58 protein-coding genes (2 of these 58 running past the window's edge) are annotated in these 55,187 nt (G+C 64.3%); 28 read left to right on the top strand and 30 right to left on the bottom strand.

From position 1 onward, the window contains the following. Window positions 1-1,107 carry the 5' portion of a cation:proton antiporter domain-containing protein gene (locus E5222_RS00970; RefSeq protein ID WP_136691674.1) on the bottom strand. Its footprint begins 672 nt before the window's first position, so only the first 1,107 of its 1,779 coding nucleotides appear in the window; the start codon lies at window positions 1,105-1,107; its stop codon lies off the left edge, out of view. Between the two features lie 25 nt (window positions 1,108-1,132). Further along, window positions 1,133-2,158, bottom strand: a complete 1,026-nt coding sequence (locus E5222_RS00965; RefSeq protein WP_136691672.1) for a zinc transporter ZntB — start codon at window positions 2,156-2,158, stop codon at window positions 1,133-1,135. A gap of 71 nt (window positions 2,159-2,229) precedes the next feature. Between E5222_RS00965 and E5222_RS00960 the strand changes: the two genes are divergently transcribed. Then, complete coding sequence (locus E5222_RS00960; RefSeq protein ID WP_136691670.1) at window positions 2,230-2,631, top strand: GFA family protein; 402 nt, start codon at window positions 2,230-2,232, stop codon at window positions 2,629-2,631. Window positions 2,632-2,681: 50 nt separating this feature from the next. Next, window positions 2,682-3,830, top strand: coding sequence for a flavodoxin-dependent (E)-4-hydroxy-3-methylbut-2-enyl-diphosphate synthase (ispG, locus tag E5222_RS00955; protein WP_136691668.1), 1,149 nt, complete (start codon window positions 2,682-2,684; stop codon window positions 3,828-3,830). A 49-nt stretch (window positions 3,831-3,879) separates the two neighbouring features. On the opposite strand, the gene E5222_RS16360 is transcribed toward ispG, so the two are convergent. Next, a complete protein-coding gene (locus tag E5222_RS16360) occupies window positions 3,880-4,068 on the bottom strand; it encodes a hypothetical protein (RefSeq protein WP_169053437.1) in 189 nt (62 codons plus the stop codon). An 84-nt stretch (window positions 4,069-4,152) separates the two neighbouring features. Between E5222_RS16360 and E5222_RS00945 the strand changes: the two genes are divergently transcribed. Both E5222_RS00945 and E5222_RS00940 read left to right on the top strand, forming a co-directional pair. Then, a complete protein-coding gene (locus tag E5222_RS00945) occupies window positions 4,153-4,704 on the top strand; it encodes a retropepsin-like aspartic protease family protein (RefSeq protein WP_136691666.1) in 552 nt (183 codons plus the stop codon). A gap of 28 nt (window positions 4,705-4,732) precedes the next feature. Next, window positions 4,733-5,662 carry a hypothetical protein gene (locus tag E5222_RS00940; RefSeq protein WP_136691664.1) on the top strand — a complete coding sequence of 310 codons (930 nt, stop codon included), beginning with the start codon at window positions 4,733-4,735 and terminating at the stop codon, window positions 5,660-5,662. 9 nt (window positions 5,663-5,671) lie between these two features. Here E5222_RS00940 and E5222_RS00935 read toward each other — a convergent pair whose 3' ends face one another. Further along, window positions 5,672-6,151, bottom strand: coding sequence for a hypothetical protein (locus tag E5222_RS00935; RefSeq protein ID WP_136691662.1), 480 nt, complete (start codon window positions 6,149-6,151; stop codon window positions 5,672-5,674). A 164-nt stretch (window positions 6,152-6,315) separates the two neighbouring features. Between E5222_RS00935 and E5222_RS00930 the strand changes: the two genes are divergently transcribed. Then, entirely contained in the window at window positions 6,316-6,981 is a 666-nt protein-coding gene (locus tag E5222_RS00930) for a murein L,D-transpeptidase catalytic domain family protein (protein WP_136691660.1), read from the top strand. 6 nt (window positions 6,982-6,987) lie between these two features. On the opposite strand, the gene E5222_RS00925 is transcribed toward E5222_RS00930, so the two are convergent. Beyond that, the gene (locus tag E5222_RS00925; RefSeq protein WP_136691658.1) at window positions 6,988-8,289 is read right to left on the bottom strand and encodes a L,D-transpeptidase family protein; all 1,302 of its coding nucleotides are present in this window, start codon (window positions 8,287-8,289) and stop codon (window positions 6,988-6,990) included. A gap of 98 nt (window positions 8,290-8,387) precedes the next feature. On the opposite strand from E5222_RS00925, the gene E5222_RS00920 reads away from it, so the two are divergent. Continuing rightward, window positions 8,388-9,308 carry a DMT family transporter gene (locus tag E5222_RS00920; RefSeq protein WP_136691656.1) on the top strand — a complete coding sequence of 307 codons (921 nt, stop codon included), beginning with the start codon at window positions 8,388-8,390 and terminating at the stop codon, window positions 9,306-9,308. On the opposite strand, the gene E5222_RS00915 is transcribed toward E5222_RS00920, so the two are convergent. Further along, window positions 9,305-9,496: a hypothetical protein gene (locus tag E5222_RS00915; RefSeq protein WP_136691654.1), complete on the bottom strand. Its 192-nt coding sequence runs from the start codon at window positions 9,494-9,496 to the stop codon at window positions 9,305-9,307. The genes E5222_RS00920 and E5222_RS00915 overlap by 4 nt on opposite strands. A 158-nt stretch (window positions 9,497-9,654) precedes the next feature. On the opposite strand from E5222_RS00915, the gene acnA reads away from it, so the two are divergent. The 4 genes from acnA (at window position 9,655) to E5222_RS00895 (ending at window position 14,114) form a co-directional block, all read left to right on the top strand. Next, window positions 9,655-12,339 carry an aconitate hydratase AcnA gene (gene acnA, locus E5222_RS00910; protein ID WP_136691652.1) on the top strand — a complete coding sequence of 895 codons (2,685 nt, stop codon included), beginning with the start codon at window positions 9,655-9,657 and terminating at the stop codon, window positions 12,337-12,339. A gap of 71 nt (window positions 12,340-12,410) precedes the next feature. Beyond that, on the top strand, window positions 12,411-12,938 hold the full coding sequence (locus E5222_RS00905) for a rhodanese-like domain-containing protein (RefSeq protein WP_136691650.1): 528 nt from the start codon (window positions 12,411-12,413) through the stop codon (window positions 12,936-12,938). A gap of 2 nt (window positions 12,939-12,940) precedes the next feature. Beyond that, window positions 12,941-13,375 (top strand): rhodanese-like domain-containing protein, encoded by a 435-nt coding sequence (locus E5222_RS00900; RefSeq protein WP_136691648.1) that lies wholly within the window; start codon window positions 12,941-12,943, stop codon window positions 13,373-13,375. A 13-nt stretch (window positions 13,376-13,388) separates the two neighbouring features. Next, complete coding sequence (locus E5222_RS00895) at window positions 13,389-14,114, top strand: prolyl hydroxylase family protein (protein ID WP_136691646.1); 726 nt, start codon at window positions 13,389-13,391, stop codon at window positions 14,112-14,114. A 76-nt stretch (window positions 14,115-14,190) separates the two neighbouring features. Here the strand turns inward: E5222_RS00895 and E5222_RS16695 are convergent, their stop codons facing one another. Further along, entirely contained in the window at window positions 14,191-14,466 is a 276-nt protein-coding gene (locus E5222_RS16695) for a PEP-CTERM sorting domain-containing protein (protein ID WP_246021561.1), read from the bottom strand. Between the two features lie 49 nt (window positions 14,467-14,515). On the opposite strand from E5222_RS16695, the gene E5222_RS16690 reads away from it, so the two are divergent. Continuing rightward, on the top strand, window positions 14,516-15,010 hold the full coding sequence (locus E5222_RS16690) for a hypothetical protein (RefSeq protein WP_246021583.1): 495 nt from the start codon (window positions 14,516-14,518) through the stop codon (window positions 15,008-15,010). 338 nt (window positions 15,011-15,348) lie between these two features. Here the strand turns inward: E5222_RS16690 and ruvB are convergent, their stop codons facing one another. From ruvB to ruvA, 5 genes are read right to left on the bottom strand one after another with little or no spacing between them, the layout of a single operon-like run. Continuing rightward, window positions 15,349-16,392 carry a Holliday junction branch migration DNA helicase RuvB gene (gene ruvB / locus E5222_RS00885; protein ID WP_136691642.1) on the bottom strand — a complete coding sequence of 348 codons (1,044 nt, stop codon included), beginning with the start codon at window positions 16,390-16,392 and terminating at the stop codon, window positions 15,349-15,351. Window positions 16,393-16,394: 2 nt separating this feature from the next. Next, the gene (locus tag E5222_RS00880) at window positions 16,395-16,931 is read right to left on the bottom strand and encodes a DsrE family protein (protein ID WP_169053436.1); all 537 of its coding nucleotides are present in this window, start codon (window positions 16,929-16,931) and stop codon (window positions 16,395-16,397) included. A 34-nt stretch (window positions 16,932-16,965) separates the two neighbouring features. After that, the gene (locus E5222_RS00875; protein ID WP_136691639.1) at window positions 16,966-17,556 is read right to left on the bottom strand and encodes a DsrE family protein; all 591 of its coding nucleotides are present in this window, start codon (window positions 17,554-17,556) and stop codon (window positions 16,966-16,968) included. Between the two features lie 6 nt (window positions 17,557-17,562). Continuing rightward, window positions 17,563-18,192, bottom strand: a complete 630-nt coding sequence (locus E5222_RS00870) for a hypothetical protein (RefSeq protein ID WP_136691637.1) — start codon at window positions 18,190-18,192, stop codon at window positions 17,563-17,565. A gap of 4 nt (window positions 18,193-18,196) precedes the next feature. Further along, window positions 18,197-18,799, bottom strand: a complete 603-nt coding sequence (gene ruvA, locus E5222_RS00865) for a Holliday junction branch migration protein RuvA (RefSeq protein WP_136691635.1) — start codon at window positions 18,797-18,799, stop codon at window positions 18,197-18,199. 171 nt (window positions 18,800-18,970) lie between these two features. Here ruvA and aroC point away from each other — a divergent pair, with 171 nt between their 5' ends. Then, window positions 18,971-20,044, top strand: coding sequence for a chorismate synthase (aroC, locus tag E5222_RS00860; RefSeq protein WP_136691633.1), 1,074 nt, complete (start codon window positions 18,971-18,973; stop codon window positions 20,042-20,044). Window positions 20,045-20,171: 127 nt separating this feature from the next. On the opposite strand, the gene E5222_RS00855 is transcribed toward aroC, so the two are convergent. Further along, window positions 20,172-20,891, bottom strand: a complete 720-nt coding sequence (locus tag E5222_RS00855) for a hypothetical protein (RefSeq protein WP_136691631.1) — start codon at window positions 20,889-20,891, stop codon at window positions 20,172-20,174. A 313-nt stretch (window positions 20,892-21,204) separates the two neighbouring features. Between E5222_RS00855 and ahpC the strand changes: the two genes are divergently transcribed. From ahpC to katG, 3 genes are all read left to right on the top strand, one after another. Next, the gene (gene ahpC / locus E5222_RS00850) at window positions 21,205-21,771 is read left to right on the top strand and encodes an alkyl hydroperoxide reductase subunit C (RefSeq protein WP_136691629.1); all 567 of its coding nucleotides are present in this window, start codon (window positions 21,205-21,207) and stop codon (window positions 21,769-21,771) included. A 131-nt stretch (window positions 21,772-21,902) separates the two neighbouring features. Continuing rightward, on the top strand, window positions 21,903-23,498 hold the full coding sequence (gene ahpF, locus E5222_RS00845; protein ID WP_136691627.1) for an alkyl hydroperoxide reductase subunit F: 1,596 nt from the start codon (window positions 21,903-21,905) through the stop codon (window positions 23,496-23,498). 228 nt (window positions 23,499-23,726) lie between these two features. Then, entirely contained in the window at window positions 23,727-25,937 is a 2,211-nt protein-coding gene (gene katG / locus E5222_RS00840) for a catalase/peroxidase HPI (RefSeq protein ID WP_136691625.1), read from the top strand. A gap of 63 nt (window positions 25,938-26,000) precedes the next feature. On the opposite strand, the gene E5222_RS00835 is transcribed toward katG, so the two are convergent. From E5222_RS00835 to E5222_RS00825, 3 genes are read right to left on the bottom strand one after another with little or no spacing between them, the layout of a single operon-like run. Then, on the bottom strand, window positions 26,001-26,564 hold the full coding sequence (locus tag E5222_RS00835) for a Smr/MutS family protein (protein ID WP_136691623.1): 564 nt from the start codon (window positions 26,562-26,564) through the stop codon (window positions 26,001-26,003). Continuing rightward, window positions 26,561-27,760, bottom strand: coding sequence for a murein transglycosylase A (gene mltA / locus E5222_RS00830; RefSeq protein ID WP_246021490.1), 1,200 nt, complete (start codon window positions 27,758-27,760; stop codon window positions 26,561-26,563). Before mltA ends, E5222_RS00835 begins: the two co-directional genes overlap by 4 nt. Window positions 27,761-27,798: 38 nt before the next feature. After that, on the bottom strand, window positions 27,799-28,455 hold the full coding sequence (locus E5222_RS00825) for a Tim44/TimA family putative adaptor protein (RefSeq protein ID WP_211196068.1): 657 nt from the start codon (window positions 28,453-28,455) through the stop codon (window positions 27,799-27,801). Between the two features lie 320 nt (window positions 28,456-28,775). Here E5222_RS00825 and secB point away from each other — a divergent pair, with 320 nt between their 5' ends. The 6 genes from secB (at window position 28,776) to E5222_RS00795 (ending at window position 35,101) form a co-directional block, all read left to right on the top strand. After that, entirely contained in the window at window positions 28,776-29,327 is a 552-nt protein-coding gene (secB, locus tag E5222_RS00820; protein WP_136691620.1) for a protein-export chaperone SecB, read from the top strand. A 41-nt stretch (window positions 29,328-29,368) separates the two neighbouring features. Further along, on the top strand, window positions 29,369-30,958 hold the full coding sequence (gene murJ / locus E5222_RS00815) for a murein biosynthesis integral membrane protein MurJ (RefSeq protein WP_136691618.1): 1,590 nt from the start codon (window positions 29,369-29,371) through the stop codon (window positions 30,956-30,958). Window positions 30,959-31,175: 217 nt separating this feature from the next. Beyond that, window positions 31,176-32,195 carry a tryptophan--tRNA ligase gene (gene trpS / locus E5222_RS00810; protein ID WP_136691615.1) on the top strand — a complete coding sequence of 340 codons (1,020 nt, stop codon included), beginning with the start codon at window positions 31,176-31,178 and terminating at the stop codon, window positions 32,193-32,195. 230 nt (window positions 32,196-32,425) lie between these two features. Beyond that, window positions 32,426-33,094 (top strand): DUF4136 domain-containing protein, encoded by a 669-nt coding sequence (locus E5222_RS00805; protein WP_136692861.1) that lies wholly within the window; start codon window positions 32,426-32,428, stop codon window positions 33,092-33,094. 145 nt (window positions 33,095-33,239) lie between these two features. Next, on the top strand, window positions 33,240-34,202 hold the full coding sequence (locus E5222_RS00800) for an alpha/beta hydrolase (protein ID WP_136691613.1): 963 nt from the start codon (window positions 33,240-33,242) through the stop codon (window positions 34,200-34,202). Between the two features lie 2 nt (window positions 34,203-34,204). After that, window positions 34,205-35,101 (top strand): hypothetical protein, encoded by an 897-nt coding sequence (locus tag E5222_RS00795; RefSeq protein ID WP_136691611.1) that lies wholly within the window; start codon window positions 34,205-34,207, stop codon window positions 35,099-35,101. A 33-nt stretch (window positions 35,102-35,134) separates the two neighbouring features. On the opposite strand, the gene E5222_RS00790 is transcribed toward E5222_RS00795, so the two are convergent. From E5222_RS00790 to E5222_RS00755, 8 genes are all read right to left on the bottom strand, one after another. Beyond that, window positions 35,135-35,392 carry a YjhX family toxin gene (locus tag E5222_RS00790; protein WP_136691609.1) on the bottom strand — a complete coding sequence of 86 codons (258 nt, stop codon included), beginning with the start codon at window positions 35,390-35,392 and terminating at the stop codon, window positions 35,135-35,137. Between the two features lie 219 nt (window positions 35,393-35,611). After that, window positions 35,612-36,070 carry a dUTP diphosphatase gene (dut, locus tag E5222_RS00785; RefSeq protein WP_136691607.1) on the bottom strand — a complete coding sequence of 153 codons (459 nt, stop codon included), beginning with the start codon at window positions 36,068-36,070 and terminating at the stop codon, window positions 35,612-35,614. After that, entirely contained in the window at window positions 36,063-37,727 is a 1,665-nt protein-coding gene (locus E5222_RS00780) for a bifunctional phosphopantothenoylcysteine decarboxylase/phosphopantothenate synthase (RefSeq protein ID WP_136691605.1), read from the bottom strand. Before E5222_RS00780 ends, dut begins: the two co-directional genes overlap by 8 nt. 87 nt (window positions 37,728-37,814) lie before the next feature. Continuing rightward, complete coding sequence (locus E5222_RS00775; protein ID WP_136691603.1) at window positions 37,815-38,927, bottom strand: hypothetical protein; 1,113 nt, start codon at window positions 38,925-38,927, stop codon at window positions 37,815-37,817. 31 nt (window positions 38,928-38,958) lie between these two features. Further along, window positions 38,959-40,080 carry a hypothetical protein gene (locus tag E5222_RS00770; protein ID WP_136691601.1) on the bottom strand — a complete coding sequence of 374 codons (1,122 nt, stop codon included), beginning with the start codon at window positions 40,078-40,080 and terminating at the stop codon, window positions 38,959-38,961. A 5-nt stretch (window positions 40,081-40,085) separates the two neighbouring features. After that, window positions 40,086-41,648, bottom strand: a complete 1,563-nt coding sequence (gene ubiB, locus E5222_RS00765; RefSeq protein WP_136691599.1) for a 2-polyprenylphenol 6-hydroxylase — start codon at window positions 41,646-41,648, stop codon at window positions 40,086-40,088. A 4-nt stretch (window positions 41,649-41,652) separates the two neighbouring features. Further along, window positions 41,653-42,384, bottom strand: a complete 732-nt coding sequence (locus E5222_RS00760; protein WP_136691597.1) for a class I SAM-dependent methyltransferase — start codon at window positions 42,382-42,384, stop codon at window positions 41,653-41,655. A 77-nt stretch (window positions 42,385-42,461) separates the two neighbouring features. After that, complete coding sequence (locus E5222_RS00755) at window positions 42,462-42,995, bottom strand: DUF1993 domain-containing protein (RefSeq protein WP_136691595.1); 534 nt, start codon at window positions 42,993-42,995, stop codon at window positions 42,462-42,464. A gap of 86 nt (window positions 42,996-43,081) precedes the next feature. Between E5222_RS00755 and mutM the strand changes: the two genes are divergently transcribed. The 4 genes from mutM to E5222_RS00735 all read left to right on the top strand — a co-directional run bounded on the left by mutM (window position 43,082) and on the right by E5222_RS00735 (window position 47,402). Beyond that, window positions 43,082-43,897: a bifunctional DNA-formamidopyrimidine glycosylase/DNA-(apurinic or apyrimidinic site) lyase gene (mutM, locus tag E5222_RS00750; RefSeq protein WP_136691594.1), complete on the top strand. Its 816-nt coding sequence runs from the start codon at window positions 43,082-43,084 to the stop codon at window positions 43,895-43,897. Window positions 43,898-44,069: 172 nt separating this feature from the next. Beyond that, the gene (gene rpsT / locus E5222_RS00745; protein WP_136691592.1) at window positions 44,070-44,330 is read left to right on the top strand and encodes a 30S ribosomal protein S20; all 261 of its coding nucleotides are present in this window, start codon (window positions 44,070-44,072) and stop codon (window positions 44,328-44,330) included. A gap of 496 nt (window positions 44,331-44,826) precedes the next feature. Next, window positions 44,827-46,230 carry a chromosomal replication initiator protein DnaA gene (dnaA, locus tag E5222_RS00740; RefSeq protein WP_136691590.1) on the top strand — a complete coding sequence of 468 codons (1,404 nt, stop codon included), beginning with the start codon at window positions 44,827-44,829 and terminating at the stop codon, window positions 46,228-46,230. Between the two features lie 365 nt (window positions 46,231-46,595). Then, window positions 46,596-47,402: a HesA/MoeB/ThiF family protein gene (locus E5222_RS00735; RefSeq protein ID WP_246021489.1), complete on the top strand. Its 807-nt coding sequence runs from the start codon at window positions 46,596-46,598 to the stop codon at window positions 47,400-47,402. A 93-nt stretch (window positions 47,403-47,495) separates the two neighbouring features. On the opposite strand, the gene E5222_RS00730 is transcribed toward E5222_RS00735, so the two are convergent. The 4 genes from E5222_RS00730 to E5222_RS00720 form a co-directional block, all read right to left on the bottom strand. Continuing rightward, window positions 47,496-49,682, bottom strand: coding sequence for a choice-of-anchor F family protein (locus E5222_RS00730; protein WP_136691588.1), 2,187 nt, complete (start codon window positions 49,680-49,682; stop codon window positions 47,496-47,498). A 295-nt stretch (window positions 49,683-49,977) separates the two neighbouring features. Next, window positions 49,978-50,133, bottom strand: coding sequence for a hypothetical protein (locus E5222_RS16355; RefSeq protein ID WP_169053434.1), 156 nt, complete (start codon window positions 50,131-50,133; stop codon window positions 49,978-49,980). Window positions 50,134-50,140: 7 nt separating this feature from the next. Continuing rightward, window positions 50,141-50,560 (bottom strand): hypothetical protein, encoded by a 420-nt coding sequence (locus tag E5222_RS00725; RefSeq protein WP_136691586.1) that lies wholly within the window; start codon window positions 50,558-50,560, stop codon window positions 50,141-50,143. A 170-nt stretch (window positions 50,561-50,730) separates the two neighbouring features. Beyond that, window positions 50,731-51,432, bottom strand: coding sequence for an NAD-dependent deacylase (locus tag E5222_RS00720; RefSeq protein ID WP_136691584.1), 702 nt, complete (start codon window positions 51,430-51,432; stop codon window positions 50,731-50,733). A gap of 35 nt (window positions 51,433-51,467) precedes the next feature. Here E5222_RS00720 and dapB point away from each other — a divergent pair, with 35 nt between their 5' ends. From dapB to E5222_RS00705, 3 genes are read left to right on the top strand one after another with little or no spacing between them, the layout of a single operon-like run. Beyond that, a complete protein-coding gene (gene dapB / locus E5222_RS00715) occupies window positions 51,468-52,196 on the top strand; it encodes a 4-hydroxy-tetrahydrodipicolinate reductase (RefSeq protein WP_136691582.1) in 729 nt (242 codons plus the stop codon). Window positions 52,197-52,203: 7 nt separating this feature from the next. Then, the gene (gene nth, locus E5222_RS00710; RefSeq protein WP_136691580.1) at window positions 52,204-52,860 is read left to right on the top strand and encodes an endonuclease III; all 657 of its coding nucleotides are present in this window, start codon (window positions 52,204-52,206) and stop codon (window positions 52,858-52,860) included. Continuing rightward, a complete protein-coding gene (locus E5222_RS00705) occupies window positions 52,857-53,588 on the top strand; it encodes a Stf0 family sulfotransferase (protein ID WP_169053433.1) in 732 nt (243 codons plus the stop codon). The genes nth and E5222_RS00705 overlap by 4 nt, the downstream gene beginning before the upstream one ends. Here the strand turns inward: E5222_RS00705 and E5222_RS00700 are convergent. Continuing rightward, the gene (locus tag E5222_RS00700) at window positions 53,585-54,832 is read right to left on the bottom strand and encodes a dicarboxylate/amino acid:cation symporter (RefSeq protein WP_136691576.1); all 1,248 of its coding nucleotides are present in this window, start codon (window positions 54,830-54,832) and stop codon (window positions 53,585-53,587) included. The two genes, E5222_RS00705 and E5222_RS00700, sit on opposite strands and share 4 nt — an antisense overlap. 13 nt (window positions 54,833-54,845) lie before the next feature. After that, a protein-coding gene (dapE, locus tag E5222_RS00695) for a succinyl-diaminopimelate desuccinylase (RefSeq protein WP_136691574.1) crosses the window boundary here: on the bottom strand, window positions 54,846-55,187 show its final stretch. Its footprint extends 795 nt past the window's final position; only the last 342 of its 1,137 coding nucleotides appear in the window; the start codon falls outside the window, past its right edge — the gene reads right to left on this strand; it ends in the stop codon at window positions 54,846-54,848.

Genomic DNA, 55,187 nt, shown 5'->3' with positions numbered 1-55,187 from the left:
GACGACCGCGCCGAAGATGCTCGCGGCCGTATCCTCGATCAGCAGCGCGCTCTGCGCGGTGGTGTAGAGCACGAAGGCGAATTCGCCGCCTTGCGACAGCAGCAGGCCGAGCGCCAGCGCGGCTCGCCAGCGCATCTTCATAAGCAGTCCCAGCCCGGTGATGATCCCGGTCTTGAGTGCGATCAGCAGCACGGCGAAACCAATCACGAAGAACGGACTGTCGGCAATCGCCTGCAGGTCCAGCATCATGCCCACGGCGATGAAAAACAGCCCCAGAAGGATTGAGCGGAAGGGCTCGATATCCGCCTCCAGTTCGTGCCTGTAGGGCGTGTCGGCCAGCATCACACCGGCAATGAAGGCGCCTAGCGCCAGCGACAGGCCGAGCAGTTCCATCACCGCCGCGCTGGCGACCACGGTGAAGAGCGCGGCGACAATGAACATCTCGCGCTCGCCCAATTTGCCAATCAAGCGGAACAGCGGACGGATCAGGAAACGTCCCGCCGCGATCAGCCCGGCGACGGCTGCCAGCGAAAGCAGCACCAGCGTGATGCCCGCGGGGCCCTCGGCATCGGCGGGATTGCGGCTCATCGCCGAAACGATGGTGATCAACGGGATGATCGAAAGGTCCTGGAACAGCAGGATGGCAAAGGCCCGCTCGCCAAAAGGCGTGCGCAGGCGTCCGGCCGATTGCAGCATGGGCAGCACCTGCGCGGTGGAGCTGAGGCCCAGCGGCAGGCCAATGGCCAGCGCCGCCTCCATCGTGAAGCCGGTGAGCGCCAGCACGGTGGCCGCCACGGCGAGGCCGCAGGCGATGACCTGCGCCCCGCCAAGGACGAAGATCTCGTGCTTCATGCGCCATAGCCGCGCCGGATTGAGTTCTAGCCCGACGACGAACAGCAGCATGACGATGCCGAGCTCGGCGAACTCGACCATTTCCTCCGCACCGCCGACCAGGCCCAGAACTTGCGGTCCGATCACCACGCCTGCGACGAGGTAACCCAGCGTGGCGCCCAGCCCCATGCGGCGGAACAGCAGCACGAAGCCGAGCGCGAAGCCCAGCATGACCACGCCTTCAAGCAGCATCAATCCGCCTTCGTGCCCTTCCATCAACCTGCCTCCCGAACCGGCCGGGTCAAAACCACTTCCATTTCCAGAACAGCGCGATCTGCATGGAGAAGATCAACCCGCACAGGCCCACAACGATCCAGAAAGCGGTCGGATTGTCGGTGCCCGGAACGCCGGCGACATTGATGCCCAGCAGGCCGGTGATGAAACCCAGCGGCAGGAAGATCGCGGCGACGATGGTGAGCAGGTAATTGGTCCGCTCATTGCGGGCGATCGAGCGGCCGCGGATATCGTCCATCAGCACGACGGCGCTTTCCTTGCTGATGTCGAGGTCTTCGAGATAGCGCCGCAGCCGGTCGATCGATTCGGCGATCTCGCGCCTGTCATGCTCCTCGAACCAGGGCGGGGCATAGCGGCTGATCGCTTCCAGCGCCTCGTGCATCGGGCCCATATGGCGTTTCAGGCCCAGGCAGTTGCGGCGGATCGTCGCAATCTTCTCCAGCGCTGCTTCCGCATCGTCATCCGGGTCGCGATCCTCCAGCGCGTCGAGATGGTCGTTCATGTCGACGATGGAGCGATTCATGCGGGTGATCATCGCCTCGGTGATCTCGGTGATCAGCGCGCCGCAATCATTGGGCCCCGCCGCGCGCCGGTCGATCATGCGCAGCACGTGACGCGGTGTCTGCAACGGATGCCGCCGCAGCGTGACGAGACGCTTGCCGTCGCACCACATTTGCAGCGAGAGCATGTCCTCCGGCTCGGCGCCGGGATTGAAGTTGATCCCGCGCAGCGTCGCCACCAGCGTATCGCCTTCGCGGAATGCGCGCGGGCGCGTCTTGTCGCTGACGAGCAATTCGCGCGTCGGCTCGGAAATGCCGAGTTCCTCGAGCCATTCGATCACGCCGGGGCGGTTGCGACAGAGGTGCACCCACAGCACCTCGCCATCGCCATCGGGCTGCCATGCGCGCGCCTCGTCCCAGGTGACCGGGCGGCCTGCGCCCTTCCCGTCCAGCACGCGGCCGAAGATCATCGGATCCTCCGGCGGGCATTCGCCGGAGATATCCACCTGCAGGTCTTCCTGTTCGTCGTCCATCGCGGCGCACCATGCCGCAAAGCGGGCTTGCTGTCATTGCCCCTTGAGCGGCGTGAGCATATGTCTCGCCAATGCTCATCCACGGACAATGCCATTGCGGCGCAATCGCCTATGAAGCCGAGGTTTCACCCGGCACCGTGGTCTTGTGCCATTGCAGCGATTGCCAAACCTTCGCCGGTGGTCCCTATCGCGCGATGATCCGGCCGGAGGCGGGGACTCTCGAAATGACAGGGACGCCGAAACATTACGAGAAGACCGCCGATAGCGGGCGCGTGCGGGTGCAGGGCTTTTGCGGCGATTGCGGCTCCCATCTCTATGCGATGGATCCCGATGGCGCGAACCTGGCGCTGCGCATCGGCGCGATCGCAGAGCGGCATGAGCTGGGCGCGCCGGTGAAGCAGGTCTGGTGCTCTTCCGCATTCGACTGGGCCTTCGACCTGCCCGAAGAGGGGCGCATTTCCACCCAGCCCTAGGCCCAAGGGCTGTCATTGCCCCTTCATGCGCCTGCGCCTATATGGACGCCATGTCATCTTCCGTCAGACCGTGGCGCGATATCGATCGCCGCAAGAGCCGCCAGATCATGGTCGGCAATGTCCCCGTGGGCGGCGATGCGCCGATCACCGTGCAGACCATGACCAATACGCCGACAGAGGATGTGGCCGCCACGATCGACCAGATCCGCCGCTGCGAGGATGCGGGCGCGGACATCATCCGCATCTCCTGCCCGACCGAGGAATCGACGCGGCATTTCGACCAGATCACCCGCGCTTCCAACATCCCGGTCGTGGCCGACATCCACTTCCACTACAAGCGCGCGCTGGAAGCCGCCGACAAGGGCGCGGCCTGCCTGCGCATCAATCCCGGCAATATCGGCTCTTCGGAGCGCGTCGCCGAGGTTGTCCGCGCGGCCAAGGCCAATGGCTGCGCGATCCGCATCGGCGTGAATGCTGGCTCCCTCGAAAAGGACCTGCTGGAGAAGTATGGCGAGCCCTGCCCCGAGGCGCTGGTCGAAAGCGCGCTCGACCATATCAAGCTGCTGCAGGACCACGACTTCCACGAATTCAAGGTCGCGGTGAAGGCCAGCGACGTCTTCCTCGCCGTCGCCGCCTATCAGGGGCTGGCAGAGGCGGTGGATTGCCCGCTGCACCTTGGCATTACCGAGGCGGGCGGGCTGATCGGCGGCACGGTGAAGAGCTCCATCGGCATTGGCAGCCTGCTGTGGGCGGGCATTGGCGACACGATCCGCGTTTCCCTTTCGGCAGAGCCGGAGCAGGAAGTGCGCGTCGGGTTCGAGATCCTCAAGGCGCTGGGCCTCAGGACACGCGGCGTGCGCGTCGTCTCCTGCCCCAGCTGCGCGCGGCAGGGCTTCGACGTCATCCGCACGGTGCAAGTGCTGGAAGAGCGCCTGCAGCACATCAAGACGCCGCTCTCGCTCTCCGTCCTCGGCTGCGTGGTCAACGGGCCGGGCGAAGCGCGTGAGACCGATATCGGCATCACCGGCGGCGGCGCGGGCAAGCATATGGTATACCTCTCCGGCGTGACCGATCACCATGTGCAGGATGCCGACATGATCGATCACATCGTGGGCCTTGTCGAAAAAAAGGCCGCGGAGATCGAGGAAGGCATGACCGATGCAGGAAAAGCAGACAGCGCAGTCGAAGCCGCAGAATAGCGATTCCGGCATTACCGGGGACGGCCAGCTTATGGCCCGAAAGGTAGCCCTAGGTACCGGATCTGCCGGTGCGCTTTCCGCCGGAGCCCTCGCCATCGGCGCGCTGGCCGTCGGGGCCGTCGCGATAGGCGCACTCGCCATTGGCAGGCTCGCCATCCGCCGCATGCACCTGCGGGAAGCCCGCATCGACAGGCTGAGCGTCGGCGAGCTCGAAATCGACGAAATCACGATCGTGCATCACGACGACGACTAATATCCGCCCGCCGGCTCGTACACCGGCGGCTTTACCCCACGGTAACCCTGCGGCGGATAGTTTCCGCCGATGGATATCAAAATCCCCCTCGCCCTCGTGCTAATCGCGGGTGGCGCTATCGGCTTGATGTTGCCGATGGACGGCGGATTTGAGCAAGACGCACCTGAAACTGCTGCGAATCCGGACGGAAATTCCACTTCCGCACAGGTCAATCTCGCGCAAGCTCCGGCCGCAAACACCGGCTCGGAATGGGCCGAAGGGGTGCAGATCCAGCGCGCAGGCGACGGGCATTTCTATGCCGATGTTCGCACAGGCGGCCAGAACATCCTGATGCTGGTGGACACCGGCGCATCTGTGGTCGCGCTGACTGCAGAAGATGCGCAGGCGATGGGCATTACCTGGTTCGATGAGGATGTGCAGCCCGTGGCGCAGGGCGCCGGCGGGCCGGTCTATGGCGTGACTACCATGATCGACCATATGAGCGTGGGCGACCTGGAAGCCAGCAATGTCGAAGCTGTGGTCATCACCAGGGGTGCGCGCGTTTCCCTGCTCGGCCAGTCCTTCCTCAGCCGCGTGGGAACGGTCTCGATCAGCGGCGACACCATGTCGCTGGCGCAATAGCAGCACACTGTCGGAGGGGGCATCCAGCATGAACATGACGAGCTTCCTGCCGCAGCGTTGGCGCACCCGTCGCGAGGCGGGCCGGCATAACGAGGCGATTGCAGGCGTGCTCTCCACCCCTCCCATCGTGCCCAAGCGTGATGGATTGGTGATCTTCTCGATGATCGGCACCGCCGTGCTGCTGCCCTATCTCGTCGCGGTCAAATCGCTGTGGAAGCATTTGCAGCGCGGCCGCATCGCCATTCTCGACGATGGCACGCTGACCGCGCAGGACCGCGCGATCCTGGCCCAGCATTGCGGCGATCCGCAGATCTTCCGCATTGCCGACATTCCGCGCGGCGATTTCCCGGAAGGGGGCTGCTGGGAACGGCTGCTGACAATCCTGGACAATCGCGCGGGCGAATACTGGCTGCAACTGGACAGCGACACGGTGACGCTGGGCCCGGTGTGGGAGCTGGAGCGCGCCATCGCGGCCAATCGCAGTTTCACCCTGCTGGGCGGCGGAGATGCGCCCGAAGAGCCGCTGGAACTCGCCACCTTTGCCGAGCGCCTCTATCCGCACGGCCCGGCTGACGGCCATGTGCAGACGCGCATCGAAAGCCGCATGGGCGACCTCGCCCCAGGGCTGCCGTGGAAATATATCCGTGGCTGCGCGGGCTTTGCAGGCTTTTCCGCCGGGCGTGGCGGGCGCAAGCTGGCTGCGGCCTTCCTCGGCCGGATGAAGACCGCGATCGGGGCGGAAAACGCGAGCATCTGGGGCACCGAACAGGTCGCCTCCAACTTCCTGATCGCCAATGAGGGCACGCCGCTATGCCTGCCCTATTCCCGCTACATGAATTACTGGGGCAAGCCGTGGGAAGAGGATGTCGCCTTCATCCACTTCGTCGGCGCGCATCGCTTTGACCATGGTGCCTATACCGAGGTCAGCGAGAAGGCTGTTGAGGCACTGCGCGCCTGAGGGCCGGCCCTAGAAGTAGATATCGATGTAATCGGTGAGGTAGTCGCACCATTCGAATTCGCGCAGCCGCCAGTACTGGCGATCCTGCGTGATGGCGAAGCGCCAGACCTTGTCCTGCTGGCAGAAGCGGCCGGCATCGGGCGTATTCATGATGGTGATCGTGCCATCGAAGAGGAAATAGTCCGCGCCCACCTCCGTCACCTTTCCATCGAGCAGGACGGCGGCGGGCCGTTCGGGGGCGAACTGGCTGGCAGTGAGGTGCCAGGATCCATCCTCTGCCACGACCACGTCCGCAGGGCCACGCTCGTCCCAGCTGATCCATTGCAGCGTCACACCGCTGTTTTCGCGCAGCATGGTCGCTTTGAGCTCATCATGGATCACCGGTGTGGCAGATGCGGTCGGCGCGGCACCGGCGGTCTCGGCAGTGGCGGTCACCGGGGCGCAAGCGGCAAGCAGCGCAAGGGCGGCAGGAGCAAGATTTCCCTTCATGCCGCCACCCTAGAGGCAAGAAGCCGAGTCGCGAATGCTGAAGGCATTGTGGCGCGCCAGGTGGCGAGTCGGCACGGTAAAGCGTGGCGAATACGCGAGCAAAACCCCGAATCGCGTTGAATCTGGCTCGACAGCTCCCCAGATAAGCAAGCATCATGCCGAAAATGAAAACAGATCGTCGCAAATTCCTTTTTGGTGCCGCCGCAGGTGCAGCGTCCCTCGCCGCACCGCTCCGCGTAGCTGCACAGGCTGCACCCGATCAGCGTACTCGCAAGATCGTCGACAAGGCCGTCAGCGAGCTGGCGCGCGCGGCGCATGCCGTATCCCGGCGCGACGTGGTCGCCATCGCTGATTTCGGCCTGCATTCTTCCGAGCCGCGATTTCATATCGTGAACCTGGAAGCGGGCCGGATGCGCAGCTTCCTCGTCACCCATGGTGCGGGCTCTGATCCCGAACATGACGGCTGGCTCAATGCCTTTTCCAATGTGAACGGTTCCAACGCCACCAGTCGCGGTGCCTATGTCACCGAGCAGCTCTATCACGGCAAATATGGCGCCTCGATGCGTCTGGAGGGGCTGGAGCGGGACAATTCCAATGCCTATTCGCGCGCCATCGTGATGCACCCGGCCACTTACGCGACGCAGGACTTCGTCAATCAGCATGGCCGGCTGGGCCGTTCGAATGGCTGCTTTGCCATGGGCGATGCGGAGATGACCCATACCCTGAACGCCCTGCAGGGCGGCACGTTGCTCTTCGCAGACCGGCTGGGCATCGGCCCCGGCGGCGCGCAGGTCCAGGCCCCGCGCCAGCGCAACCTCAATCTCGGCTGATTTGTCCTAGTTCAGCAGGCGGCGTCCACTGACGGGCGCGGCCATGCTCTGGAGAACGGGCGCATCGCGATCATAGAGGTCGGCGAATTGCGTCACCTCGCCATTCTCGTCCACGCCCATCGTGAAATAGGCGATATGGACGGGGACCGCTTGGGCCAGCGGCACGCGCGTATAGGTCCCGCTATCGGAAATCGCCTGCGCCTCTTCCCGGCTGATATTGTCATTCAGCGTCACCAGCGTGAAGGCGAGTTCGAGCACGTCCTGCGTGCGGATGCAGCCGTGGCTGAGGGCGCGATAATCTTCCTCGAAGCGCTGTTTTGCAGGCGTATCGTGCAGGAAGACGGCATGCGGGTTGGGCATGTCGAGCTTCACGATCCCCAGCGCATTCTGTGGCCCCGGCTGCTGCACGATGCTGACATAACCATTGGCCCCGCGCGTCGCGACATAACCGCGACTGCGTGCCCAGGCGGGGTTGTTGAGGACGCGGCGGCCCAGCCCCTCTCCCACCACGATGCTTTGCGGCACGGTCCAGGTCGGGTTGAAGATGATGCCTTCCACCTGGTCGGAAAATTGCGGCGTGGCGTTGCGGCCCGGAATGCCGACAATGACGCGGTGGCTGCGGGTGATCTCGCCATCTACCATCAGCCGCAGGCGGAATTCGGGGATGTTGACCAGCAGGTGCGTCGCGCCCAGGTCGCGCGGCAGCCAGCGCCAGCGATCCATGTTGGCAGCGATCAGGCGGCGCCGGTCGACATCCTCCAGCGGCGTTGCTCCCAACGCATCGCGCAAGGCAGCATAATCCGGGTGCACGGGATCGAGCGAGGCCAGCACGCGCCCCACATCCTCGCCCGCCTTCACCCGCGCCATCAGCGCCGAGGCAGGGTAGAGCCGCGCATCGGGATCGACGACGTGGAACGACCGGCGCGCGCTGCGCGGCGTGCGTCCGTCACGCAAATCCTGCACCAGCCAGCCGAAGATCGCGCCCGCGACATTGTCGAGCCGCTCGCTCTCGCCATCGGCCAGCGCCGCCCGTAACGCTTCCGGCCGGTAGTCGGCCGCGTTCAACCCCTCATCGGCCACCGTAGCCAGTAGTTCGAGCAGCGCTTGCGCCGCTTCGGGCGTCCATTCACGCTCTTCTTGCGCGGCAAGAGCCCCTGCCGATTGCGCCATATAGACCGCCGGCAAAGCCGCCTCGACATCGGCGCAGGAAGTGCCGAAATCCTGCGCCTTTACCGCAACCGGCATGGCGGCGCAGGCAGCGCCCAGCGCAATGGCTCCAAGAATTCCGAAACTGGCGACCTCTCTCATGCGTATAGTGTGAAACAGGCGAAGCAGGCTTGCAAGAAATCTCGCTTGCGCCGTTTGGAGAGTGACGGGGGCAAACGCGCTGCTAAAGCCGGATTGCCATGTCCCGCAATCCAACCTTCTATCCCTTCCTCGTCACCGTGCTGGCGATCGGATTGCTCAGCCTGATGGACGGCTTCATGAAAAGCGCGGCGCTGGCGGTAGGGGCCTATAGCGCGCTGCTGCTGCGATCGGGCATGGCGCTGGCGATGGTCGGCCCCGTCTGGCTGTGGCAGGGCGCGCAACGGCCCGGACGCAAGGCGATGCGGCTGCACCTGCTGCGCGGCGTGATCATCGCCTTTACAGCACTCACCTTCTTTTCCGCCCTCGTCTACTTGCCGCTGGCCGAGGCGATTGCGTTGAGCTTCATCAGCCCGCTGATGGCGCTGGCACTGGCGGCGCTGGTGCTGAAGGAGAAGATCGCCGGAAAGACGCTGGCAGCCGCCGTCCTCGGCCTTGCCGGCGTGGTCATTATCGTCGGCGGGCGCATCGGGCGCGAGCGGCTGACCGACGAGGCCGCGCTCGGCATCGTTCTCGTGCTGGTCTCCGCCGTGCTCTACGCCTGGAACCTGATCCTGCAACGCCAGCAGGCCCTGCTCGCCAAGCCGGTCGAGATCGCGACCTTCCAGAGCATGATCGTCGGCGCCACGCTGCTGCTCGCCGCGCCCTTCTTCTTCATCCTGCCCGAAGCCCCGCGCACATGGCTGGATATCGGCATGACGGCGGTGCTGAGCCTGATCGGCGGGATGCTGCTCGCCTGGGCCTATGCCCGAGCGGAGGCGCAGGTGCTGGTGCCGGTGGAATATACCGGCTTTGCCTGGGCGGCGCTGTTCGGCTGGCTGCTCTTTGCCGAGGTGGTGCAATGGGCAACGCTGGCCGGCGCCGCGCTGATTATCGTCGGCTGCTGGATCGCTGCGCCCCGCAAGCACACCGAACAGACCGCGACCGGCGTGGCGAGCGTGCCGCCCGTGAACGCGCCCTAACCGCTTGCAGGCGGAGCAGGCGCTTGGCGGGTCGGCACGTCTTCCTCATCCTCGCCGCCGAGCGATAGATTGGTGCTCTGCCACACCAGCCCCAGCGCCCCGCCAAGAAATGCCGCCACGATCAGCGCCAGCGCCATCCGCAGCGCGCCGATGCGCGGCCTGTCCCTGTCAGCCGGTCCGAATCCCATACTTGCCCCAAACCTCCACTTTACGCCCTGAAAGCGCCTGCGCCCTTGACCAAACGGCCCCAAAAGAGCAGGTCGCGCCCAAAGGCTCCTCCCTCCACTACACCAGGAGCCCAAACAGCAACAGGCATGCGCCTCGAACGGCAAAGGACAAGGCATCTATGACCCAGGTCGGCTCCAACACGCTCGGCACCCGCAGTACCATGGATGTAGGCGGCAAGACCTACGCCTATTACTCGCTGGCAAAGGCGGCGGAAACCATCGGCGATGTCAGCCGCCTACCCTTCTCGCTGAAGGTGCTGCTGGAGAACATGCTCCGCTTCGAGGATGAAGGCTTCACCGTCGGCAAGGAACATGCGCAGGCGATTGCCGACTGGCAGAAGAACCCCGCCACGGGCGAGGAAATCCAGTACCGCCCCGCGCGCGTGCTGCTGCAGGATTTCACCGGCGTGCCTTGCGTGGTGGACCTTGCCGCCATGCGCGATGCGATCGCCAAGCTTGGCGGCGACACCGCCAAGATCAATCCGCAGGTTCCGGTGAACCTCGTCATCGACCACTCGGTGATGGTGGACGAATTCGGCCACCCCAAGGCCTTCGAACACAATATGGAGTTCGAATACCAGCGTAACGCCGAACGCTATGACTTCCTAAAGTGGGGCGCCAAGAGCCTGCAGAATTTCTACGCCGTGCCCCCGGGCACAGGCATCTGCCACCAGGTGAACCTGGAGCACATCGGCAAGTGCGTATGGTCCTCCAAGGACCAGAATGGCGAGCTAGTGGCCTATCCCGACACTTGCGTCGGCACCGACAGCCACACCACCATGATCAACGGCCTGGGCGTGCTGGGCTGGGGCGTGGGCGGTATCGAGGCCGAGGCCGCCATGCTGGGCCAGCCGATCTCCATGCTGATCCCCGAAGTCGTGGGCTTCAAGCTGACCGGCCAGATGGCCGAAGGCGTGACCGCGACCGACCTCGTGCTCACCTGCGTGCAGATGCTGCGCGAGCATGGCGTGGTGGGCCGCTTCGTCGAATTCTACGGCCCCGGCGTGTCCAATCTCAGCCTCGCCGACCGCGCCACCATCGCCAATATGGCGCCCGAATATGGCGCGACCTGCGGCTTCTTCGGCATCGACGACAAGACGCTCGACTACCTGCGCCTCACCGGCCGCGCGGAAGACGAGATCGCGCTGGTCGAAGCCTATGCCAAGGAACAGGGCATGTGGTTCACGCCGGAGAACGAGCCGGTCTTCTCCAGCACGCTGTCGCTCGACATGAGCACCGTCGTCCCCAGCCTCGCCGGCCCCAAGCGCCCGCAGGACAAGGTCGCGCTGCCGATGGTGGACGAGCTGTTCAACACCGACCTGTCCAAGCTCTACGGCAAGTCCGCGCCCGCGCGCGTCGCCGTGGAAGGCAGGGACCACGATATCGGCGATGGCGATGTTGTGATTGCCGCCATCACCAGCTGCACCAACACCTCCAACCCGGACGTGCTGATCGCCGCCGGCCTCGTCGCCAAGAAGGCGAATGAAAAGGGCCTCAAGCCCAAGCCGTGGGTGAAGACTTCGCTCGCCCCGGGCTCGCAGGTCGTCACCGACTACCTCGTGAAAGCCGGCCTGCAGGAGCATCTGGACGCGATCGGCTTCGACCTGGTCGGCTATGGCTGCACCACCTGCATCGGCAACTCGGGCCCGCTGGCCCCGCCCTTCAGCAAGGCGATCAACGAGAACGACCTAGTCGCCGCCAGCGTCCTCTCGGGCAACCGCAACTTCGAAGGCCGCGTCTCGCCGGACGTGCGCGCCAACTTCCTTGCCAGCCCGCCGCTGGTCGTCGCCTATGCGCTCAAGGGCACGGTGACCGAGGATATCACCACCACCCCCATCGGGCAGGACCAGGACGGCAATGACGTAATGCTGGCCGACCTCTGGCCGACGACGCAGGAAATTGCCGACCTTCGCGCGTCCAGCATCGACCGCGAAATGTTCGAGAGCCGCTATGCCGACGTCTACAAGGGCGACGAGCACTGGCAGGCGATCCAGGTCGAAGCTTCGGACACCTATGCGTGGAAGCCGGGCAGCACCTATGTCGCCAACCCGCCCTATTTCGAGGGCATGGGCATGACGCCTGATCCGGTGACCGACATCGTGGAAGCCAAGCCGCTCGCCATTCTCGGCGATTCGGTGACGACCGACCACATCAGCCCCGCCGGATCGATCAAGGAAGACAGTCCGGCAGGCGAATACCTGCTGGCCAACCAGGTCGCCAAGGCGGACTTCAACTCCTACGGCAGCCGCCGCGGCAACCATGAAGTGATGATGCGCGGCACCTTTGCCAATATCCGCATCAAGAACGAAATGGTTCCGGGCGTGGAGGGTGGCTACACCACCTATAACGGCGAGCAGATGGCGATCTATGACGCCGCCATGAAGCACAAGGCCGACGGCACGCCGCTGGTGGTCGTGGGCGGCAAGGAATACGGCACCGGCTCCAGCCGCGACTGGGCAGCCAAGGGCACGATCCTGCTGGGCGTTCGCGCGGTGATCGTCGAAAGCTTCGAGCGTATCCACCGCTCCAACCTGATCGGCATGGGCGTGCTTCCACTGCAGTTCAAGGATGGCGACACGCGCGAGACGCTGGGCCTGAAGGGTGACGATGCCTTCACGATTCTGGGCCTCGCCACCATGGCACCGCAGCAGGACGTCGAAGTCGAGGTGACCCGTGCCGACGGCTCGACCTTCAGCTTCACCACCAAGTCGCGCATCGATACCGCCAACGAGATGGAATATTACCGCAATGGCGGCATCCTGCAGTACGTGCTGCGCAAGCTGGCCTGGCGTCGTAAGCCTTAACCACTCGCATTCATCGCGAGTCCAGTGGCGGGCTGGCAGCCTCCCCCTGATTGCAGAAGGGGAGACCTGCCATGCCCGCCATTCGTTTGTCGCTCGCCGCATTGGCGCTGAGCCTTGCCACTATGCCCGCCCATGCGCAGGATAGCGCCCCGCCTTCCGATGTCGATTACGCCGGTTTCCTGGCGCTGACCGCTCAGCTTGCCGAAGTGCGCGAAGATCACCTGCTTGGCTGGGACGAGTTCTCCGCCGTGGCCGAAGCAGGCGATGCGATCATCCTCGACACACGCTCCGCGGCAGCGTTCCAGTGGGGGCATATCGAGGGTGCGGTAAACCTGCCCTTTTCCGATTTCACCCAAGCGAAGCTGGCCGAAGTGATCGGGTCTGACCGCGACCGCCCGATCCTCATCTATTGCAACAACAACTTCTCAGACAACGTGGCACCGGTGCCATCCAAGAAAATCGAGCTAGCGCTCAACATTCCCACCTTCATCAACCTGCACGGATATGGTTATACCAATGTCTGGGAACTGGCGGACCTGATGAGCATAGAAGATCCGGCCGTGGGCTGGGTCTCCGCCTTCCCGTTTGAAGGAGAGTAATCATGCGCCGTGCCGTCCTGCTTTGCCTGCCCCTGGCCCTTGCCGCCTGTTCGGTGGAAGAGGAGGAGATCGCACCCGGTGCCGTTGCGGAAGAGGCAAGCGTGGCGGCGGTGGAAACCATCTCTGCCGTCGACCTCGCCGCCATGCTGAAAGCGGGCGAGGCGATCTTGGTGGATGTGCGCACGCCGGAGGAATTCGCCGAAATGCGGCTGGCGGGCGCGCTCAATGCCCCGCTTTCCACGTTCGATCCTGCCAGCATCCCGATGGAAGTGGGGCGCACAACAATCCTGATGTGCCGCTCCTCACGCCGTTCCGGAGAGGCCGCGACCAAGCTGGCCGAACACATCGGCGGCACCGTGCGCCATCTGGAAGGCGGCATCCTCGCCTGGGAGGAAGCGGGCCTCGAGACACTGGCCGAACCGCGCCCCGCGAGCTGACTGGGGGGGGCAGGTGAGCCGCTTCACGTTCTCCTACGACGCCCCACGCGCCGCGCCTTCGGGACTGGTCGATCCGGTCAACGATCCGGCAAAGCTCGCCGCGGTCGGCGCAGCGGTAAGCAGCCGCCTGTCCGGCAAGCCCGGCATTGTCGCGCATGGCGGCACGAAGGCCGACCTGTTCACCATTCCCGGCTTCCGCGATGCGAAGGAATGCGCGCGGCTGGTCTCGGTGATCGACAGCCGCATCGGCCCTTCGGAGCTGTTCGAGGGGACGGAGGTAGACGGCTTCCGCACCAGCTCCACCCATCATTTCGACGAAGGCGATCCCGATGTCGTCAGCCTGCAGCGGGCGATTGCCGATGCGCTTGGCATTCCCGTCGCCCATGCCGAGGTAATGCAGGGACAGCGCTACCTGCCGGGCCAGCAATACAAGCATCATTTCGACTATTTCACGCCCGGCCAGCCCTATTGGCAGCAGGAACGGCGACGCGGCGGGCAGCGCAGCTGGACGGCGATGCTCTGCCTCAACGAGCCCGAAGCAGGTGGCGCGACCGACTTCCACAAGCTCGGCGTCGCCATCCCTCCCAAGACGGGTACGCTGGTGGTGTGGAACAATATGGACGCCGGCGGCCACCCCAACCCGGCCACGCTGCATGCAGGAATGCCGGTGGACGCGGGCGCCAAATATGTGATCACCCAGTGGTTCCGGCAGGACGAATGGAGCCTGCACCTGCGCTAGATGCTACCCACAAACCGAAAGAGGCGGCCCGCAGCGGACCGCCTCTTCCCCCCAATGCTGCCTGCGACTGGTGTCTTCAGGCCGCGTATTCGGTGTCTTGTCCTGCCTCGCCCTTGCGACGGCGGCGGCGCATGAACACGGCGCCCGCGCCAGCACCGAACAGCAGCAACATGCCCGGTTCCGGTACCTTCGTGCCGGAGGTGGTGCTGGTGGTCGTCGTCGTGCAGTTGCAGCCGCTCGAAGAGCTGGTCGAAGTCGAGGTAGACGAACTGGTCGAGCTTGATGTGGACGTGGAAGTCGACGAACTGGTGCTGGTCGAGGTCGAGCTCGACGAACTGGTGCTCGTCGACACATTGCCCGACGTTGACGTCGAGGTAGACGAGTAATTGCCAGAGGAGCTGGTGACCGAACCGGTTGAAGTGCTCACGCTGCCCGTCGAGGTCGACACGCCGCCCGTGGTCGAGGACGTCGAAGTGGACGAGCCGCCGGTCGAGGTCGAAGTCGAGCTACCGGTCGAGGAATTGTCGATATCGATGTCGATATTGATGTCCCCGCCGCTGGTGCTGCTCTGGTCCTGGTCCTGCTCCTGGTTGACGATGATGTCGCCAATGGAGGAGCTGCCGCCGCTACCCCCGAAGAAGCCGCCGAAGAATCCTCCGCCGAAACCGCCGAAGCCTCCCGAACCACCGATGATGATCGGCTCCCCGCCACCACCGCCGCAGCAAGCTTGCGCGGCAGGAAGCGGCAAGGGCGGAAGCGGCAGCGGAACGGGTTCCGGCTCGGTTTCCACCACGCGGCGAATACGGGTGGTTTCACGCGGCGGGATCGCGCGGGCCGCCGGCACGTCCTTCACCGATGCCAGCACGGGCGCTTCCACGGCCTTGTCGGACTTGTAGTCCACTTCCGCTGCCTGCGGCTCGGCGACATGCACCGCGCCGCCCGTAACCAGCGCACCCCCGGCGGCTACGGCGGACATCTTCGCAAGGGCCATTCGTACGGACATAAGTGTCTCTCTTCGCGTTTCCCTGTCGAACCACGCTGCCCCCAAAACAGGCCCATATGGTCCTTCCAACGCTCTCAAAGAGACGGTTCTTGGCGGAAGGGGCAATGGTAAAGAGGTGCTTAACCCTGTCCCACGCCCACTTTTCTCGGCGGATTTGCGTGGCTCGCAGTGCTTTGTCCCACATTGGAACCGAACCGGCGCCCTTCGCGAAGGCTGTTCGGCGCCGAGGGCCTATTTGGACGGGTCGAACAGCCCGCCCTGCGCACCCGATGGCGAATCACTTGGCGGATCGATTCCCAGATGCGCCCAGCCGCCTGCATTGAGGCAGCGCCCGCGCGCGGTGCGCGCCACCAGGCCGAGCTGGATGAGGTAAGGTTCGACCACTTCCTCCACCGTGTCGCGCGGCTCGGATAGGCCTGCTGCCAGCGTCTCCACGCCCACCGGCCCGCCCTTGTAGATATCGGCGATCATGGTGAGGTAGCGGCGATCCATCGCATCGAGGCCAAGGCTATCGATCTCCAGCCGGGTGAGCGCCTCATCCGCAAGTTTGGCCGTCACCGTGCCGCCACCGCCGACATGGGCGAAATCGCGCACGCGGCGCATCAGCCGGCCTGCCACACGCGGCGTGCCGCGCGAGCGGCGGGCAATCTCGCGCGCGCCCGCGGGATCGATCTCCAAGCCCAGCAGCCCCGCCCCGCGCGTGACGACCTTGAGCAACTCGTCCTCGGTATAGAAGTTGAGCCGCACCGGAATACCGAAGCGATCGCGCAGCGGCGTGGTCAGCAGCCCCTGCCGCGTGGTCGCGCCGACCAGCGTGAAAGGCGGCAGGTCGATGCGGACAGAGCGCGCAGACGGCCCCTCTCCGATAATGATATCGAGCGCGCGGTCCTCCATCGCGGGATAGAGCACTTCCTCCACCACCGGGTTAAGACGATGGATCTCGTCGATGAAGAGGACGTCATGCGGCTCAAGGTTCGTGAGCAGCGCGGCCAGATCCCCCGCCTTGGCAATCACCGGGCCGCTGGTGGCGCGAAAGCCCACGCCCAGTTCCTTTGCCACGATCTGCGCCAGCGTGGTTTTGCCGAGGCCGGGAGGGCCGAAGAACAGCACATGGTCCATGGCCTCGCCCCGGCCCTTCGCCGCCTCGATAAAGACGCGCAAATTCTCCCGCGCGGCCTGCTGGCCGACGAACTCGCCAAGCGATTTCGGGCGCAGCGCCGCGTCCGGGTCTTCCGGCTGGCGGTCGGGGGTATGGAGGGGGACGGGATCGGTCATGCTCAAGGGATGTTCTGGTAGCCTTGCTGGTGCAGCAGCGCAGTGGTGACCGTCTGCGAATAGGTCATGAGGACGCCCGGCAACAGGTCTTCGGCGGTAATGCCCTGGCTCAGCGCCGATTGGCCGCAGACATAGAACTGCACGCCATGCGCGATCATTTCGGCGATCGCTGCGGCGCTGGCATTGCTGGCCCCGTCATTGGCGGCGCCATAGGCCGCGTCATGCGTGACATCGCGGATCGAGGGGCCGTGGAGGACGATGGCGAGTTTCACGTTCTCCTCCGGCACGCCGGCATGGACCAGCAGGTTGACAAAGCGCGCCGCGCTGTCGATCCGCCCATTGACCTGGCCCGGTTCGGCCGCGCGGACAATGTCGAAGATCGCCTTGATCTCCCCATCCGCCGGGACCGGTATGTTGTTTTCGACGGGTCGCCACGATCCGAATTTGGTGAAGACCGGCCCACTCATCCGCTCCTGTGCCAAGGCTGGAGCCGCCACCAGAGAGAGGGCCATGGCGAGGATCAGGGGCAGTCTGCGCATCGGATAGTCTCCTTCGGGGCGGAGTGGCGGGCGATCAGAAAGGATTGAGCGTATAGCCCTGCTGTTGCAACAGCGCATGCGCGGTCATGGCGGAAAGCGCCATCTGCACGCCGGGTGCGAGGTCTGCCTTGGCGATGCCCATGCCGGTGGCGCTCTGGCCGCAGATGATGATCTGCACGCCATGGTCGAGCAGCGCCGCGATCACCGGCAGGTTCGCATTCTCTGCCCCGTCGAAGCGCGCGGCATAGGCCTCTGCGCTCAGCACATCATTGCCAGCCGGGCCATGGATGACGAGCGCCACCTGCACCCGCTCCTCCGGCACGCCGGCACGCACATGCATGTTGATGAAGCGCGCCGCGCTGGTCAGCGCGCGGTTGACCTCTCCCTGCTCGGCCTGCGCAGTGACGTCGAAAGCGACGCGGAAATGGGCGTCGGCGGGGATTGTCATGTCGTAGTCGACATCGGCGACGGGGCCGAAATCGGTGAAGACCGGGCCGGTGGTGAATTGGGGGATGTCTTGTGCGACGGCAGGGGTGGCGAGCAGCAATGTAAGCACCACGGGGAGGAACCGGAAAAGGTTCCCCGGCTGACGGTCCGCAGAATGGAGAAGGACGGATTTGATCATGCTAACCTACTGTGCGTTTCCAGCGAGAATCAATTCACGAAGGAACACCGATTCCGGCTTCTGCCGACAGACCGCGATCGCAGTCTCAATCGCAACTGCACGCTTCTCGCGATCTTTGAAGAACTGAACTTCCTCGCGATCCGTAACGATTGCCGCACCTCCATAGAAGGAGATCAGGGGATTTCTCCATGGCCCTGAGGCAAGCTCCAGCGAGTGATACCAGTCATAATCGCGCACGGCCTGCTCACAGGTGTATTCCGTCCCGACCGGTATCGACAGGGTGAAGGAGTATAGATGTATTTTTAGCCGCGCCCGAATCTCACCGTTTACAGTGTGCGTTTCGGGCAACCCGTTCTCTTCAAGTTTGGCGACAGCATACTCGTCGAGAACAACCGACCCCGTCGATTGCTCGACTAGGACATCAAATACATCCCGTTCTGGCGCCAATTGGGCCACCACTATTAGCTCGCCATGCGCTCCTTGCTCCCGCAATTCCGCCGACAGCGGAAGCCAGAACTCGGTTTCTGGGAGAGTTTCCTCTTCTTGCGCTTTGGCCGTGCCCGCCAAGAAGACCAAGCTCGCCAATCCAGCGATCGACACGATCCATCGTTGCAAAGCAAGCTTCCTTGCTACCATTTCATCACCCCGCCGCCCTCTTCAACGCCACACGGATCAGGTCACTTTCGCTGGCATCATCGCCAAGCTCGTTGAGCGCGGTTGCCACAGCCTGCGCCGCCACCGCAGGTTTGAAACCAAGGTTTTCCAGCGCCGATGCGGCATCGGAGCCCGCCCTGCCCTTTGGCGCTGCGGCAACACCCGCCACTCCGCCACCACCCGGCAAAGCGCCCGCCTTGTCCTTCAGCTCATTGACGATGCGCCCCGCCAGTTTCGGCCCCACGCCCTTGGCCCGCGCTATCGCGGCGGCGTCCACCGCCGCGCAGGCATCGCGCAGTTCTCCGGTCGAAAGCGCTGAGAGGATGGCAAGCGCCACTTTGGACCCCACACCCTGCACCGAATTGAGCAGGCGGAACCAGTCGCGCTCCGCGCTTTCGGCAAAGCCGAGCAGGCGCATGTCGTTCTCCGACACCTGCAGGTCGGTATAGACGGTGCAGGCCTCTCCGGTCTCGCCCAGCGCGGAGAGCGTCTTGGACGAGCAGTGGACCAGATAGCCGACGCCCTGGACGTCGATCACCGCCCAGTCCTCACCGGTTTCGTCGAGCAGTCCCTTCAGTTTCGCGATCATGTTCTGTTCCTGCCCGTTTTGCGCCTCAAAGAATAGTCCCGCCGCACACTTATCGTCATTGCGAGCGACCGAAGGGAGCGCGGCAATCCAGTCCCGGCACTGGATTGCTTCGCTCCGCTCGCAATGACGAGTGGTGGACAAATCGTCCGGCTTGGAGGAAAGACGCGGCCCATGAGCATGAACACTTTCGGACGCGTCTTCCGCTTCACCACCTGGGGGGAAAGCCACGGGCCTGCCTTGGGCGCGGTGGTGGACGGTTGCCCTCCGGGCCTGGAAGTGAGCGAGGAGGATATCCAGCCTTTCCTCGATGCGCGCCGTCCGGGCACCAGCCGCTTTACCACGCAGCGCAATGAGCCGGACCAGGTGAAGATCCTCTCCGGCGTGTTCGAGGGCAAGACCACCGGCACGCCGATCAGCCTGATGATCGAGAATACCGACCAGCGCAGCAAGGATTATGGCGAGATCGCCAAGGCATACCGCCCCGGCCATGCCGACTATGCCTATGACGCGAAATACGGCCATCGCGATTATCGCGGCGGCGGGCGGTCGAGCGCGCGCGAGACAGCGGCGCGGGTGGCGGCGAGCGCGATCGCGCGGCTGGCGATCCCCGAGGTGGAGATCACCGCCTATGTCTCCGCGATCGGCGGGGACGAGATCGACCGCGACAATATCGACTATACCTACATCGACCAGAACCCGTTCTTCTGCCCGGACCATCTGGCCGCCGAACGCTGGGAGAAGCTGGTGGACGAGGCGCGCAAGGACGGATCATCGCTCGGCGCAGTGGTCGAATGTGTGGCGACGGGCGTGCCTGCAGGATGGGGCGCGCCGATCTATGCCAAGCTCGATGCAGACCTTGCCGCCGCGATGATGGGCATCAACGCGGTAAAGGGCGTGGAGATCGGCGAGGGCATGGCCGCAGCCGCCCTGCGCGGTGAGGACAATGCCGACGAGATGCGGCCCGGCGCGGCAGGTGAGGGGCCGGAATTCCTCGCCAACCATGCGGGCGGGATCGCGGGCGGCATCTCGACCGGCCAGCCTGTCGTGTGCCGCGTGGCCTTCAAGCCCACCAGCTCGATCCTGATCCCGCGCCAGTCGATCAATTCGGAGGGCGAGGCGGTCGATATCCGCACCAAGGGGCGGCATGATCCCTGCGTCGGCATTCGCGGTGCGCCGGTGGTCGAGGCGATGATGGCGCTGGTGCTGGCGGATCACATGATGCTGCACCGGGCTCAAGTGGGTTGATGTGACGCTCGCCCATCCGGGCGAGCATCCTCGGTGCCATTCCCTCCGTTTCACTTCGGGGCACCTGCGGGCGGGCGGTCGCCCTTGCGGACCTGCGGCCCGTTTGAACTAGTGCGAAGGCGTTGTTCTAGCGATAGACCGCCAGACCCAGCACAATTCTGCCCACCTCGTTGAACCACGGCGATCCCACCACGGCTTCGTGGATCGCGCCCTCGACGAAAATCCACGCAGCTCCGAACAGCGAATATCTGCTGATCCCACCGGTCTCACGCCGTTCCTGCCACAGGATGGCCGCCGCCATTCCCCACAGCGTCAGGTAGAGCCAGAAGGTCGGGATAGGATCGTCGAGCCCCAGCGCGTTGGACCAGAAGCGGTTCACGCCCGGCGGCAGCACGGGCAGCATCGCGAACATCATCATCCGCTTGTGGATCTGCGGTCGTTTCACGTTGCGGATCGCCAAGGTGAACATGATCGCGAAGCCGATCACAGCCAGGATGCCGAGGTAGAGACCATCGGTGCCGGGATCGCGCCCGGCATCCATCCCGGCACGCGAGGCGATGAGTTGGGTGGCGAGGCCGATCAGCAGGATGGCGGTGGCATGGGCGATGCCCCATGTGCCAAGGCTGCGGTGCAGCTTCACATTCCCGGTACTCGCCAGGCCGGTCTGGGCCAGCAGCAGCAGCATCCAGGTGCCGAACACCACGGCGTGTATGTGCACGATAGGCGGCGCGGGCGGGAAATTACCCTGTAGAGCCGGCAATCCCGAATGGATTCCAAAGCCGGCGATGACGAAGAAGCACATGGCCAGCGCCAGCCAGAAGAAGAATGACGGTTTGAATCTGCGCACGCCTGTTGGCGCTGCGGCAATACTTGCTGTCATGAAAGCCCCTCCCCGGCCTGCCTTTCGGCCCTCGCAATCTAGCGGGCCGCCGGCGCGACGCAAACGGATTTGCCCAATACCATCGCCCGAGTCGCAGCAGGCAGGCGCACCGCCCTGCCAGCAGGATTGGTGCAAAAAATACAACAGCTGTTGCACTTATCGAAACATTCACGGAGGTGATCGAATATTTCAATCACCGCAATCGCAACAAGCCGCTTTTCAGATCACTGAAGCACCCTATCTCCAGCGTCGAGTTTCAGACCCGATACAGGAGATTTTGATGGGTATCATCGGCAGCAAGATTACGCCGTTCAAGGCCACCGCATTCCAGGCCGGCAAGGACTTCTTCGACGTCACCGAAAAGGACATCGAAGGCAAGTGGGCCGTGTTCTTCTTCTACCCGGCGGACTTCACCTTCGTGTGCCCGACCGAGCTGGAAGACATGGGCGAAAAGTACGAAATGCTGAAGGGCATGGACGTGGAAGTATACGCCGTGTCGACCGACACGCATTTCAGCCACAAGGCCTGGCACGACACGTCCGAGAAGATCGGCAAGCTCAAGTTCCCCTTCCTGGGAGACCAGCTGCACACGCTGTCGAAGAACTTCGACGTGCTGCGTGAGGAAATGGGCCTGGCCGACCGTGCGACCTTCGTGGTCGATCCCGACGGCATCATCCAGATCATGGAAATCACCTGCGAAGGCGTGGGCCGTAATGCCAACGAACTGACCCGCAAGATCAAGGCGGCCCAGTATGTCCGCGCTAACCCCGGCCAGGTCTGCCCGGCCGCTTGGGAAGAAGGCGCCGACACGCTGGCTCCCTCGCTGGACCTCGTGGGCAAGATCTAAGCCCACCACTTAACTGAATAACGAACCCGTCGCCCCCGACGGGTCGCGTGAACGGTCCGGGGCCTTCCACCTCCCCCATCCCCCCGGAAGCCCCCGGGCCGTTTTTCACTTCTTACGACAGGAGACATGCGATGCTCGATGCCAATATGACGCAGCAGCTGCAGCAATATCTCGGCAATCTGCGCGAACCGATCGAACTGGTCGCCTCGCTCGACGACAGCAAGCGTTCTTCCGATACGCGTGAACTGCTGGAAGAGATCGCTGCCCTGTCCGACAAGGTCAGCGCCAGTTTCGACGGCGACCATGACCGCAAGCCAAGCTTCATCATCCGCCGCGCATCCGATGCCGGCAAGTGGGTCCGCTTCGCCGGCCTGCCGATGGGGCACGAATTTACCTCGCTCGTCCTCGCCTTGCTGTGGGCAGGCGGCCATCCGCCGAAGGTGGAGCAGGAGGTCCTCGACCAGATCGCCGCGCTGGAAGGCGATTACGAGTTCGAGATGTTCTTCTCGCTTTCCTGCCACAACTGCCCGGACGTGGTGCAGGCGCTGACGCTGATGGCGCTCTACAACCCGCGCATCACGGCGACGCTGATCGAAGGCGGCTCCTTCCAGGAGGAAGTCGATAGCCGCAATGTGATGGCCGTGCCCGCGACCTTCCTGAATGGCGAGATGTTCGCCAGCGGCAAGATGGGCGTGGAGGAAATCCTGCAGAAGCTGGACGGCAATGCCTCCGCCCGCGCCGCGGCGAAGCTGGCCGACAAGCCCGCCTTCGAGGTGCTGGTGATCGGCGGCGGTCCCGCCGGTGCCTCGGCGGCGATCTATACCGCACGCAAGGGCTTCAGCACCGGCATCGCGGCGGAGCGTTTCGGCGGCCAGGTTCTCGACACGATGGGGATCGAGAACTTCATCTCCGTCCCCTATACCGAAGGCCCCAAGCTGGCCGCGCAGTTGGAAAGCCATGTCGGCGAATACGACATCGACGTGATGAACCTGCAGACTGCGAAGAAGTTGGTCCCCGCCGAACGTGCGGGCGATTACCATCAGGTCGAGATGGAGAACGGCGCGGTGCTCAAGGCCCGCTCCGTCATCCTCTCCACCGGCGCGCGCTGGCGCAATCTGGGCGTTCCGGGTGAGCAGGACTATCGCAACAAGGGCGTTGCCTATTGCCCGCATTGCGATGGTCCGCTGTTCAAGGGCAAGCGCGTGGCGGTGATCGGCGGCGGCAATAGCGGCGTCGAGGCGGCAATCGACCTCGCCGGTATCGTTGGCCACGTGACCTTGTTCGAATTCGACAGCAAGCTGCGCGCCGACGAGGTGCTGCAGGACAAGCTGCGTCTGATGCCCAATGTGGACATTCACCTGAATGCGCAGACGACCGAGATCACCGGCGACGGCGAACGCGTGAACGGCCTCATCTACAAGGACCGCGAGAGCGGAGATGAGCGCAAGGTCGCGCTGGAAGGCGTGTTCGTGCAGATCGGCCTTGTGCCCAACACCGAATGGCTCAGGGATTCCGGCCTGGCGCTCAGCCAGCATGGCGAGATCGAGATCGATCACAAGGCGGCGAGCAACCTGCCCGGCGTCTTCGCCGCGGGCGACGTTACCACCGTGCCCTACAAGCAGATCATCATCGCCATGGGCGAAGGGTCGAAAGCGGCTCTCAGCGCATTCGACTATTTGATCCGCAATGCGGCCCCGGCAGAGGCAATGGCAGAAGCCGCCAAATAGGCTGCCTCAGCCGAACACACAGCGAAGCCCCGCCCGCGCCCCGGCGCCGGCGGGGCTTTTCGTTTGGGCGCAGCGTGGGAACGCCTCACCTTTTGAACGTCAAAATCGATCATTGAATGCCAATCAATCGGTTAGACGAATAAGTCACAGAGGCGCATCTTCCTTGTGTCAACAGATTGGCGACTCGCCGCAGGGGCGCGTCGCCACCACTCGAGAGGAGAGATTTCCATGGACGCAGAAACGGGTTCGATGTCGGGCGGATGCCCCTTCACCGGCGGCGTAAGGTCGCTGCTTGGCCGTACCAACAAGGACTGGTGGCCCGATGCGCTCCAGCTCGAAATCCTCACGCAGGAAGGCAGGGCCGCCGATCCGATGGGCGCGGACTTCGATTATTGCGAAGCCTTCAACGCCGTCGACTATGCCGCGCTGAAGGCAGACCTCACCGCGCTGATGACCGACAGCCAGGACTGGTGGCCGGCCGATTACGGCCATTACGGCCCCTTCTTCATCCGCATGGCCTGGCATGCAGCCGGCACCTATCGCACCGGCGACGGTCGCGGCGGCGCGGGCAGCGGTCAGCAGCGCTTCGCTCCGCTCAACAGCTGGCCGGATAACGGCAACCTCGACAAGGCGCGCCGCCTGCTCTGGCCGATCAAGAAGAAATACGGCAAGCATATCAGCTGGGCCGACCTCTTCATCCTCACCGGCAATGTCGCGATCGAGAGCATGGGTGGTCCCACCTTCGGCTTCGGCGGCGGTCGCAAGGACGTGTTCGAGCCCGAGAACGTCTATTGGGGCACGGAAGAACTCTGGGTCGACCAGGGCGCCGAAACCCGCATCATCCCCGATGAGGGCAAGGCGATGGACAACCCGCTGGCCGCGATCCAGATGGGCCTCATCTACGTCAATCCGGAAGGACCGGGCGGCAATCCGCACGATGCCGAGGGCATGGCCCGCGACATGCGCGAGACTTTCGCCCGCATGGCAATGAATGACGAGGAAACCGTGGCTCTCACCGCAGGCGGTCACGCCTTCGGCAAGGCGCACGGCATGGTCCCTCCGGACCAGCTTTCCGGCAGCCCCGAAAGCGGCGCGCTGGAAATGCAGGGCTTTGGCTGGGCGACCGATGACGACCAGATCGCCAAGGGTCACATTACCACTTCGGGCATCGAAGGCGCATGGTCGAACAACCCCATCAAGTGGGGTGGCGACTACTTCCGCCTGCTGTTCAAGTATGACTATGAGCTGGTGCAGAGCCCGGCTGGCGCCAATCAGTGGCAGCCGATCAACCAGTCCGAAGAGGATATGGCACCCGATGCGCGGGACCCGAACAAGAAGGTCCCGACCATGATGACCACCGCCGACATGGCGCTGAAGCGCGATCCGGAATATCGCAAGATTTCCGAACGCTTCCGCGATGATCAGGCGGCGCTCGACGATGCCTTCGCCCGCGCATGGTTCAAGCTGTGCCACCGCGACATGGGGCCCAAGGCGCGTTACCTCGGCCCGGAAGTCCCGGCCGAAGAGCTGATCTGGCAGGACCCCGTTCCCGCCGGCAGCAAGCCTTCGGACAGCGATGTCTCGGCCTTCAAGTCGGCCATTCTCGGCAGCGGGCTCTCCGTTTCCGAGCTGGTCAAGGCGGCCTGGGCCTCGGCCTCGACCTTCCGTAATTCGGACAATCGCGGTGGTGCCAATGGCGCCCGCGTCCGCCTCGCGCCGCAGAAGGACTGGGCGGTCAACGATCCGGAGGAACTGGGCAAGGTCCTCGCCAAGATCGACAGCCTGCGTGGCAACCTCTCGATGGCCGATGCCATCGTGCTGGCTGGCGCGGCTGCGGTCGAGAAGGCGGCCAAGGACGGCGGCTTTGCCGTATCGGTCAATGTCACCACCGGCCGCGGCGACGCGAGCGAGGAGCAGACCGATGCCGAGAGCTTCGAGCCGCTCGAGCCCTTTGCCGACGGTTTCCGCAACTACCTGAAGACCAAGGCGAGCGTGAAGACCGAGGACATGCTGGTCGATCGCGCAAACCTGCTCGGCCTCTCCATTCCGGAGATGACCGCGCTGGTCGGCGGCATGCGCGCGCTGGGTGCGGTGAGCAACCACGCCGATCATGGTTCGCGCATCGGCGTCTTCACCGATCGTCCGGGTGTGCTGTCGAACGACTTCTTCGTGAACCTGCTCGACATGGGCACGCGCTGGAAGGTCGTGGACGAGAGCGGCGACGAGGAGTTCGTCGGCACCGACCGCGCAACGGGTGCGGAAAAGTGGCGCGCCACGCGCACGGACCTGGTCTTCGGCTCAAACTCGCAGCTGCGGGCGATCTCCGAAGTCTATGCCGAGGACACCAGCAAGGAGAAGTTCGTGAAGGACTTCGTCGCAGCCTGGACCAAGGTGATGGATGCCGACCGCTTTGACCTCACCATGGCGAAGTACCACTAGGAGGTCGTCCCAATTTCAGGGTCGCAGGGCCCCCGGCAGCAATGCCGGGGGCTTTTTTGCGCCTTAGCGTCGCCGCCTCAGCACGAGATAAAGCGCACCCTCGCCCCCATGGCGGCGGTGTGCAGTCCTGACCGCCGCAATGTCTGAGCCATGCGGCCCTGCGGCGAGCCAGTCGAGGATCTTGGCGCGGATCGCCCCGCGCTTCTCCCCACGGTCAGCCGCATCGACCGGGCGCGGCTTGCCGGTGATCAGCAGCACCAGCCGCGCGCCCATCGCCTTGGCCTGCATCAGCCCGGTATCCAGCCGCCTGTGTGCCTGGTCGAGCGTATGGCCATGCAGGTCGAGAGTGAAATCGGGCTCTGTCGAAGCGCGCGTCAGCCGCCGCTCCCAATGCGAATCGAGGCCGCTGTCATGAACCGGCGCGGGAGCCGGAGCTGGCGGGACGAGTGGCTTGGGGACGCGGCCCTTCACACGTGGTGCGGGCTTCGCGATCGGGGCACTGGCAGGTTGCGTCAGCAGCGGCTTGTGCTCCGTCCGGCGCGGCTCCAGCGGCGTCACGCTGGCGGCGACTTTCGCCCAGAGCGCGGCCTCCGCCTCCGATAGGCCGCGCGGGGCCTTGCGGCTCATGGCACGCCCAGCCGGTCCAGCGTGCCGCGCGGCAGGAACAGCAAAGCCTCGCCGCGCGCACTCATGCCGCCGGCAATCTCGCGCGCCCGCTCGCCCGCGCCCCAGAACGTGTCGAAGCGGTTGGGACCGCGGATCGCGCCACCAGTGTCCTGCGCCACCCACAGCCCGCGCGCCTCCGCCCGGTCGGTGGCAAGGAATACGGGCGCGCCATAGGGCACGAACTTTGGATCGACCGCGACCGAGCTTTCCCCGCGCACCGGCACGCCGATGCTGCCGAGCGGGCCATCTCCCTCCAGTTCGGTGAAGAAGACCCAGCTTTCATTCATGCGCATCAGCGCGCGGCCGTCCTCCGGGTTCTCGCGGATATATTGCATGATGCCCTGCATGGAGCCTGGATATTGCCCCGGTCCGTCACCCAGCAGCCCCTGCTCGCGCATCACGCCGCCAATGCCGGTATAGGCATGGCCGTTCTGTCCGGCATAGCCGATGCGGATCACCTCGCCTTCGGGCGTGACGAGACGGCCGGAACCCTGGATCTGCAGGAAGAACAGCTCCACCGGATCCGCCGCCCAGCCGATTTCGAGGCCGCGCCCTTCCAGCGCCCCGTCCTCGATCTCCGCGCGGGTGTAGTAGGAGACGAAACGCCCATCCTCGTCATAGCGGCCCAGCGGCGGACGCCCCTCGCGCTCGGCCTGCGGCATGTCGTCGGGCCAGGCGCGGGTGAGATCGTCGGGCATGGCATAGACCGGCGCATCGAATCCGGGATGCTTCTCGCGCGAGCCGAGAATCTGCGGTTCAAAATATCCGGTCGCAAAAGCCGCGCCATCGCCCACGCGCACGGTTTCGAAATGGGCGGAGAAGAACTGCGCCGCATTGCCGCGCGGCCATTCGGGTGCCTCGGCGCAGGCCTGGTACCAGTCGGCAGGCTGGGTCAGCCCCGTCTGGTCCTCGCGCCGCGTGACCACATGGCAGCTGGCCTGGAAGGCATCGAGCGCGGCGGCGCTATCACGCGGCAGCAGGCCGAAGCTTTCAATCGCCGGACCACGCGCAAGGCTGAGCGCAGCCGCATTGGCGGGCGTCGCAACCGGTGGCGGTGTGGGAGCGGGCGTACCACCCGGCACGACCGTGCAGGACGCCAGAAGCGCCAGTGCAGGCACCGCCGCCAACACATGTCGAACGGAAGAAAAGCGCGCCATCGATGTCACGGGATCACGCGCCCCCATCGGCGGAAGGATCAGCCTTCGTCGGTTTCGTCGAGCAGCCAGGCCGGATCGTTGCTGCGCACGTCGCGGCTGAAGGTCCAGATGTCGCGGCTTTCCACCGCATCGTCCAGCGAGCCGGCAATGACATTCTCATCCTTGTCGCGCGTGACAGCGGCGATGTCGGACACGAAGCGCACCGCGATGCGGGCGATCTGCCCGTCGAGCATGGCCGAATGCACCGTGGTGTCCTCAATGCGGATCAGCTTGTTGTCGAGCGTGTGGCCCGCTTCCTCGCGCGCGTCGATCGCGGTGGCGAAGCTGGCATAGACGTCATCGTCGCACAGTTCCTTCAGCTCTTCCTTGTCGCCGCGCCAGAAGGCTTCGAGCACCATTTCATAGGCACCCTTCGCGCCATCGAGGAAGGCGAGCAGGTCGAAGCGGCGATCGGACCCCGCAATTTCGCGCAATCCCTGTTCGATCGCGGGCGGGAAACCGGTGATCGGGCGTTCCAGCCGCGGGGCTTCCTCCACCGCCGTGGGAGAGGGAGGGACGCGGCCCTGGTCATCCGCCCGGTCGAAACCATTGTGCACGATCTCCTCTTCCTGCTCGGCCCGGCGGCCCAGCACGGAATAGAGACGCAGCCCCAAGAAGGCTGCAACCATGGCGAGGATGGCGATTTCAACTATCACATTCATGTCCCGTATGACGGTCTTCGGGCGCGCCCGAACCCCGAAACGGAGCGCAATGCGCGCATGAGAAGCAATTGTGGCCCAGATAGGCCCTAATTACAAATGGACAACGCACGATGGCGCAACAATTCGCTCGGTCGTCCGATTACTGCAACATTTCACCGAAATGCCAGCTGAACGAAAGGCTGCCCGACGGGGCGAAACCGCACAGGCACGTTGCGGGCGGGCCATGGCAGTGCTAGGCGCGCCAGCCAGCACATCAAGGATCAACAGGCGGGCCGCACGCGCTCCCGCCCCAGCGAAACGGAAGTTCGACAGTCATGGCCGAAGAAGGCGACGTTCTCACCAATCTCGACAACCAGCCGGCTCCCAATGGTGCCGACACCCAGCCGGTGGCGGGCATCGTCAGCCAGTATGTGAAGGATCTCTCGGTCGAGAATCCCAAGGCGCCGGAAAGCTTCCAGTGGACCTCGCAGCCGGAAATGGACGTGCAGTTCAACATCGCCTCGCGCAAGGTGAACGAGGAGCTGTCCGAGGTCGAACTGAAGATCACCGCGACCGCCAAGACGAAGGAAGGCGTCGCCTATATCGTCGACCTGGCCTTCTGCGGCCTCGTCGGCATGCGCAACATGCCGGACGACCAGAAGCACGCCTTCACCTATGCCGAAGCGCCGCGCATCCTGTTTCCCTTCGCCCGCCGCGTTATTGCCGATGCGGTGCGCGATGCCGGCTTCACGCCGCTGCTGCTCGACCCGATCGACTTCAACGGCCTCTACGTGCAGCAGCTACGCGCCAAGCAGGCGCAGGATGCCGCCGCTGCCGGCGCAGCCCCTGCCGCAGGCGACACGCCGCCTTCGGGCGACGAGGGCTGATGAAGCCCGGCGGGCGCAAGGCTCGCTGAGAGGGCGGGACGATGGGCCTGCTGAGGAATGTCGGAACGATCAGCTCGCTGACGCTGGTCAGCCGCATTGCCGGCCTCGCGCGCGAGATGATCTTCTCGCGCGTGCTGGGCGCGAATGAGGCGACGGACGCGTTCCTGCAGGCCTTCATCCTGCCCAATGTTTTCCGCCGCCTGTTCGCCGAGGGCGCCTTTTCCGCCGCCTTCGTGCCGATGTTCTCCAAGCGCGTGCAGCAGGGAGACGATGCTGGCGACGATGGCCATGCACAGGCAGCGCAGTTTTCGAACGACGTCCTCAGCGTATTCCTGCCCGCGCTGATTATCCTGTGCGCGATAGCCGAGATCGCCATGCCCGCGATCATCTGGCTATGGTCGCCCGAATGGCGCGGCGATGCGGACCAGCTCGGCTTTGCGACCGACCTCGCCCGCATCACCTTCCCCTATATCGCTCTGATCAGCCTGGTGACCCTGTTCACCGGCATGCTCAATTCGGTCAGCAAGTTCGCGCCGGGGGCGAGCTTCCCGATCATCCTCAACCTGGTGCTGATCGCCGCCCTGCTGGGCGGGGATTACTGGATGGCGAACGGGGGCGAGCTGCGCGATGCGGTCTACCTCGTCGCCTTCGCAGTCAGCGCGGCGGGCGTGCTGCAGCTCCTGTGGCTGTACTATTGGACGCGCGTGGCGGGCTTCAAACCCAGCCTGCAGCTGCCCAAGGTGACGCCGGAAGTGAAGCGGCTGTGCTGGATTGCGCTACCCGCGGCATTCGGCGCGGGCGCCTACCAGATCAACACGCTGGTGCAGGTCTATTTCCTCAACGCGCTGGAAGGCTCCAACGTCACTTACATGAACTATGCCGACCGGCTGAACCAGCTGCCGCTGGGGATCATCGGCATTGCGCTGGCGACGGCGATCCTGCCCTCGCTCTCGCGCCATATCGCGGCGAAGGACAAGGCGGGCGCCTCCGCCGTGCAGACCGATGCGATAGAACTGGCCATGCTGCTTACCCTGCCCGCAGCAGTCGCCATGGCGATCTGCGGGGTGGAGTTCGTCACCGTATTCTTTCAGGGCGGCCGCCTCTCGATCGAGGATGCGCGCATTGCCGGCGAGGTGCTGGTGGCACTCGTCTTCGGCCTGCCCGCCTATGTGCTGGTCAAGGTACTGGTGCCCGGCTTCTATGCCCGTTCCGACACGCGCACGCCGGTCTATGCCGCGCTGGTGGCTCTCGCCTTCTTCATCGGCTTCAACATCGCCTTCCTCCAGCGCTTCGGCGTGGTCGGGGTAGCGGCGGCGAGCGCCGTGGGCGCATGGCTCAATTGCGCGATCCTCTATGCGATCCTCGTCAAGCGCGGCCACTATCACGCGCCCGCCGTCCTGCTCGGCAGGCTGGCAAAGCAATTGGTGGCCGCCGCCGCCATGGGCGCGGCGCTGTGGTTCCTGCGCGATGCCTTTGAGGGCTGGTATGCGGGTAATGTGTTTGAGCGCGTCACGGCCCTCGGTGTCATCGCCGTGGCGGGCGCGGGAATTTATTTCTCGGTGGCATTGTTTGTCGGTGCTATCGACAGGGCGACTGTAGCAAAGCTCATCAAGCGCAAAGCGGCGAAGTAGCGCGGACATCGTGCGCCACTCGCTGTCTTGCAGAACGAGTTACGTCTGGTAAGGCGGCTTCCATGAAATTCGGATTTCTTTCTTCTGGCGTTGCCCCCCTGCGTTTCGCGGTGCGTGGCCGGGCGGCCTGGTTCTGGTCGGGCTGCTTCAACTGAGAGCGCCCTCTGCCCGGGCCTGACGGGCAGCCTTGTTTCCAGAATTCAGAAAGAGAATAGCTATGCGCGTCGTATCCGGCATCCAACCCACCGGCCAGCCGCACCTCGGCAATTACCTTGGGGCGATCCGCAATTATGTGAAGCTGCAGGACGAGGCAGTGGCCGCGGGCGGCGAGTGCATGATCTTCCTTGCCGACCTGCACGCCATTTCGATGCCGCATGACCCGGCGGAGCTGCATGCCAGCACGCTGGAACTGGTCGCCACCTTGGTCGCCTGCGGGGTCGATCCGAACAAGGCCGTGCTGTTCAACCAGGCGCAGGTTCCCGCCCATTCCGAGCTGCAATGGCTCTTGAACGGCACCGCGCGCATGGGCTGGCTGAACCGCATGACGCAGTTCAAGGACAAGTCCGGCAAGAACCGCGAAGGCGCATCGGTTGCCCTGTTCACTTATCCCGTGCTGCAGGCGGCGGACGTGCTGCTCTACCAGGCGACGCATGTGCCGGTGGGCGAGGACCAGAAGCAGCATTTGGAGCTGGCGCGCGACATCGCGCAGAAGTTCAACAACGACTTCGCCTCGGAGGAAGCGCCGGTTTTCACCCTGCCCGACCCGATCATCCCGCCCGAAGCGGCGCGGATCATGAGCCTGCGGGACGGCAGCGCGAAGATGAGCAAGTCCGATCCCTCGGACATGAGCCGCATCAACCTGGCCGACGATGCCGACACAATGGCGAAGAAGGTCAAGAAGGCCAAGACCGACCCCGAACCGCTGCCTAGCGAGGCCAAGGGGCTGGAAGAGAGGGCCGAAGCGCTCAACCTCGTCGCCATTTACGCCGCGCTCGCCGGAACCAGCGTCGATGCCGTGCTGGGTGATTTCGGCGGGCAGGGTTTCGGCGCCTTCAAGCCTGCTTTGGCGGAGCTGCTGGTGGAAACGCTCTCCCCCATCCGCGACCGTTTCGTGGAGCTGAAGGCGGACCGCGAGGCGCTGGATGCGATTCTCGCGCGCGGGGCGGCGCAGGCGCGCGAGCTGGCTTCGCCCACGCTCAAGGCTGCCTATGAAGCGCTGGGCCTGATTCGCGGCTGAGGGCGCGAAAAGGCGAATCATACTGCTGTTTTTGCTGGATTTTCCGGCACTTTCGCCCTGCCCCATTCAAAATGGGTTCATGGCGCGCTTGCTATTGCCGCGCGCAAGATGGAGACGTGTCGTCTCGCAAGAGGTCGAAACCGGGCAAGAGATCCGGCCTAACAGAGAGTAATGCCATGTTCGGACTGAACAAATTGAGCAGGGGTTTGAAGATTGCCGCCGGTGCCGTGATGCTGGCAGGCCTTGCCGCCTGCGCCACGCCTTTCCGCGCGGATGTCTCACGCTTCGAAAGCCAGCTGCCCGCGCCGCAGGGCCAGACCTTCGCCGTGGTAGCGGACGATCCGGAGCTTGCCGGCGGCCTCGAATTCGCGCTCTACGCCGATCGCGTGGAGGCGGAGATGGCCGAGCTCGGCTATACGCAGACGGACAATCCCGAAAGCGCCAACCTGCTGGTACGCTTCGCCTATGGCGTGGATGACGGGCGCGAACGCGTGCGCACCAACTACACCGGCTTCCGCGATCCCTTCTACCGTTCGTGGTACGGCTACACGCCCTTCGTCTATCGCGACCGGCTGGGCCGTCCGCGCGTGGCCTACCTGCCCAACCGTAGCTGGGGCTACGGCTTCTACGACCCGTTCTTCGACGGCTATTATGGCGGCCGCGATATTGACAGCTACACGATCTTTACCAGCGGCATTTCGCTGAAGATCGACAATGGCCAGACGGGCGAGCGATTGTTCGAAGGCAGTGCGGAGGCGGTCTCCACCTCCAATCGCCTGCAATATCTCGTGCCCAATTTGATCGAGGCGATGTTCACCGATTTCCCCGGCAATTCGGGTGAGACGGTGCGCATCTCCATCGCTCCGGAAGACCAGCCGGTGAAGCGCAACGACCGCTAGGGCGCGGACAGATTATCAGTTCCGGGGTAACTCCCCGGGGACGTCGGGCGGGCCTCCCTCAACGCGACGCGGGGGAGGCCCGCCTTTTCTTTGCCCGCAATCTGCGGCAGTCTCTCCCGCAAAGGAAACTTGGGAGGGATGAGAGATGAAGAAACTGATCGGCGCGGCCACGCTGGCCATGGCACTGGCTGCATGCGGCGAAACCGCACCAGACGAGGCGACCGATACCGCCGCGCGCGAATGGCCCGGCGTTCCCGAGGAACAGGCGGCGATGATCCGCGAGGCAGGCCAGGTGATCGATCCCGCCAGCTTCGACATCTTCGCCCCGCTGGTCGATGCCCCGCCCTATGACGATGTCACCATGACCGAGAATGTCGCCTATGGCGACGATCCGGCGCAACAGCTCGACCTCTACACGTTCAACGCTGCCGAGGAGGGCATCAGCCGCCCGGTGCTGCTCTATGTCCATGGCGGCGGTTTCGTCGGCGGATCGAAGCAGGGCGCCTATTACCCGCAAAGCGCCACCGCATGGGCCGCGCGCAACGGGATGGTTGGCGTGAACATCGATTACCGCCTCGCGCCCGATAATCCCTATCCCGCCGCCAGCGCGGACCTTGCCTCTGCTATCGCCTGGGTGCGAGCGAACATCGCCCAACATGGCGGCGATCCCGACCACATCATCCTGTGGGGCCACTCCGCCGGGGCGAATGTGGTGGCGGACTATGTCGCGACCGATTCCATCCATGGCGAGGAATTCGTCGGCGTGCAGGGCGCGGTGCTGATGAGCCCCGCCTATGCGCTGGAACAGGGTGAGGACCCGCACCCCTATTATGGCGAGGATGCCAGCCTGCTGACCGCCGCGCCTTCCATCGAACGCTTGGGCGCGACCAGCCTGCCGCTGATGATCGCCTGGGCCGAATACGACCCGCAGCTGTTCCACGACTTCGCCGAAGCCGCCGAAGCGAGCCTGTGCGCCGAAGGAGCTGCGGCCAATTGCCCGACCATGCTCTACCTCAAGGATCACAACCATATGACCGAAGGCGCCAGCATCGGCAGCGTGGATGAGAGCTTTTCGGGGCCGTTCACCGAGTGGATGGGGAGTCTGTAACGATGATCAGGCTTGCACTTCTGGCCACCGCCCTCGCCCTCCCGCTTCCCGTGGCAGCGCAGGCTGCGAACCGCATGATCGAACCGGTCGGACAGTGGGAAATCGACAGCGACGACGAGAGCTGCACCTTGGTCCGCTCTTTCACCGCGCTGGAGCCGGGCGACACCACCATGTTCATTCGCAGCTGGGGACCATTTACAGCATTCCGCGTAAGCGTTGCGGGGCCAACCATGCAGCGGGACGACAGCAGGGCGATCTTTGCCCGTGCAAGTTTTGGAGAGCCTGAAGAGGCGAAGGATATCGTGGCGATCGGCAGCAGCTATCGCAGCGGGCCTATGGTTGCATTTCAGGGACGCGTGGACGACACCCGCAATGGCGCCGGGACCAATGCCTTTGGCAGCTTCATCTACCACCTGCCCGAACGCCCCGATGTGAACATAGCCGTGCCTTTCACCTGGGAAGCGACCCAGCTCTATTTCGATGGCTCCGCCATGGCGCCCCAAACTCTGCGACTTGACGCCATGGAAACTGCGCGGACGCTGATGGAAGACTGCGAGCGGGATCTCATGAGTGAGTGGGAATTCGGTCCGCCTGACCAGACAGGCTTCGCACGCGCTCCCGTCCTGGAAAATCCGCAGGTCGTAGGCGAGCGGATGCGGTTTCCCGATAATGTGATCGTCAATCATTCCAGCCGCATCGTCCAGATGCGCTTCCATGTCGGTGCCGACGGGGAGGTTCTGGATTGCGAAATCCAATATCCGAACTGGAGTAACGGCAACCGCCGCCGCTCCTGCCGCGAAATCAGCGATACTGCAGAATTCACCCCCGCTCTCGACGCTACTGGCGCGCCGATCGACTCGCTCTACCGGGCAACGCTGTTCCTCATCCGCTTCGACTAGAGCGGGACAGGCGCGAACCTGCCCCGCCCCTTCCTATCGGTTGTCCAGCTGCGCCCGCACCGCCGACAACCCGTCGCGGTTAATGCGATAGGGGCCGCCATTGCGGCTGACGATCAGCCGCTTGCGCCGCAGTTTCTGGAACACCGGCATGGTGCAATCGGCCAGCCGGAAGCCGTCGCGATTGAAGCAATCGACCTCGGTTATCTTGCCGGTATCGTTCTTGATCGGACGGATTTGTCCGCCCTGCGCGAGTGCATGCAGCACACGCTGTTCGTATTTCGAAATGTTCACTGGGATGTCTCGTCCGCCTGGATGAAATCCATGCGCATGGGCGAGCGGCAGGCAGTCAGCCTGCGGCACACGATGCGCGTGACGAGCCGGCCGCGATAGACGCGGCAAGCTCACATCAGCGGAGGACAATCTCCTGCATAAACCTTTCCGGTTGCGTTGGTGGCTGCAAGATTGGCGACGGGCGCGCGGGCCGTCAAGGGCGCGTTAGAGCCAGATGATCTAGAGCGAGGCGTAGCCGCCGGTGGAGCCGAAGCCACCTTTTCCGCGCTCGGTCTCCGGCAGCTCGGTCACCTCTTCCCACTCCGCCAGCGTGACGGGAGAGACGATCAGCTGGGCGATGCGATCGCCGCGCTGGATCTGGAAGTTGTCTTGCGAGTGGTTGATCAGGATGACCTTCACTTCGCCGCGATAATCCGAATCCACCGTGCCCGGCGTGTTGGGGACGGTGATGCCGTGCTTGAGCGCGAGACCAGAGCGCGGACGCACCTGGATCTCGTATCCGTCGGGAATGCCGACGGCGAAACCGGTGGCGACGGCATGGGGAATGCCGGGCCGCAGGATCATGTTTTCGGCTGCGAGGACGTCCATGCCCGCCGCGCCTTCGGTGGCATAGGCGGGCAGTTCCAGCCCGTGTCCATGCGGCAGGCGCTTGATCTGGATGGGAACACGATCAGCCATTCACCTTCTCCAACTGGTCGGCAATCGCCTGGATCAGCTTCCAGGCGACGTCCATCTTGCTCATTTCTTCCCAGTTCTCGACCTTGCGCTCGCGCACGATGTGAACCTTGTTGTCGGTGCCGCCCATCACGTCGCCGGAGACGTCGTTGGCGACGATCCAGTCGACGCCCTTGCTCTTGCGCTTCTTGCGGGCATTTTCGACCACGTTCTCGGTCTCGGCGGCGAAGCCGATGAGCAGGTCCGGCCGCTTGGAGCTGGCGGAGACCATGGCCAGGATATCGGGATTCTCGGTCAGCATCAGCGCAGGCGGTGCATTGCCGCGCTTCTTGATCTTTTCCTCGTGATAATCGCGCGGGCGCCAGTCGGAAACGGCGGCGACCATCACCGCGCAATCGGCGGGCAGCGCATCCTTCACCGCCGCCGACATGGCTTCGGCGCTTTCCACGTCCACGCGATCGACGCCTGCCGGGGTCGCGAGATTGACCGGGCCAGCCACCAGCGTGACCTTGGCCCCCGCCGCCGCGGCGGCTGCGGCAATGGCGAAGCCCTGCCGGCCGGAAGAGCGGTTGGCGAGATAGCGCACCGGATCGATCGGCTCGTGCGTCGGGCCTGCGGTGATCAGCAGGTGCTTGCCATAAAGCGGGCGCTTCTTGGGATCGTCGTCGAACACCGGCCCGCCTTCCAGCGGCTCGGCCACCATCTTGGCCATGGCCGGTTCGAGCGGCTGCGTGGGAGCGGCGGCTTCCTCGCCTTCGAAAGGCTGGGGAGCGGCCTGGCGCTTGTTGACTGTATGGTTGATCGCCTCGCGGTCGGTCGGCGGGGCGGCGCTGGCCTTGCCCTTCTTCGCCACGACGGCGTCCGGATCGGTATCGTCGGGCTCGGGCAGGTCGGCGCCTTCGCCGTCCGCCGCTTCCTCGAGCTCCTCGTCCTCATGCTCGCCATGAATGTAGGAACGCTGGATGATCTGGCCCAGATCGCCTGCATCGCCGCCAATCGCCTCACCATCCTCGCCGCGATTGGGCAGCGGGTCGACGATGCCGACATCGTCGTCATCCTCTTCCATTTCGGCGATGCGACGGAAATATTCGAGGACGTAATCATATTCCTCACCCGGCTCGAGGTCGAGCAGGTCGCAGATTTCCAGCCACACGGCGGCCGGTTCGGGCAGGCGGCCGGGGCCGAATTCGCCGCAGGCCATCTCGCCCTCGTCCGGCAGCATCACGCGCACGCCGGCATCAGCAAGGAAGGTAATGTTGCGCTGCGTCGCCTCATGCTCCCACATGCGCACATTCATGGCAGGCACGCAGAGTACCGGCTTGTCGGTGGCGAGGATCAGCGTGGTGGCAAGGTCATCGGCAATACCGGCAGCCATCTTCGCCATCAGGTCCGCCGTGGCCGGGCACACGATCACAAGATCCGCCTCGCGGCTAAGCTGGATGTGGCCGATCTCGGCCTCGTTCTTGAGGTCCCACAGGCTGGTATGCACCTGGTTGCCCGACAGGGCGGCCAACGCCATGGGCGTAACGAATTGCTGCCCGCCATCGGTCAGCACGCAAGTGACTTCGGCCCCACCCTTGCGGATGAGGCGTACCAGTTCGCACGACTTGTAGGCGGCAATCCCGCCGCCCACGATCAGGAGCACACGTGGCTCAGCCATCGATGTCTTCGGGCCCTCCCGGCAAATGAAAGCTGTTCGGGGGCTTAGCCCCGACATCAATCCAGCGCCAGCCTTGGCACGGGATGGTTAAGACTTGTTTTCCGCTACCTGCCTGCCCAGCGCCGTTTGCACAAGGTCTGCCAGCGCACGCGGCACGAAAGCGAGGCCTGCGGCATAGGCGGGCAGGACCAGCATGATCCAGTAAAAATTCTCGATCCGTGCGAAGAGCGCGATGGCCAGCGCAAAACCGGTGAACCAGCCGGTTGCGACCAGCCCCAGCCTGCCGCCGAGCCCGATCCAGCCGATCAGCGGCAGCACTGCGATGGGCGCAGCGAGCGCCACCGGCAGGAACAGCAGCACGGTAAGGTGGGTGAGCGAGAACAGCGCCATTTGCGGCCCGATCAGCCCGCTCCATCCGGGGGACGAGGCATCGCCCGGCAGGCGATATTCGGCCACCGCATTGGCATGCAGCCCCAGCGCCACGGCGTAGATCGCCAGCAAGGCGCCGATCGCCGCCACTTCCTTCCAGCGCCGCTCCAGCACGGCAATCGCGCCCCACAGGAGGAGGAAAGGCAGCGCCAGTTCGCGTATCGCCAAGGCCCCGGCAATCGCGATCAGCGCCGGCCACCAGCGATGCTTGCGATAGAGCCCCATGCCGAGGCTGACGAGCATCCCCGCGCTCACCTCATGGAACAGCAGCGCCCGGTCGGCGAAGATCACCCCACCCGCAGCCAAGAACAGGAAGGAAGCCGCTAGCCGCTCCGCCTTGTTGGTAAAGGGTGACAGCGCCCCGATCCATGCCAGCACGATGCCCAGCATCAGCGCGAAACTGGCCAGCTGGCGTACCCTGCCGGCAAGATGCGTATCGATCCACGCCATGGTCGGCAGGCGTACGGTGACGAAAGGCTTTGTCGGGTAGTTATGCCTCCGCTGCTCATCGAGTGCGGCCGCGTAATAGCTCTCCCCCTGCCGGAAGCGCTCATGGATATGCGCGTAGAGCTGCAGGTCGGTGAAGTTCTCTTCCTTGTCGGCCTCCGCCTTTACGTCATAGGCATCCGCCGTGCGCGGGACGGTGATCGCCGCCCAGGCCAGCGTGGCGGCGAGTACCAGCAGCACCGCAATGGCCCCACCGCGCGAAAGATGGCGCAGGGGCCGTCCCAGCGCGCACCACCAGCCGATCGGATCGGAGAGCAGCCTCATGCCAGATTTGTGGACCAGCCGCGGCATACCCTCAACGCCCCCGCGCCGAATTCCACAGCGATCGCAAGGCGCGCGGCACGAAGGCGTATCCCATGAACCAGCAGGGCGTCACCACCAGCGCCCAGTAGAAATTGTTGTCGCGCCCGGCGAGCATGAAGAACACGCCGTATCCGAGGAACAACAGGAAACCGAACAGGCCCGCATCGCTCTTCCACCCGGCCCAGCCGAGCAGGGGCAGCAGCACCAGAGGCGCGGCCAGCCATCCGGGTACGAGGTGCAGGACGCTCGATTCGGTGATGTTGAGCGTCCAACCGCCGAGCCCACGCAGCACCAGCCAGGCGGGCGATCGCGGATCGGCCTCCGAAATCAGCGCATCGACCTGCGCCAGATGCGCCGCCCACACGACCGCGAAGACCAGCACCAGCCCGGTCCATGCGGCAAGTTCGCGCCAGTCGCGGCGGAACAAGGCGAAGGCCCCCATCAGGAGGACGAAAGGCAGCGCATGTTCGCGAATGGCGAGTGCGGCCGCGGCGGCGAGCCACGCCAGCCCCCATTTGCCGGGGCGATGCACGCCGAAGGAGAGCGCCAACAAGACGCCCGCCCAGACCTCATGCAGGACGAGATATTCCGCCTTCAGCCCGATCCCCGCGCCAATCACCAGCAGCAGCATGGCGATATTGCGGTGCTCCTCGCCGCCCGGCTCGTCGTCCAGCCTGCGCCACCAGGCGATCAGGGTCGCGAGCCCGACGAGTACCGCCAGCACCGCCAGCCCGCCCTGCCCGATCCACGCATTCAGATAGGCGAGCGTCGGCAGCCGCACGGTGGTGCCCGGACGCACGGGGAAGTCGCCCGCGCGCTGCTCCGCAACTGCCGCCGCATAATAGTCCTCACCCGCCGCCACACGCTCGGCAATCCGGTCATAGAGCGCGAGGTCGGTATCGCGATCATCGTCGTCGCCAAGCTCGGCATCGACCATCTCCTCCACCAGTTCGGTAGAAGGGAACGGGACGCTGTCGGGCTCGGAAAAGCCGGTCCGCTCGGTCAGCACGGCGGCGACCAGCAGCACGGCGGTAAACGCCATGACGAGCATGGCCGCGCCCGGCGCCCAATGCGCAAAGCGGTCCCACGGCAGGCGGCGTGCGTTAATACCCAATCAGCTTACCCCAGCCATCCTGCCGCCGTGACTCCCCACAAGGCGGCAGCGCCCAGCGCGGCGGAGAGCAGGAAGCCCGGCCAGCGGCGTGCCGGGCGGGTGCGGCGTTCCCACATCAGCTCGATATCGGGCAGCGGCGGCGGCTCGGGTGCACCGCCCTTGGGCGGATATTGCTCCTCCAGCCGCCGCACCAGCGCGGGGATGCGCAGCAGCGTTTCGGTATCTTCCTTGATCCGGTTTGCCAGCGCGCTTTCCGGGCCGAGCTCGTCGCGGATCCAGCTGCGCACATAGGGGGCCGACACGTCCCACATATTGATCTGCGGATCGAGCTGGGTGGCGATGCCTTCGACCATCACCATGGTCTTTTGCAGCAGCAGCAAATGCGGCTGCGTCTGCATGTCGAAATCGCGGGTGATGGCGAACAGCCCGTCCAGCATCTGGCCAACCGAAAGTTCGCTCACCGGCTTGCCTCGCATCGGTTCACCCACCGCGCGCAGCGCCGTCGCGAATTCGTCGACCGAGTGGTAGCTCGGCACATATTGCGCCTCGAAATGGATCTCGGCCACGCGCTTGTAGTTGCCCGTGGTCAAGCCATAGAGGATTTCCGCCAGCCATTGCCGCGCGCGCCGGTCGATCCGGCCCATGATACCGAAATCGATGGCGACGATATCGCCATTGGGCCGCACGAAGAGGTTCCCCTGATGCATGTCGGCATGGAAGAAGCCCGCGCTGATCGCCTGCGTCAGGAAGGCGAGCACCAACCGCCGGGCTATATCGGGAAGGTCGTGGCCCGCCGCCTTCAGCGCAGCGACGTCGCTGATCTTCACGCCATCGATCCATTCGATCGTCATCACCCGGCCATTGGTGCGATCCCAGTCGATCTCGGGAATGCAATAATCGGCAATGCCGCGCATCGCTTCGTCAAGTTCGGAGGCCGAGGCTGCCTCGCGTCTGAGGTCGAGCTCGCGATTGGTCCAGCGCTTGAAATTGGCGATGGTCAGCGCGGGGCGCAGGCGCGCAGCTTCGCCGCCCATGGCCTCGAGATGGGCAGCAGCCCATTCATAAGTGGTGATGTCGCGCGCAAAGCGTTCGCGAATGCCGGGACGCAGCACCTTGATCGCAACGATCGTGCCGTCGGTGGTCACGCCCTTGTGCACCTGCGCGATCGAGGCCGCGCCCACGGGGGCAGGATCGATCTCTGTAAAGAGGCTTTCGATCGGCGCTTCGAAGCTGCGCTCGATCTCCGCCTTAATCAGCGCGAAGGGGACGGGCGGCAGGCTGTCCTGCAGGCTCAGCAAATTGCGTGCAGCATCCTCGCCTACAAGGTCGGGCCGGGTGGCGAGCGTCTGCCCCAGCTTGATCGCCGCAGGGCCAATCTTCTGGAAAGCGGTCGCATAGTCCGGCTCGCCGCTCTTGCCGGTGAAGGAAATCCACCGCGCCAGCTTGGTCATGCGTTTTACCGGCGGCGGCGTGTTGGGATCACTCTCGATCCCGACAAGCGCGCGGTGACGCGCCGCCGTGACGCCCCAGATGAAGAGGCGGAACAGATGCGTCGAAGGCTTCGTCACCGGGTCAGACTTTCCACCCCGAATGGATCGCGACAAGGCCGCCCATGATCGGCTCCACCTTCGTGCGCGCAAAGCCCGCATCGCGGATCATCTGCTCGAATTCGGGCATGGAGGGGAAGCGGCGGATGCTTTCGATCAGATAGCGATAGCTCTCCTCGTCACCGGCCACCGCCTTGCCGATCTGCGGCACCAGTCTGTGCGAATAGAAGTCATAAGCCTCCTTCGCGCCGGGCCAGGTCATGGTGGAGAATTCGAGGCAATAGAAGCGCCCGCCATATTTCAGCACGCGGTGCGCCTCGCGCAGCGCCTTGTCGATATGCGTCACGTTGCGGATGCCGAAGGCAATCGTATAGGCATCGAACTGCTTGTCGATATAGGTCAGGTCCTCGGCATTCTGGCAGGACCAGGTGAGGCCGGTGAGCCCGCGCTTCATCGCCCGCTCGACCCCGACATCGAGCATGTCCTGGTTGATATCGGCAACCACCACCTCGGCCCCGCGTTCGGCCATGCGGAAGGCGATGTCGCCCGTGCCGCCTGCCATATCGAGGATCGCCTCGCCCGGCTGCGGCTTCACCCGCTTGACGAAACGGTCCTTCCACAAGCGGTGAAGGCCGCCCGACATGGCATCGTTCATGATGTCGTATTTGGCCGCGACATTGGAAAAGACCGCGCCCACGCGGCGGGTCTTTTCCTCCGGAGCTACGTCGGTGTAGCCAAAGGAAACCTGGTCGTTCATGCCGCGCGCCTTAGCGGCTGACGGCGAGGCGTGCCAGTGAAAGCGTCACCTGCACTCCGGCAAGCCGTGGCCGGCAATCAGGCGTCCGCCTTCTCCGGCGGCGGGAAGACATTGGGGCCGAGATGGGCAAGGAAATCGAGCTTGCCGATATCCACCCCGGCCGAACGCAGGATCGCGTAGAGCATGCTGGCGTGGAAATAGACGTTCGGCAGCACGAAGCCGGTCAGATATGTCTGCCCGCCAAAGCGCATGCCGCCGCCATTGGGGAATTTCAGTTCGATCTCCCGCGCGATGCCCGCATCGATCGCAGCAGGATCGAGGCTCTCGAGGAAGGCGATGGTCTTGTCGCAGCGCTCCTTCAGTTCGGCAAAACTCGCTTCGGTATCGGGCATGGATGGAGCCTCCACCCCGGTGAGGCGCGCGCCGCAGCCCTTGGCGCTGTCCGAAACCAGCTGCACCTGCTTGGCCAGCGGATACATGTCGGGTGCCAGGCGGGCTTCGAGCAATTCGGCCTCGCCCTTTTGCGCGGCCGCCTTGTCGAGCCAGTCCTTCATGTTGGTCAGGACGGTGATGAACACGGGCACGCTGGACTGGTAGGGTGTCATGGGCATGGTTTCCTCGCCTCTCATTGAAGGCTGATAGCTAGGTGCGGCGCGGCCCGTAGACAAGCAGGATCGCTGACCTTACCAACCGCGCCATGCCGGAATTGCCCGAAGTCGAAACCACCGTGCGCGGACTGGCGCGCTTCCTCGATGGGGAGCGCATCACGCGCGTGCGGCAAAACCGGCCGGACATGCGCTTCCCTTTTCCCGAAGGGCTGGTCCAGGCGCTGACCGGCGCGACGGTCTCCTCGTTGGGACGGCGGGCGAAATACGGCCTCATTCATACCGACCGCGACACGACGCTCATCTTCCACCTCGGCATGAGCGGGCGCTGGCGCATCGATCCTGAGGCGGACGACAAGCACGACCACCTGGTGCTGGAAACCGCAGCGCACCGCTTCGCCCTGTGCGATCCGCGCCGCTTCGGCTTTGTCGACCTTGTCGATACGCCGCAGCTCGATACCTGGCCCGCCTTCGCCGCCATGGGGCCCGAGCCTTTGGGCGACGCGCTGACGGTCGATCACCTGCGCGCGGCGCTGAAGGGCCGCAAGCAGGCGATCAAGCTGCTGCTGCTCGACCAGTCGGTGGTGGCTGGCCTTGGCAATATATATGTGTGCGAGGCGCTGTTCCGAGCCGGCATCCATCCGCGCAAGGCCGGGGGGAAAGTCTATCGCCCGGCGCTCGAAAGGCTGGTGCCGGCCATCCGCGACGTGCTGCTACAATCGATCAAGGATGGCGGCTCTTCCCTGCGCGACTATGCAAGGCCCGATGGGGAGCTGGGCTATTTCGCGACCCGCTTTGCCGTCTATGGCCGCGAGGGCGAACCCTGCCAGCGCTGCGATGACGGCACTATCCGCCGCATCGTGCAAGGCGGGCGCAGCACGTGGTTCTGCCCAAGCTGCCAGAAGTAGGAAGCCAAGCCAGCCTGGTGGCTCGCGCCCGGCATTTGCGGGTGCCAACAATCGGTTGACGATTCGGGTCTCGCCGCCTATGTCGCGCGCTTTCCGGCGGGTGTCCGCCATTTTTCGATAGCTTAGACAGACAGACCGGCCGTCTGACGGACGGCACGAGACAGGAACGAACATGGCCAACACGCTGCAATCAAAAAAGCGCATCCGCCGCAACAACAAGCGCGCTGAGATCAACGGCGCCCGCATGAGCCGCATCCGCACCCAGGTGAAGAAGGTGGAGACCGCCTGCACCGCTGGTGACAAGACTGCCGCTGCCGAAGCGCTGAAGGCTGCACAGCCGGAAATGGCCAAGGGCGTGGCCAAGGGCGTGCTGCACAAGAACACTGCTGCGCGCAAGCTGAGCCGGCTGACCAAGCGAGTCGCCGCTCTCTGATTCGCCACTCATTTCGGCCGCTTCGGCGGAACGAAGTTGGAACGGGGCCGGGGCTTTTGCCACCGGCCCTTTTCGCATCTGCAGCAGAGCCCGTTGCTGCAACGCGGAAACCCTAGGGAAAACCGCGATTCGCAGCACTGTCACAAAACTTTGCTTATTTTTCAGTGTGTTGAACGCAAACCCGCCGATCACGCGCGAGTCAACCGCATTTATTTAGCTTTTTTTACACCACGCCCCTTGCTCCTAGCCCCGCGATCTTCATAACTGGAAATGTGATCGCGACCGAGCCGGTTCGATTGCTATTTGACGAGCCACTGGAACGGGGCCCGGGACTGCGCATGCCGCTTTTCCGGTCGGGGGAGTTATGCCTTCGTTCCAGGGGACTGGGGGAACAGCTGGGCAGGCCTCTCGGGATAAGGAACGGTACGAGATGATACGTGTGGGACCGCACGCCGGGCAAGGGAATCCGGCAAAGCGCGATGAGGCGACCGAGAACATGGAAGAGCAAGAAGCACTGGACCTGCAGGCCGACTGGTCGGATATCAGCCAGGGCCTGCGCAAGGATCTGGGCAACCAGCTTTTCACGCAGTGGATCCGCCCCATCCAGCTGGGAAGCTTCAACAAGGAAACGGGAACGCTTGAGCTGTTCCTGCCGACCGAGTTTTCCGCAAACTGGGTGAATGACCGATTCCATGACCGGCTCTCGCTGGCGTGGAAGATCGCCCGCAGCGAAGTGCGCCACGTTTCGATCAAGGTCCATCCCGGCCGCCGCAAGCTGGCCGACCTCGACCTGCGCGGCGATGACGGATTCGGCCATCGCGCGGCCAATGACGCGACGCTGGCGATGGAATCGATCGGCGACGATGGCTTTACCTCCAGCGTCGGCCTCGACCCCTCGCTGACCTTTGCCGCTTTCGTCACCGGCTCCACCAATGTGCTCGCCAAGAACGCGGCGGAGCGCATGGCCAAGGCCGAAAAGCCGCAGTTCAGCCCGCTCTACCTCAAGGCCGCCACCGGTCAGGGCAAGACTCACCTGATGCACGCCATCGGCCACTCCTACCTGCAGGCGCACCCGCGTGCGCGCATCTTCTACTGCAGCGCCGAGCGTTTCATGGTCGAGTTCGTGCAGGCGCTGAAGTCGAACGAGATGATCGAGTTCAAGGCCCGCCTGCGCGGCTTCGACCTCCTTCTCGTCGACGATATCCAGTTCATCATCGGCAAGGCTTCCGCACAGGAAGAGCTGCTCTACACGATCGACGCGCTCCTCGCTGAGGGCAAGCGGCTGGTCTTCGCCGCCGACCGCGCGCCGCAGGCGCTGGACGGTGTGGAGCCGCGCCTGCTCAGCCGCCTGTCGATGGGCCTCGTCGCCGATATCCAGGCTGCCGATATCGAACTGCGTCGCCTGATCCTCGAATCGAAGCTGACCAAGTTCGCCCCGCTCGACGTGCCAGACGATGTGATCGATTTCCTCGCCCGCACCATCAACCGAAACGTGCGCGAGCTGGTCGGCGGCCTCAACAAGCTGGTCGCTTATGCCCAGCTGACGGGGCAGGAAGTCTCTCTGCAGCTGGCCGAAGAGCAGCTGACCGATATCCTGTCGGCCAATCGCCGCCGCATCACGATCGACGAGATCCAGCGCACCGTGTGCCAGTTCTATCGCATCGACCGCAGCGAGATGAGCTCCAAGCGCCGCGCCCGTGCCGTGGTTCGTCCGCGCCAGGTGGCGATGTATCTCGCCAAGGTGCTGACGCCGCGCTCCTACCCGGAGATCGGCCGCAAGTTCGGCGGCCGCGATCATTCCACCGTGATCCACGCGGTGCGCCTGATCGAGGACCTGCGCCAGCGCGATGCCGATATGGATGGTGACGTCCGCAGCCTGCTCCGCCAGCTCGAGAGCTGATGGTTACTATCGGGTTTTCCCGCTAGGCTTCCACCGCCGATCCACAGACTTGCCGACAAGTACACCGCCCGGGGTTATCCCGGCGCGGTGCACAGGCTTGTCCGCAAGCTATCCACAGGGCTGTGCACAGGCTGCAAAACTGACAAAGTTGACAGTCTGCCACCCTGTCGAAGGCCCCGCAGACCCGCAGAAATCCTAGGGAAATGGGCCTAGGTGCCAAGTTGACACCTCCCAAAGGGGGAACCGCTTTCCCGCCCGCTATCCACATGTCGAAAGAGCCAGCAGCCCCGATCGCATCGTCCACAGCTTGTAGGAAAGCGCATCCCCCGCTTTACCCGCCCGGCAATAGCGCTAGGGATGCACAGATGGCCGAGCCTGTTGCCCACACCCCGTCCACCGGCATGGAGCCCGAGCGGCTCGAACGCTTTGCCCGCCATATCGTGCTGCCCGAAATCGGCGGCGCGGGGCAGGCGGCGCTGGCGGGAAGCCATGTGCTGCTGGTTGGGCTGGGCGGGATCGGCGCGCCGGCGCTGCAATATCTCGCAGCAGCCGGAATCGGGACGCTGACACTGGTCGACGATGACGATGTCGATCTCACCAACCTGCAACGCCAGACCATCTACACCACCCGCGATATCGGCCATGGCAAGGCGGTGGCCGCGCGCCGCTGGGTCTCCAATTTCGACAATGCGCTGGACGTGACCATTTCCGATGCACGCATCACGCCCGAAAGCGCCGCGCGCGTGGTCGAGAGCGTCGACCTCGTGCTCGACGGGACGGACAATTTCGCCACCCGCCTCGCCGTCTCCGATGCCTGCGTGGCAGAGCGTGTCCCGCTCCTCTCCGCCGCGGTCGGACGCTTTCAGGGACAGGTCGGCGCCTTTGCCGGACACCTGGTCGGCCAGCCCTGCTATCGCTGCTATGTCGGCGATGCTTTCGATGCCGACGATTGCGACACTTGTGCCGAAGACGGCATGCTGGGCGCGATGGCCGGCTGGGCGGCGAGCTTTGCCGCGATGCAGGCCGTGCGCATCCTCGTCAGCGGAAATGGCGGCATGGGCGAGCCGCAATGGGGCCAGCTCCACCTGCTCGATGGACTGAAGCCGGGCATGCGCAGCCTGAAGATTGCCAAGGACCCGGCGTGCAAGGCGTGCGGGAGTACTATCGGCTGAGGAGGTCGCCCCCGCGACTCCATCCCAAAAAGAGCGAGGCGCCCGACGCATGCGCCGGACGCCTCCATCTCGTGCCTCCTGGCTTTGGGAGTCCTAGAAGCGTGCGGTGGCTTCCAGGCTGACGCGGTGCTCGTCATAATCCCGATTGGCCAGCGTGCCGTCATAGTTGATCGACACGTCGATCGGCATGCTGCTGCTGGCCTGGAAATGGCCGGTCACGCCTGCGCCCACGCGGACATATTCATCGTCGACCGCATCGATCGGCGTGATGAAGGGCAGCAGGCCATCGGTGAATGCGGTTGCCACGAAAGCGCCCTCATCCTCGAATTCCTTCACCCAATGTGCCGACAGGCGCGGCTCGAAGCTGTTGGCACCGCTCGCGATCGGCAGTTCCACCTGGCCGCCGAGCCACAGCGTCTCGGAAGCGAATTCCATGGCGTCCACGGTCATCGACAGGGCGCCTGCCCCGCTTTCCGCATAGCCATCCACTTCCAGGTCGTAATAGTGATACTGGATGCTGGGCCCCAGGATCACCGGGCCGAGTTCGACGCCATAGCCGGCCTTTGCGGCGAAGTTCCACTGGCGGCCATCGGTCTCGCTCGAAGCATGGCGGGACAGCGAACCGATATTGATGTCGCGATCATTGTCGAAATCCACCCAAGAGTGGCCGCCGACGAGATCGACATAAAACCCGGTATCCGCACCGTAGGAGCCGTAGCCCATCACGGTCAGCGCATCGACTTCCAGCTCACCGCGATCGAAGTCGATATCCGCGGAGTTCTGGCCATAGCCAAGGGCTGCACCCAGGCGCAGATTCTCGGCCAGGCGGTAGTCGGCACCGGCTGCCAGGGCCATCCCGTCGAAGTCGGAACCGGCGCCATTGGCCGACTGCTCGATATCGCCGGTCGAGAGCGAACCCGACAGGAAGACGGCGATGCGGCCGTCATGGCTGGTACGGCTGTCATCGACATGGCGCAGCACCAGTTCGAGCTGGTCGCGGCTGGCGAGCTGGGCCTGGATGCCGAAATTGCGCAAATAGCTGGTTGCGGCCGTCTCCAGCCCCTGCCGGATCTCCGCATCGGAGGACAGCGAGTTGAGCGCGCCGGTCACTTCCTGGAAATCGGCGAAGATCGGGTTGATCGTCACTTCGCTGCCGGTCGCGGTGGACTGGTCGTAGAAGAGGTAGGGGATCTCCGTCTGGTCGAGGGACACGGCGACGTCGAACTGGAAGTCGGTTTCCGCCGCCATGATGATGGGCGCGAATACCGGCACGAAGCGGATCGTCAACTGCTCGCCCGCAATATCGCCAACGTCGATGGAATAGTTGAGGTTGGCGTTCGACAGGTCCTCGATGATGTCGACATAATAGTCGTCCCGGGCGAGCAGCGCATCGACCGCCGCCGCATCCTGGACGATGCCGTCGCCATCGAGCCACAGGTCGCCCGCCTTCCAGTAGAGCAGCTCGGCCTCTGTCGACGGATCGCCGTCATTGTCGAAGAACAGGGCCTCGGGCACCTGGTTGCGCGACAGCACACCATTCCCGAACAGGACCGCATAGCCGCCCCAGATACCGTCCGTGACCAGGGTGTCGCTGCCCTCGGGCACGAAGTAGAAGCCCGACCGGTCCGGCGCGGTGAAGTATCCCTCTTCACCTTCCTGGCCGCCGGTTCCGAAAAGCCCGTCGGGGAAGAACGCGCGTTGTAGCGGGTTCTGCCCGTCAACGCCGCCATTGCCTTCCCACTCGGCAGCCTTACCCAGCAGTTCGGCCACCTGGTCCATGCTCAGGGCCTCGCCACTTTGCGAGGCGAGGACGAAGTTATCGCCGCTACCCGTGCCGACCTCGATCCGGAAACCCGTCATGCGAAGGTCGGTCTGGTTGGTGATCTTGCCGAAGGTGAAATATTCGGTCGTTCCGCCGGAAGCCTCGACAGCCCAGACCGTATCGAGTGCGCCCATACCGGTGAGGTTGTGCTTGATGCGCTTGCCGGAACCGGGCTCCGCATCGCAGGCCAGGCCATTGCTGGCCATCAGGCAGTTCGCGACGCCGTTGGGGGCAAAACCATTGTCCGACATGAAGTCGTCATTGTTGAGATCGGTGGTGACCGGAGCCCCGCCCGGCTCGACGACATTCTCATCCGGATCGATCAGGATGAATCCGTCACCCAGAACCGATTCGAGTTCGATGATTTCACCGGCATGCGCCAGTCCACCGGAACCCAAGGCGAGTGCGACCGTCATCGCGACGCCAGAGGCGCGCGAAGCCAATTTCCAACTTGTCATTATGTAACCCCCTATTTGCGACCAATTACGCGAGCATCCGAGGACCGAACGCTCGCTTAGCCCACGACCGGGCCTGTGATTTGTAGTAGCCGCAGGGCAGAGCCGGGGATTTGACAGAAAGCAAGAAAGTGAGGAATTTCCGTCAATTGGTATTTTTCACGAGAGCATATCGCCCCGCCGAGAATGACTGAGCAGACATTTCAAGCGTGCTCGCGGGTGACGGGAAAGCCTTTCGGGCCCATCAAGAATGGGCAGGCGGGGAACTGCATGCGCGAGCGGAAAACTCCGCTTGGGTTCACGTTGAGACAGGCTCCGCAGGCCGCTCGGCACTCGCACTTTCGCGTAGCCACACGATGCGGCCATTCACCATGCCATAGCCGGCGAAGCAGCTTGCCAGCGGCGCGTGGTTGCGAGCCGGCTGTCCGGTGCGATCCTGTTCATCCTGCACCATGGCCAGCTCAGCCAACCGCGCGGCGAATCAGGCGTTCGCGCAGCGATGTGCCGCTACGGTGAAGCTGCGGGTACTCAGACGCACCTCCGGAAAGGGAGACCAGGCCGGGTCCCTCGATCATCTCGCTCTCGCACAGCTGCGCGAGGATGACCGGGTGCAGCGGCTTTTCCAGTGCGAAGCCGTGCAGGTGGACGGACGTCCATTTCAACTGGACCGTCTGGCTCTCGAGCCCCGGGATGAGGATGTAATAGGTCTCACCCACATTGCCGCGAAAAGGGCTATCCATGCAGAAGCCCGCAATGGTGGCATTCACAAGCGTGCCAGGCATCTTCTGCCCCCCACGCTTGCGAATGATCGCGCCCATCTGCGCTTCCTGGCGCACGGCGTCGCGCAATTCCTGGACCGGAGAACTCGTGTGTCGCGTCATCATTTCCCCCTTGCGGCCGAGCCTCGCGTCGCCTGCCGCGGCCACCGCCATGGGGCGCGGATGTGCGCCATCTGCGCCCACGCGAGCAATGCCATGATTGGCGCTGTCCAGAATCGGGAAATCGGCAGCCGGAGTCGTTAACGGCACATCCGAACCACAGGCCGCGCGGCCTATTCGCCCACCATTTCCGTCACCCATTGTGGCACCAGCTCGCTCGCCGTGCCGAGACGAGTCTCGTCGAATTGCCGCGATCCCAGACTCTGTTCGAGGTTCAATTCCAGCGTGCGCGCACCGCCAAGCTGTGCCTGCTGGACGAATCCGGCGGCGGGATAGACTGCGCCGCTGGTGCCGATGGAAACGAACAGGTCGGCCTCCGCCAAAGCGGCGAAGATCGCATCCATCCGATAGGGCATTTCACCGAACCACACGATGTCGGGCCGCAGTGCCGACTCGCCGCAGGCCGGGCATGGCGGGCGGTCGCTCAGCGCGCCTTCCCAGTGATGGCGCATATCGCAGGCCATGCACCAGGCGGAGAGCGCCTCGCCATGCATATGCAGCATGCGGCTCGCCCCGGCGCGTTCATGAAGGTCATCGATATTCTGCGTGACGATCAGCAATTCGCCTTCCCACTTCTCATCGAGATGGGCGAGCGCCACATGCGCGTCGTTGGGCTGGGCTGCCATCACCCCGGCGCGCCGCTCGTCATAGAAACGCTGGACGAGATCGGGATCGGCGGCGAATCCTTCGGGCGTGGCGACCTGTTCCACCGGATGATCTTCCCACAAGCCGTCTTCCGCGCGGAAGGTTCGAAGACCGCTTTCGGCGCTTATCCCCGCGCCGGTGAGGATCACGATATTGCGGATATTGCTCATAGGCAGCATGAAGCACCAGCAAAGGGGATTAGGCAATGGCGCGTATCGGAATTATCGGCAGCGAAGGGCGCATGGGGCACGCGCTGGCCGAGGCGATTGTGGCGACGGGGCACGAATGTTCAGGCGGTGCGGACAGGGGAGACGACGTGGCGAAGCTCGCCGATGCGAGCGACGCGCTGGTCGATTTCTCCGCCCCGGCAGCGCTTCAGGGCAACCTTCATGCGGCAATCGGCGCAGGCATCCCGATCCTGATCGGGACCACCGGCATTACCGACGAACACCACCTCGCCATCGATCATGCGGCGCAGGCGGTGCCTGTGCTGCAGACGGGCAATACCTCGCTCGGCGTTACGCTGCTGGCGCATCTGGTGGGCGAGGCGGCCAAGCGGTTGGGTCCGGACTGGGATATCGAGATCGTCGAGATGCATCACCGGATGAAAGTCGATGCCCCCAGCGGCACCGCGCTGCTGCTGGGCGAAGCGGCGGCGGCGGCACGCGGCACGCATCTGTCCGCAGTCATGGAAAGCGGGCGCGACGGGCATACCGGTGCGCGGGCCGAAGGCGCGATCGGCTTCGCGGCATTGCGCGGCGGCACCATCGCGGGCGAGCATTCGGTCTATTTCGCCGGCGAGCAGGAGCGGCTGCAGCTCACCCATCTCGCCGAAAACCGCATGATCTTCGCCAATGGCGCGGTGAAGGGTGCCGCCTGGCTGATCGGCCGGGACGCCGGGCGCTACACCATGCAGGACGTGCTCGGCCTCTGACCTCTCCATGACCAAGGACCAGATTTTCGAATTCTTCCGCCGCCTGGCAGAGGACAATCCCGAGCCCGAGACCGAGCTGGAATATGGCAATGCCTACCAGCTCGTCGTCGCGGTGGCCCTCTCTGCCCAGGCGACCGATGTGGGCGTGAACAAGGCGACGCGCGCGCTGTTCGCCAAGGTGCAGACCCCGCAGCAGATGCTCGACCTGGGCGAAGAGGGCTTGAGGGAGCACATCAAGACCATCGGCCTGTTCAACTCCAAGGCCAAGAACGTCATCGCGCTCAGCCAGCTTTTGGTGGACGAATATGGTGGCGAGGTTCCGGATAGCCGCGAGGAGCTGGTGAAGCTGCCCGGCGTGGGCCGCAAGACGGCCAATGTCGTGCTCAATTGCTGGTTCGGGCATGAGACCTTCGCGGTCGACACGCATATCTTTCGCGTCGGCAACCGCACCGGCCTCGCCAAGGGCAAGACGCCCGAGCAGGTCGAGGCGAAGCTGGAGAAGCGTGTCCCCGAACCCTTCCGCCTCGGCGCGCATCACTGGCTGATCCTGCACGGCCGCTATATCTGCAAGGCGCGCACGCCCGAATGCTGGCGCTGCCCGGTGGTGGATTTGTGCAGCTACCGCAAGAAGGCATTGGAAAAACCGAAGGGGCGGCAGGCATGACGGGCACCGGGCAGGATATCCCCGGCTACCTGGTTTGCACGCATCCCCGCTCGGGCAGCAGCTATTTCTGTCAGCTGCTCGAAAGCACCGGGAAGCTGGGCAAACCGCTCGAATATTTCACCCACGGCCATATGCGCCGCCGATTCGCCGATCCGGCCGACCCGGCCAGCTTGCAAGCGCAGATGCACCATTTCGAGCAGGTGGCGGCCAGCTCCAACGGGCTCCGCGCCGCCAAGCTCTTCTGGTTCGATATGCCCGGCCTCGCAAAGTCCCGGCTCCTCGACCGCTTCGCCGGATATCGCGCCGTCCATCTGGAGCGCGCCGACAAGCTGGGACAAGCCATCTCGATCAGCCGCGCCCTGCGTACCGGGCAGATCCGGTCGGACATGGGAGCTGCCGACAGCTCGGCCTCCTATGAATATGATGATATCCGTCGGCGCCTGGAAACCTTGCTGACAGCCGATGCAAGCTGGAAGGCCTTCTTCAAGAAGCAGCGGATGCGGCCGCTCCATATCCTCTATGAAGATGTCACGGCCAATCCGCAGGCTGCGGTGGACCGGGTTGCACGGCTGGTGGGCCTGGAATCGGCGCCGATCGACAAGGACGGTGTGACGCTGCGCATGCAGCGCGACACGCTCAATTCCGAATGGCGTGAGCGCTTCCTCGCCGAAGTGAGCCAGCGCAATCCCGGCTTGGCGGAAGGACTGAAAGGCGCAACCGCCGCCTAGATGTCGTCCGCGCTGACCAGTTCCTCGCGGTCCAGTTCACCGGTCATCGCCGCCACGGTCGTCGCGATGGCCGCATCCGAGGTGACATTGGTGGTGGTACGCATCATGTCCATGATCCGGTCGACACCGGCGACGAAAGCGATGGTTTCCAGCGGCACGCCCACGGCTCCGAACACCATGGCCATCATGATCAGGCCCGTGCCCGGAATGCCCGCCGCGCCGACGGAGCCGACCGTCGCCAGCAGCGAAACCATCAGGTAGTCGCCAAGGTCGAGGTCCACGCCGAAGATTTGCGCGCCGAACACGGTGGCAAGGCCCAGATACATCGCCGTGCCGTCCATGTTCACCGTCGCCCCCAGCGAGGCGGTGAAACTGGAAACCGAGCGGCTGACACCGATATTGCGTTGCAGGCAGCGCAAAGTCACCGGCAGGGTCGCGCTGGAACTGGCGGTGGAATAGGCAACCGCGATCGCATCCACCATGCCGCGAAAGAAATCGCGCACCGGCACGCGGGCCATCAGCTTGAGCATGCCGATATAGACCACGCCGATCATGATCAGGCAGCCGAGATAGTTGAGGAAGACGACCTGTCCCAGCGCGGCGAGCGAGCCTGGTCCGATCGTGCCCACAACCCATGCAATCAGCGAGAAGACACCGAAAGGCGTCAGCTCCATCACGATGGCGGTCACCTGCTGCATGACCACGGCGCCGCTGTCGAATATCTTGAGGACCGGAGCCCCCTCCTCCTTCGCCATCAATATGCCCATGCCGATGAGGATGGAGAAGACAATCAGCGGCAGCACCGCGCCATCGGCCATCACCGCCACAGGGTTATCCGGCACCATGGAAAGGACCATCTCCTGCCAGGTAGCCTCATTGGGCGTTGGCGGCTCGCCCCTGTCGATGGCCGAGGTGTCCAGCCCTACGCCGGGCTGGAAGATCGCTCCCAGCGCAATGCCCAGCCAGATGGCGATCTGTCCGGTTATGAAGAACAGCAGGATCGCCCGCCCACCAACCGCGCCCAGCTTGCGGATATCGCCGATGGAAGCGATGCCGGCAACGAGGCTGAAGAAGATCAGCGGCACCACCAGCATCTTGATGAAGGCGACGAAGACATCGCCGACGATCTTGATGTTCTCGGCACCTGCCAGCCAGAAATAATGGAAATAGAGCCCGGCCAGGACACCCAGCAGTAGCGCCCCGATAACACGCTGCCACAGGGGAATTGCGAACCAGGCTTTCATGGGCTTCCCCTTCTCAGGTGCTGAGTGCGGCAGTGACGATCCGGCGGTAGATTGCCGTCAGCGTGGCGAGATCGTCAAGCGCCACCGCTTCATCGGTCTTGTGCATGGTCGCATTGACCAGGCCGAACTCGATCACCGGGGCGAGGTCCTTGAGGAAGCGCGCATCGGAGGTTCCGCCACTGGTCGAAGCTTCGGGCACCACGCCCGTTTCCGCCTCCACGGCATTGGCGATCATCTGCGAGAAGTCGCCCGGCGGTGTCAGGAAGGGCTCGCCAGAGATCACCGGCCGCGCCGTGCCGCCATGCTTTTCGGCTATTGCCGTGACGCGCTCGGAGAGTTCTGCGCCTGTATGCAG

Origin of the sequence: Alteraurantiacibacter aquimixticola (genome assembly GCF_004965515.1) — a bacterium.
Taxonomy (GTDB): domain Bacteria; phylum Pseudomonadota; class Alphaproteobacteria; order Sphingomonadales; family Sphingomonadaceae; genus Alteraurantiacibacter; species Alteraurantiacibacter aquimixticola.
The sequence above is the reverse complement of the archived record's forward strand: the minus strand, read 5'-3'. Positions and strand labels throughout refer to the sequence as shown.

Excerpts from the sequence above, each read along its gene's own strand:
- E5222_RS00965 (WP_136691672.1), bottom strand. The coding sequence starts at position 2,158 with ATGGACGACGAACAGGAAGACCTGCAGGTGGATATCTCCGGCGAATGC.
- E5222_RS00960 (WP_136691670.1), top strand. The coding sequence starts at position 2,230 with ATGCTCATCCACGGACAATGCCATTGCGGCGCAATCGCCTATGAAGCC.
- ispG (WP_136691668.1), top strand. The coding sequence starts at position 2,682 with ATGTCATCTTCCGTCAGACCGTGGCGCGATATCGATCGCCGCAAGAGC.
- E5222_RS16360 (WP_169053437.1), bottom strand. The coding sequence starts at position 4,068 with ATGCACGATCGTGATTTCGTCGATTTCGAGCTCGCCGACGCTCAGCCT.
- E5222_RS00945 (WP_136691666.1), top strand. The coding sequence starts at position 4,153 with ATGGATATCAAAATCCCCCTCGCCCTCGTGCTAATCGCGGGTGGCGCT.
- E5222_RS00940 (WP_136691664.1), top strand. The coding sequence starts at position 4,733 with ATGAACATGACGAGCTTCCTGCCGCAGCGTTGGCGCACCCGTCGCGAG.
- E5222_RS00935 (WP_136691662.1), bottom strand. The coding sequence starts at position 6,151 with ATGAAGGGAAATCTTGCTCCTGCCGCCCTTGCGCTGCTTGCCGCTTGC.
- E5222_RS00930 (WP_136691660.1), top strand. The coding sequence starts at position 6,316 with ATGAAAACAGATCGTCGCAAATTCCTTTTTGGTGCCGCCGCAGGTGCA.
- E5222_RS00925 (WP_136691658.1), bottom strand. The coding sequence starts at position 8,289 with ATGAGAGAGGTCGCCAGTTTCGGAATTCTTGGAGCCATTGCGCTGGGC.
- E5222_RS00920 (WP_136691656.1), top strand. The coding sequence starts at position 8,388 with ATGTCCCGCAATCCAACCTTCTATCCCTTCCTCGTCACCGTGCTGGCG.
- E5222_RS00915 (WP_136691654.1), bottom strand. The coding sequence starts at position 9,496 with ATGGGATTCGGACCGGCTGACAGGGACAGGCCGCGCATCGGCGCGCTG.
- acnA (WP_136691652.1), top strand. The coding sequence starts at position 9,655 with ATGACCCAGGTCGGCTCCAACACGCTCGGCACCCGCAGTACCATGGAT.
- E5222_RS00905 (WP_136691650.1), top strand. The coding sequence starts at position 12,411 with ATGCCCGCCATTCGTTTGTCGCTCGCCGCATTGGCGCTGAGCCTTGCC.
- E5222_RS00900 (WP_136691648.1), top strand. The coding sequence starts at position 12,941 with ATGCGCCGTGCCGTCCTGCTTTGCCTGCCCCTGGCCCTTGCCGCCTGT.
- ruvB (WP_136691642.1), bottom strand. The coding sequence starts at position 16,392 with ATGACCGATCCCGTCCCCCTCCATACCCCCGACCGCCAGCCGGAAGAC.
- E5222_RS00880 (WP_169053436.1), bottom strand. The coding sequence starts at position 16,931 with ATGCGCAGACTGCCCCTGATCCTCGCCATGGCCCTCTCTCTGGTGGCG.
- E5222_RS00875 (WP_136691639.1), bottom strand. The coding sequence starts at position 17,556 with ATGATCAAATCCGTCCTTCTCCATTCTGCGGACCGTCAGCCGGGGAAC.
- E5222_RS00870 (WP_136691637.1), bottom strand. The coding sequence starts at position 18,192 with ATGGTAGCAAGGAAGCTTGCTTTGCAACGATGGATCGTGTCGATCGCT.
- ruvA (WP_136691635.1), bottom strand. The coding sequence starts at position 18,799 with ATGATCGCGAAACTGAAGGGACTGCTCGACGAAACCGGTGAGGACTGG.
- aroC (WP_136691633.1), top strand. The coding sequence starts at position 18,971 with ATGAGCATGAACACTTTCGGACGCGTCTTCCGCTTCACCACCTGGGGG.
- ahpC (WP_136691629.1), top strand. The coding sequence starts at position 21,205 with ATGGGTATCATCGGCAGCAAGATTACGCCGTTCAAGGCCACCGCATTC.
- ahpF (WP_136691627.1), top strand. The coding sequence starts at position 21,903 with ATGCTCGATGCCAATATGACGCAGCAGCTGCAGCAATATCTCGGCAAT.
- katG (WP_136691625.1), top strand. The coding sequence starts at position 23,727 with ATGGACGCAGAAACGGGTTCGATGTCGGGCGGATGCCCCTTCACCGGC.
- E5222_RS00835 (WP_136691623.1), bottom strand. The coding sequence starts at position 26,564 with ATGAGCCGCAAGGCCCCGCGCGGCCTATCGGAGGCGGAGGCCGCGCTC.
- mltA (WP_246021490.1), bottom strand. The coding sequence starts at position 27,760 with ATGGCGCGCTTTTCTTCCGTTCGACATGTGTTGGCGGCGGTGCCTGCA.
- secB (WP_136691620.1), top strand. The coding sequence starts at position 28,776 with ATGGCCGAAGAAGGCGACGTTCTCACCAATCTCGACAACCAGCCGGCT.
- murJ (WP_136691618.1), top strand. The coding sequence starts at position 29,369 with ATGGGCCTGCTGAGGAATGTCGGAACGATCAGCTCGCTGACGCTGGTC.
- trpS (WP_136691615.1), top strand. The coding sequence starts at position 31,176 with ATGCGCGTCGTATCCGGCATCCAACCCACCGGCCAGCCGCACCTCGGC.
- E5222_RS00805 (WP_136692861.1), top strand. The coding sequence starts at position 32,426 with ATGCTGGCAGGCCTTGCCGCCTGCGCCACGCCTTTCCGCGCGGATGTC.
- E5222_RS00800 (WP_136691613.1), top strand. The coding sequence starts at position 33,240 with ATGAAGAAACTGATCGGCGCGGCCACGCTGGCCATGGCACTGGCTGCA.
- E5222_RS00795 (WP_136691611.1), top strand. The coding sequence starts at position 34,205 with ATGATCAGGCTTGCACTTCTGGCCACCGCCCTCGCCCTCCCGCTTCCC.
- dut (WP_136691607.1), bottom strand. The coding sequence starts at position 36,070 with ATGGCTGATCGTGTTCCCATCCAGATCAAGCGCCTGCCGCATGGACAC.
- E5222_RS00780 (WP_136691605.1), bottom strand. The coding sequence starts at position 37,727 with ATGGCTGAGCCACGTGTGCTCCTGATCGTGGGCGGCGGGATTGCCGCC.
- E5222_RS00775 (WP_136691603.1), bottom strand. The coding sequence starts at position 38,927 with ATGAGGCTGCTCTCCGATCCGATCGGCTGGTGGTGCGCGCTGGGACGG.
- E5222_RS00760 (WP_136691597.1), bottom strand. The coding sequence starts at position 42,384 with ATGAACGACCAGGTTTCCTTTGGCTACACCGACGTAGCTCCGGAGGAA.
- E5222_RS00755 (WP_136691595.1), bottom strand. The coding sequence starts at position 42,995 with ATGCCCATGACACCCTACCAGTCCAGCGTGCCCGTGTTCATCACCGTC.
- mutM (WP_136691594.1), top strand. The coding sequence starts at position 43,082 with ATGCCGGAATTGCCCGAAGTCGAAACCACCGTGCGCGGACTGGCGCGC.
- rpsT (WP_136691592.1), top strand. The coding sequence starts at position 44,070 with ATGGCCAACACGCTGCAATCAAAAAAGCGCATCCGCCGCAACAACAAG.
- dnaA (WP_136691590.1), top strand. The coding sequence starts at position 44,827 with ATGGAAGAGCAAGAAGCACTGGACCTGCAGGCCGACTGGTCGGATATC.
- E5222_RS00735 (WP_246021489.1), top strand. The coding sequence starts at position 46,596 with ATGGCCGAGCCTGTTGCCCACACCCCGTCCACCGGCATGGAGCCCGAG.
- E5222_RS00730 (WP_136691588.1), bottom strand. The coding sequence starts at position 49,682 with ATGACAAGTTGGAAATTGGCTTCGCGCGCCTCTGGCGTCGCGATGACG.
- E5222_RS16355 (WP_169053434.1), bottom strand. The coding sequence starts at position 50,133 with ATGGTGCAGGATGAACAGGATCGCACCGGACAGCCGGCTCGCAACCAC.
- E5222_RS00725 (WP_136691586.1), bottom strand. The coding sequence starts at position 50,560 with ATGACGCGACACACGAGTTCTCCGGTCCAGGAATTGCGCGACGCCGTG.
- E5222_RS00720 (WP_136691584.1), bottom strand. The coding sequence starts at position 51,432 with ATGAGCAATATCCGCAATATCGTGATCCTCACCGGCGCGGGGATAAGC.
- dapB (WP_136691582.1), top strand. The coding sequence starts at position 51,468 with ATGGCGCGTATCGGAATTATCGGCAGCGAAGGGCGCATGGGGCACGCG.
- nth (WP_136691580.1), top strand. The coding sequence starts at position 52,204 with ATGACCAAGGACCAGATTTTCGAATTCTTCCGCCGCCTGGCAGAGGAC.
- E5222_RS00705 (WP_169053433.1), top strand. The coding sequence starts at position 52,857 with ATGACGGGCACCGGGCAGGATATCCCCGGCTACCTGGTTTGCACGCAT.
- E5222_RS00700 (WP_136691576.1), bottom strand. The coding sequence starts at position 54,832 with ATGAAAGCCTGGTTCGCAATTCCCCTGTGGCAGCGTGTTATCGGGGCG.